Here is a 44,769-nt window from a genome sequence, read left to right as displayed (position 1 = left end):
GGGTGGCGGATGGCGCGGGCCGGCCGGCGGGTGAGGGCGCTCCGGTCCGCTGGCTGCACCAGGTGGTGTGAGGCTTTCATCGTCCGGGGACCGGTCGTGCGCGGCGCGCCGGACGCGGAGCCGTGTACGTCGGCGGACCGGCCCCCGTCCGCCCTGCCGCCCGTAGTCGACGTGCCGGACGTGCCGGAGGAGCAGCCGGTCAGCGCCGAGGCCCCCAGCGAGGCCAGCAGGACCGCGGAGGTCAGCGCCGTCTTCCTCATCGCTGCGACCCGGTCAGCGCGGGGGTCAACTCGGCCCACGGATTGGGAGGTTCGCCGGTCACGGGCCCGCAGACGGCCGCGCCACGCTCGTGCGCGGTGCGTACCGCGAGGGGTACGAGCGCCTCGGGCACGCCGTAGACCAGGTGGCACAGCCGCTCCGGTGGATGCCGGCCGGCCCACGCCGGTCTGCTGAACGCCGACACGTACGTCGACCAGTGGCCCTCGAACGTGACGGTCAGGTCGGCGAGACGGGCGTAGCCGGGCGCCGGATGGACCCCGGGGTTGATGACGACCGTCCCGGCACCGAGCCGGCGGACGGCCCGCACCAGCCGGCGGCAGGCCGACAGCCCGTCCGGCGTCGCCGTCACCCGGTCGAGGAAGCAGCCGTCGGCCCCGTACCACTCCTGGTGCCGGCGTACGTCCTCGGCGATCACGGCGGTCTCACGCACCCCGTAGTCGGTGTCGACGTACCCGAGCAGCCGCGCCCCGGCCGCGCGCAGCGCCTTGGCCGCCGCGGTGAAGGCGGGATCGGGGGTGTCGCCCGGCCCGTTCGCGGGGTTGAGGACGACCCCGTAGGTGTCGGCGGCGGCCGTGATCAGCCGGTGCCAGGCGCCCGGGTCCTCGGCTGGATGGACGTACAGCGGGATCAGCAGGCTCACGGGCTGCCGTCGCCTCCCCCGTCTTCCCACAACGCGGTCAGCGCGTCGTCGAGGGTGTGCGCCGGGCGCCAGCCCAGGGCCTGTCCGGCGGCGGTGATGTCGGAGCACTGCCACGACACCTCCGCCGAGCGGGCCGAGCCGGCGGCGTTCTCCTCGATGCGTCCCCGGAAGCCGGCCTTGTCGGCCAGGCCCCGTACCAGGTCGCGCACCGGAACGGCCCGGCCCCCGCCGATGTTGAGGACGGGCGGCAGCGGGCCGGGGGCGGTGACCGCGCACGCCACCGCCCGCGCCACGTCGCGCACGTCGACGAAGTCGCGGTACGCGGACAGGTCACCGAGTCGCAGCACCGCCCGCGGGTCCGGGCCGGCCCCGCGCAGCAGTCCCGCGATCCGGCCGGGCAGCCCGGCGGCCGGCGCACCGGGCCCCACCGGGTTGCCCACCCGCAGCACCACCGCGTCCAGGCCGGAGGCGGTCACGGCGACCGTGCCCGCGAGCTTGGTCGCGCCGTACGGGCCGACCGGGCGGGTGGCCGCCGACTCCGGGACCCGGCTGTCCGGGGCACCGGGGCCGTACTCGGCGGCCGAGCCCAGGTGCACCAGGCGCGCCGCGGGCACCGCCTCACGCAGCGCGGCGCACAGCACCGCCGGGCCGCGGGCGTTGACCTCCGCGAGCGTCACGGCGTCGCCGCCGGTCGCACCCGCGCAGTTGATCACGGTGTCGGGAGCTGCCGCCGCGAGGGTCTTCGCCAGTCGTTCGGGGCGGACGGAGGCCAGGTCGACGGGGAACTCGGCGGACGAGCGGCCGCCGCCGAGGACCTGCGCGCCCGGCAGGGCACGCAACCCCTCGACGACGTGGCGGCCCAGGTAACCGGTGTGTCCCAGGACGAGAATGCGCATGGGGTGCTCAGGCTCCCTTGAGCAGAAGCGACTTGCGGCTGGTGAACTCCGCGTTGGCCCGGTCGTAGTCGTCCGGGCGCCCGATGTCCAGCCAGTACCCGTCGAAGTCGTAGGCGTGCGGCTGGTCCTGGGCGGCCAGCAGGTCGAGCACCAACTCGTCGAAGCCCAGGGGCAGTCCGGGCGTGTAGCCGTCGAGCGTGGAGCGGGACAGGCCGTAGACACCCATGGAGACCCGGTAGTCCATGCTGGGCTTCTCGGTGAACGCGACGACCCTGCTCGCATCGGTGGTCAGCACCCCGAAGTCGATGTGCACCTTGCGGGCGTACGTGGCGATGGTCAAGGACGCGCCCGACTCCCGGTGCCGGCACAGGACGTCGGCGTAGTCGAGGTCGGTCAGGACGTCGCCGTTCATCACCAGGAACGACTCGGGCAGCCGGTCCCGCAGGGTGAGCAGCGGGCCCATCGTGCCGAGCGGGCTCTCCTCGGTGGCGTAGTCGATGCTCATGCCCCACTGGGAGCCGTCGCCGACGTACGCGCGGATGATCTCGCCCAGGTGGCCGATGGCGATGGTGCAACTGGTGAAACCGGCCGTGGCGAGCTGGCGCAGCACGATCTCCAGGATGGCGTGCTGGTCGCCGATGGGGACGAGCGGCTTGGGCAGGGCGGTGGTGTAGGGCCGCAACCGGACACCCTTGCCTCCCGCCAGGATCACTACGTGCATGGGGCTCCTCCTTCGTGGATGTGCGTGCGCGGACCTGTGCCGGACGGGGATCAGATGTTGTAGATGCCGGTCTTGTAGCGGGCGAGGTTGGCCGGGTCGCGGAAGAACTCCACGGTGTGCGCGAGGCCCTCCTCCAGGGTGTGGGCGGGCTGCCAGCCGGTGGCGGCGGCGAGCCGGCTCGCGTCCGCGACCAGCCGCATCACCTCGGAGTTCGCGGGCCGGATGCGGGCGGTGTCCTCGCGTACGTCGAGGGCGGTGTCCATCACCTTGCCGATCAGCGCGACGAGGTCGCCGACCGAGATCTCCCCGCCGGTGCCGGCGTTGAAGGTGCGGCCCACGACCTGGGCGGCGGGCGCGGTGCCGACGGCGAGGAACGCCTGAGCGGTGTCCTTGACGAAGGTGAAGTCCCGGGTGGGCCGCAGGTCGCCGAGGGTGATCGTGCGCTCCCCCGCCGCCACTTGGCCGATGACGGTGGGGATCACCGCGCGCATCGACTGGCGTGGCCCGAACGTGTTGAACGGCCGCAGCGTCACCACCGGGGTGTCGAAGCTGGCGTGGTAACTGTCGGCCAGCCGGTCCCCGCCCGCCTTCGAAGCGGCGTACGGCGACTGGGTGTTGATGGGGTGGTCCTCGGTGATCGGCACGGTCCGCGCGGTGCCGTACGTCTCGCTGGTCGAGGTGTGCACCAGGCGGGGCGTACCGAGCGCGCGCACCGCCTCCAGCACGTTGAGTGTGCCGGTGACGTTGGTGTCCACGTAGCTGTGCGGTGCCTGGTAGGAGTACGGGATCGCGATCAGCGCGGCCAGGTGGTAAGCGGTGTCGGCGCCTTCGAGCAGGCCGCGGACCGAGCCGGGGTCGCGGACGTCGCCGAGGACGATCTCCACCTGGTCGAGGACGTCCGGGTGCAGGGTCTCCAGCCAGCCGTAGGAGGAGAAGGAGTTGTACTGGGCCATGGCCCTGACGCGGTGTCCCGAGGCGACGAGTGCCTCGGTGAGGTGGGAGCCGATGAAACCCTCGGCTCCGGTGACGGCGGCGAGCGGTGCGGAGGTCAACTCGGGTGTCCTTCCGGTTGTTCGGGCGGGAGTGGGGCGACGGATCGTGCGGGGACGGGAGGTGTCGGCGGGTACGTCAGACGTGCGGGGCGGGCCGTCCCAGGAGCCACAGCGCGCACCCCGCCAGAGACAACGCCGCCGCGCCGCAGCACAGCGGCAGCGCCGACGGGCCGGGTGGCAGGTGCAGCACGGTGACCGCCCCGGCGCCGCCCGCGGCGGCGAGGGAGATCGCGGCCGACGGCCAGGCCGCCCCGAACGCCTGGAGCAGCAGCGCGGTCCACAGGACGGCCCCGAGCAGCAGCAGGGCGGCCGGCTCGGAGCCGGTGAGCAGGGCCGCGGGCAGCAGCGGCAGGAGGTAGGCGAACAGGCAGAGGGCGAGGATGCCGGCCGAGCGGAGCAGGAATCCGGCGGGCGTGGCGGTGGCGCGCAGCGCGGCGACCGACAGCCCCCGGAAGCGGTACAGCAGCCACTCCGCCGGGCCCATGCTGACCGTCAGCACGATCACCGCGTACGGCTCCTCCCTCCCCTCCAGCAGCACCAGCACACCCGCCGCCAGCCCGAACAGGCCGTACGGCAGCGACCATCGCAGACGCGGCCGGGTGGCGCCGGGCACGGGCGGCACGGCGAGGACGGTGTACAGGGCCCGGCCGGTGACGGCGAGTGTGGCGAGCAGTGCCAGCAGCGGCAGCCCGGCCCGCAGCAGGGAGCCCGGCTCCCACCACGGCAGGACGGCGGCACCGGCGACCAGCGGGCTGAGCACGGCCAGCAGCAGCCGTTCCCGGCCCAGCACCAGCAGGACGCCCGCCGCCGCGAGGTACGCCGACTGCGCGGCCGCCACCAGCGTCACCGGGCCGGCCTCGGCGGGCAGCGCGGCGATCGCGGTGGCGGCCGCCGCTCCGAGGGGCGCGCCCACCAGGAGCGTACGGCCCGCTTCCCGCCGCCCGGTCGCCATCCGCAGGTGGGCGCGGTGGCCGAGGGCCTGGCCCCAGGCCCAGGAGGCGAGTCCCGCCACGATCAGGGCCGGGGCGTGGCCGCCGGCGTTCCACAGCGGTGCGGTCAGCAGGTAGGCGAGCCCCGGGAGGGCGAACAGCACGCCCCGCAGCAGGCAGCGCACGGTGTCGGGGCGCCACGGGTCGGCCGTCGGCGCGGGCTCCGGGAAGGTGCGCGGCACCCGGTCGTACAGCGCGGAGGCGAGCGAGAACAGGTTCGGGTGGCCGTACCGCTCCTTGATCAGGGAGGCGGACAGGCCCTCCGCCTCCAGCAGGGCGGCCACTTCGTAGGGGTGGACGGCGGGGCCGACGCGGTCGGCGATCTCGGCGGCCAGTTCGCTGACCGCCTCCTCGTCCGGGCCGCTCCGGGGCAGCCGGATGGCGAGCGTGCTGTCGTCCAGGGCCCAGCGCGGCCGGCGGCGCGGGGGGCGGGGCTCGGCGAGCCGCAGTGCCAGGGTGTCCTGTTCGGCGCCGCCCGGTTCGAGGGATATCGGGCCGCTCATCCGGCCACCGTGCTCATCGGCGCGAGCACCTGGGACGTGGTCGTGAGGTGTTCCGGCTGCCGTGTCCGGGTGGGCAGTTCGAGGTAGATGGAGCGGAAGGTGTCGATGGTCTGGCGCAGGGTGAACTGCTCGATCACCCGCAGCCGTGCCGCCTCGCCCATCGCCCGGCGGCGCCCCGGATCGCGGAGCAGGTCCAGCGCGGCCGCCGCCATCGCGTCCGGGTCACGCGGCGGCACCACCAGTCCGGTGTCGCCGACGGCCTCCCGCACTCCGCCCACGTCGGTGGAGACGGTCGCCCGTCCGCACGACATGGCCTCGATCAGGGTGAACGGGAAGCCCTCGCTGATGCTGGAGAGCATCACGATGGTGCCGGCCGCGTAGGCGTCCTTGATGTCGTCGACGCGGCCCTCGAACGTGACGGCGTCCGCGTGCCCGAGGCCGGCGGCCAGCGCCTCGCACCGTTCCCGGTAGGCCTCCCCGCCCCGGGGTGTCCCGCCGAACAACCGCAGGCGGGAGTCCGGGAGTTGGGCCCGCACCAGGGAGAAGGCCCGGATCAGGGTCTCCAGGTCCTTGATGGGGTCGACCCGGCCCGCCCAGCTGAGGGTGAGTGCCTCGGGCTCGGGTCCGGCCGGCGGAAACGCGGCCGGGTCCACGCCGTTGTAGACCGTGCGGATGGACTCCGGGTCGGCGCCGCCCTGCTCCTCCCACAGCCGGTTGTAGCGGTTGCCCGGCGTGATCAGGGAGGCCCGGCGGTAGCTCTCCTCCGCCAGCAGCCGGAAGAACCCGAGGACGACGGCCTTCACCGGCCAGCGGTAGGGGGCGGTGCGGTATCCGAGGTAGCGCTCGCGCAGGTAGACGCCGTGCTCGGTCAGCAGGAGGGGTACACCGTGCCGTTCGAGCGCGGCGAGGCCGGGCAGCACGGCGACCCCTCCGCTGACGGCGTGCGCCACCCCGTCCTCGGGTGCCGGCGCCGCCAGCGGGCGCAGGGCGTGTTCCAGCAGGGCGGTCGCGGTGAGCGCGTCGTGCAGGGTGGGCCGGGCCTCGCGCACGGCCCGGCCCGGCCGGTTCCACACGTCGGCCAGGATCGTGACGGCCCGGTCGCCGCGCAGGAACGGGCTCAGCGCTCCGTCCGCCGCGGCCCGCGCCATGGCGTACAGGGCGGGCGGGAACCCGGCCTCGGCGCGGGGATCGACCAGCGCGGTCAGGAACTGCTCGTAGGCGGCGGCGAGTTGGTTGCGGGCCCGGCCCCGGGGCGCCCGGCCTTCGGGCGGGGCGCCCCACATGGGGACGGACAGGAGGTGCGAGACATGGGCGGGCAGGTCCCAGACGGCGGGTTCGCGTCCGGTGCCGGTGACGGCGATGACGTCGAAGTCGATGTCGGGCATGCCCTGGACGAGTTGGTCGCACCAGACACTCACGCCGCCGTGACTGTGCGGGTAGGTGCCTTCGGTGAGCAGGGTGACGCGCGTCGCGCCGGGGCGTCGCGCGCCGTGGGGAACGTGCATCGATGTGCTCCACGGCCGAGGTGTGGGGTGGTTCGTACCGGCCCCGGCCGCCGTCGGGCGGCCGCGACCTTCGAGCGGTCCCTGGGTCGGTGCGCCCTCAGCTGTCCGCGGTGTACGGAACCGGCTCGCTCACGCCCGCGGGGACACGGGTGTCCGGCGCGGGTTCCGTGGCCGGCGCGGTGCCGGAGGTGCCGGCCGCCGGGGCGTCGGCGGGCGCCGGCAGGGTGAGGCCGAGCGGGGTGCCCGCGGAGGGCGTCCAGCCGGACACCTCGCCCGCGTACGGCGTGCCGAAGGCGGCGCCGGCCAGCGTGGTCCCGGCGGGCGCGGTCGCCGTCACGGCCAGCCCGTCCGGCGCTTCGACGGTCACCTGCGCACCGATGCGGTAGGCGCTGACCTCACCGGCCCGGAGAGCGGCCTGCCAGGCGGCCCTGCGGGCGAGTTCGGTGCCGATGTCCTTCATCCGCGGGTTCACCACGGGGGCGTTGTCCGCGAAGAGGGCGTCGTAGCCGTCGAGGACACCGCTCAGCACCGGGTAGGCGATGCGGTCCTCGGCCAGGTTGGACTGGTGGATGAAGTGCGGCTTGGGGTCGTTGGACAGCACGTGCCCGAGCGCGATGCGGGTCTCCAGCGGCACGATGTGCCCGGCGTAGCCGGTGGTGATGTCCAGCGGCGCCGCGAGACACGTCATGATGGCCGGGTTGTCCTCGCAGGCGCCACTGCCGCCCTGGGCGCGGCTGGTGTAGATCCAGTTGTACTCGTCGACCTGCTCGGCCGCCCGGCCCACGTTGTAGAAGACGTTCATCGGGTGGCGGGGGACGGTCGTGGCCGGGCCGGCCTGACGCTGCGCGGGCTCACGGGAGTTGTCCGAGCCGAGCCAGGCGATGTCGTTGTCGCCGAGGGCGAGCGCCAGGTTGGGGTTGTCCTCGGGCTGCTGCGGCAGCACCTTGATGCCCGAGTGCTCACCGGTGACCAACTCGCCGTTCTCCAGCGGGAGTCCGGCGGTCTGCCCCCATACGCGGTTGGTGGCGATCTCGTCGGAGATCTCCGCGCGGCCGACCCACCGGGTACTGCCGTCGGCGTCGGTGGCGCACTTCCAGGGCACGGTCGCGGTGTCCTGCACGCAGCCGAGGAAGGGGTGCGAGTAGGTGTGGTTGATCCAGCGGAACCGGTTCCGCTCCGCGATCAGCTTGTCGGCGAGGGCGTCGGCGCCGTTGTTGTCCTCGCGGCGGTCGTCGCTGCCGGCGCCGTTGTAGGCGAAGTCGAGGGTGAAGTCGTGGCCGTCCTGCCAGGAGGCGGCGTGGTCGACGTCCGCGGGCGTCATCCGGATCGGGTCGGGCGTGGCGTCGGGGTCGGCGCAGTCGACGTCGCCGGGCCTGCAGTTCAGGGCGGTGTTCCAGCGCTCGTCGGCGGCGAACACGTCGTCCACGTGCACGGCGAAGTAGTTGCGGGAGGCGCCGAGACGGACGCCGCCGGTCATCCATTCCACGATGCCGCGGGCCAGCAGCCGGAACTGCTGCTGGTACTGGTTGTAGACGAACGTGACGACGAGCTCACGCCGCCCGTCGTGCCGGTATTCGCCCACCAGCGAGCCCCGTGTCGCCTGCCCGGGGATCGGAGCGTCGACGTACGAGGTGAAGTCGGCGCCCGCCGTCGGCGTCGACAGGTAGGCGTAACTCTCGCCCACGTTCGGGTCGTTGTCCTCGAAGGGCACCGCGCCGTCGAGGTAGCCGAAGGGGCCCGCCCGGCCGGCGGGGGTCACCGAGGCCTGCACGCCGTCCATGCCGCCGGCGTAGCCGCCGTGGACCGGGTACCGCAGACCCGCCTCCGGACGCGCGTAGGTGTAGGCGTCGACCTGGGGAATCGCGTACGTCTGCTCGTAGGCCGCGAGGGCGGCCATCTCCGTCGAACCGGCCGCGAACGGGTTGTCGTTGGGCAGGACGACGGCCTGGAACCTCGCGCGCGGCCGGCCGTCCACGGTGTCCGCGAGGAAGCCGGCGTCGATCACGGGCCGGTCGGACCGCGTGAGGTCGATCTCGGTGTACGGCGTCCCGGCCGCGTCCAGTTCCGCCGCGATGGCGTCGGTGGACGGGCCGCCGTCGCTCACCACCAGCACCCGCAGGTCGATGCGGGGTGTGATGTCGGCGGCGTGGGCCGCCCCGGCCGGCAGGCCGAGCGCGACGACGAGCGCGCCCACCGTCAGCGCCGTCGTGCGTATGGTCCGCTTCATGCGGTGAAGTCCCCTCCCCGGGCAGGGGTGAGCACGGCTCCCATGGAGCGGACGCACCCCCTGGCGTGACGCCGGCGTCCCCCTCAGAAGCCAGTCGTCGACGCATCCGTCGCGTCACATAGTGAGGCAGGTGTGTAGCTTTTGTGGTCATGCTGCGAAACATGACGGAAAAGCACAGGTGTCCAACGGGGCGTCCAGGGAACCGGGTCGGGCACTTTTCCGTCGTGGTGGCGCGGGTGGCCCGATGGACGCGAGGGCCCCGAGTGCTGGTGGCGCCGGGACGGCACACCGCCGGACCACCGGGGTCCGCCGGGCTCGACGCCGATCCCCTTCGCCGTGCTGGGCGCGCCCGGTCACAGGCCGATTTCAGGTCACGCTCACCACGGTCACAGGCGTGCGCGACGGGCCGTCAGGCGCACAGCACGCGCGTCTCGGGCGTGTGGACCGTCCGCCGCTGGCGTTCGCGCTGTCGCTGAACTCGGCGTAGCAGTACGAGGAGAAGCCGATGGTGCCGTTGCAGCCGGAGCCGGCGGCGACCTGGAGCGTCAGCGTGACGGTGCGGCTCTGGCCGGGCGGGACGGTGGCGCCGTAGGTGGTGCCGAGGTGGGCGGGGCCGGTTCCGGAGCAGGGGTGGTGGCGCTGTCGGTGGCGAACGTCAGCTCGGCCGGCGCCGGTGCGGACGCGCTCGCACCGGGGGTCAGACCGAACAAAGCGAGGGCGGCACCTAGGCCCAGGTGCGCCATGAGTGGTGATCGCAGCGGCCTGGGAGGCCATGCAGGCGGCGAACACACCGTCTGCCCGGACCGGGGCGCGCGCGACGCCGTTCCGGCCGGAAGTGTGCACCGCGTGCAGGCCGCGTGATGAAGCGGCGGGGAACCGAGAAGGCTCTGTCGACGCGCGGTGACGAGGGGGCGACGCGGTGGTCCGGCCGGGCGGGGACGCCGACGGGCTCCCGGGGCCGACGGATGACATTGGCTTGTATCAGGTCCGGTATCAGATCCGGGGGGGCCGTTCCCCCGTCGGCGCGGGGTGCGGACACTCCCGGCCGCCCGCCGGTCCGTCGGGGAAGCGTCCGCGGGCCCGACGGACCGGCGGGGAAGCGTGGAGCGGACGGTGTGGCCGCGCCCGGCGCGTGGGTCTCGATCCCGGTACGCCCGCCCGCCGTCGTCCCGGCGGGCGGACCCGGATCAGCCGCGGGTTCGGATCAGCCGCGGGGGCGGTCGGCGGGGTGGACGAGGTCGTAGGGGCGCGGGTAGGCGGCGGGGCGGTACGGGACGTAGCGGGCGGCGGCGGTGGGATCGGCCTCGCCGGCGCGGGCGTTGAGGGCGTCGGGGTCGGCGGCCTTCCAGCGGCCGGTGTCGATGCGGTCCTCCACGGTGTGCAGGGCGGCGATCTGCTCGGCCGGACTGAAGGTGCAGTGGCCGGCGTTCTCGACATAGGCCTGGTGCAGCAGGGGAGCCGAACCGGCGGCGACGACCGCCCGGCGCAGGGCGCTCTCGGCCTGCACGGGGATGAGGCCGTCTCCGGTGGTGTGGATGGCCAGTTGGGGCTTGACCAGCCTGCCCGTGAAGGAACTGGTGGCGGCCATCTTCTCGACCGCGGCCGGGTCGGCCTTGATCCGGGGTGTCCGGTTGAGGGTCGTGAGGTCCGCCTTCAGGGACAGCCCGGCCTTGGCGTAGAGCTCGGCGACCTCCTTGTGCAGCGGGGAGCGGCGGAGCAGGGCGGCGTAGTCGACCCCGGTGTTCCAGGACATGGTGCCGCCCACGCGGCTCTCCGCCTCCTGCCGCCAGGAGAAGGCCGGGAACCGCAACAGGCCCATCACCCCCTGGTACTGGTTGGCCTGCTGACCGTCCCAGTCGGTGGGTTCGGGGCGGGGCTGGGCGGGGTCGTTCCAGCCGGGGATGTCGTGCAGCGCGGCGGCCAGCGCGACGCGGGCCCGGCCGGTGCTCGTGGCCTGCGCCCCGGAGACAGCGGTGGACAGGGTCCGCGCCGCCGCGGCGGCCTCGCCCGGGCTGCCGAACCCCGTCAGCTTGATGCCGGAGTCCGGTGCGAGCAGGGCCTTCAGGGCGAAGACGGGGTCGAGGGTGCTGTTCCAGTTGGCGACGCCGCCCTGCACCAGGCCGCACATGGAGAGCGAACCGTCGATGCGGTCGGGGTGACGTTCGGCGATGGCGGTGGTGACCAGGCCGCCGTACGAAGTCCCCCAGGCGATCGTCTCGCGGGCCGGGCCGAAGCGTCCGGTGAAGGCGTCGAGGGTGGCGAGCTGGTCCGGCACCGCGTCGGTCACCGCCCAGCCGGTGGTGGCGTACGAGGAGCCGATCAGCGCGTAACCCGCTTCCAGGAGAAGCGACTTGGTGGCATCGTCGGGGCCGTTCTGGGCGGGGTTGGCCGGCCCGGCCGGGCGATAGCCGTGGCTGTAGAGCAGGACGGTGCCGTTCCAGCGGCCGGGGACGTCCATCAGGTAGGCGGCGCCGGACGGCAGGGTCCCTTCGACGTGCGCGGCGGGGCCCGTGGCGTGGGCGGCCGGGGCGACGGGACCGCAGAGCAGCAGTGCCGTCAGGACGATGAGTGTGCGGGTTCTGGTGCGGGTCGTCATGGGCGGAGCTCCTTCTCGGGGTTCCTGGTGGGGGGCGGGCAGGACGGGGAGCTGTCGCAACCTCAGTTGTCCGGAGTGCTGACAGCGTGAAGGTAGGTGTGTAGATTTTCGCCGTCAAGAAAGTGCACAACATAAGCGACTTTCCTCCCGCTGGGGCGAGTTCGGTGCCCGGTGCCGACGTGCTCGCTCAAGCCCGTGCGCCTTCACCCGGCCGGTGCGCGCAGCGCAGCTTGTCCAGCCCCCTCACTCCGTCCACAGGTGCTTTCCTCAGGAGGAGCCCATGCACAGGCGCATTCCAGGGCTTGCCGCAGTACTGATCACGGTCGTCGGCGCGGCCGGATGCGGATCGTCGGACTCGGGGGCGGGGGGTACGTCGTCCTCGGGCGGGACCACCACGGTCAAGGTCGGCATCATCCCGATCGTCGACGTCGCCCCGCTCTATCTCGGGCAGGAGAAGGGGTTCTTCAGCAGCCGGGGCATCGAACTGGAGATGGTGAGCGCCCAGGGGGGCGCGGCGATCATCCCCGGAGTGGTGAGCGGGCAGTTCCAGTTCGGGTTCAGCAACACGACGTCACTGATGGTGGCCCAGGTGAAGGGGGTACCGGTCAGGTCCGTGGTCAACGGCGCCGCCTCCAACGGCAAGGTCGGGGCCGACGTCACCGGGGTGGCCGTCAAGAAGGACAGTCCGGTCAAGTCGGCCAGGGACCTCGCGGGGCGCACGGTCGCGGTGAACACCCTGCAGAACATCGGGGACACCACGGTGCGCGAGTCGGTCCGGCAGGCCGGCGGCGACCCGTCGAAGGTCGAGTTCGTGGAGATACCGTTCGACCAGATGCCGGCCGCGCTGGACGCCGGCCGGGTGGACGCCGCCTGGATGGGCGAGCCCTCGATGACGGTGGCCAAGGCACAGGGCGCCCGCGTCGTGGCCTCGCCGTTCGCCGAGACGGACCCCGAGCTCACCGTCGCGACGTACTTCACCTCCACCCAGGTGGCGAAGCGGAACCCGGACCTGGTGAAGAACTTCACCGCCGCCATGACCGAGTCGCTGCGGTACGCCACCGACCACCCGGACGAGGCGCGCCAGATCCTCACCACCTACACCAAGATCAGCGGCGATGTCCTGGCGAAGCTCACCCTGCCCGGCTGGCCGCCGGACGTCGACAGGGCCTCCCTCGAGAAACTGGCCGCCCTCAGCGAGAAGGACGGCCTCTTCGGAGGCAAGAAGCCCGATCTGGACGCCCTGTTCTCATGACCGGCGCCCGCACCGCCGTCACCGGGCCGGGACAGGGAACAACCGAGGATGGTTGACCGTTCATCCATACGTGGCTGCGGAGGGGACAGCGTCCCCGGGCCTCACCCCTGCCCGTGGGGACGATCGTCCGGCTGAAGCCCCACGGAGCCTTTCGCCGCGAGGCGACCGCCCTCCGCAGGCCACCGCGCACGGCCCCGGCTGGTCTCCCCCGTCCAGCCGGGGCCGTGCGCCGCAAGAGGGCCGCAGCAGCCGCTCCCCCGTCCGACCTCCGGTCAGCGGGTGGCGAGGAACTCGAGCGTGTCGATCACGCGGTTCGAGAAGCCCCACTCGTTGTCGTACCACGCGACCACCTTGACGTGGCGGCCGTCGACGCGGGTGAGGGCCGAGTCGAAGATCGACGAGGCGGGATTGCCCGTGATGTCGGACGACACGAGCGGGTCGTCCGAGTACTCGAGGATGCCGGCGAGCGGCCCTTCCGCTGCGGCGCGGTACGCCGCCAGCACGTCGTCGCGTGTCACGTCGCGGGAGACGGTCGTGTTGAGTTCGACGATCGAGCCCACCGGCACCGGTACCCGGATCGAGTCGCCCGACAGCTTGCCGTTGAGGTTCGGCAGCACCAGGCCGATCGCCTTGGCGGCGCCGGTCGTGGTCGGCACGATGTTGACGCCGGCGGCCCGGGCGCGACGGGCGTCGCGGTGCGGACCGTCCTGGAGGTTCTGCTCCTGCGTATAGGCGTGCACCGTCGTCATGAACCCGTGTTCGATACCGGCGAGTTCATCGAGGACGGCGGCCAGCGGCGCGAGCGCGTTGGTGGTGCAGGAGGCGTTCGAGACAACCGTGTGCACGGCCGGGTCGTAGGCGTCGGTGTTGACCCCGAACGCGAGCGTGACGTCGGCGCCGTCCGACGGCGCGCTGACGAGCACCTTCTTCGCGCCCGCGTCGAGGTGGGCGCGGGCGGCCTTGGCCGAGGTGAAGCGGCCGGTGGCCTCCAGGACGAGGTCGACGCCGAGCGCGGCCCACGGCAGTTGCGCCGGTTCGCGCTCGGCCAGCACCGTGATCCGGCGGCCGTCGACGACGAGGGTGTCCCCGTCGACGGTCACCGGGCGTCCGAGCCGGCCGGCCGTGCTGTCGTAGGCGAGCAGCCGGGCGAGAGTGGCGGGCTCCGTCAGGTCGTTGACGGCGACGACCTCAAGGGCGCTCTCGCGCTCCAGCAGTGCGCGCAGCACATTGCGTCCGATGCGGCCGAAGCCGTTGATGGCGATGCGAGTCATGAGTGGTGTCCCTTCCCTTCCCCACCAGGCTCGCCCGCGGCCGTCGCCGCTGACAGTGGCGGGATCGCCACGGTTCAAAAGGATCCCGCCAGGCGGTGCCGCGGGTCACTCGCCCCGGGTGAAGGTGCGCCGGTACTCGCTCGGTGTGGTGCCGAGGATGCGCTGGAAGTGCAGGCGCAGGTTCGCACCGGTGCCGAGCCCGACGTCGGCGGCGATCTGCTCGACACCGCGCTGCGAGCGCTCGAGCAGTTCGCGGGCCAGGTCGATGCGGGCGCGCATCACCCACTGCATCGGGGTGTAGCCGGTCTCCTCGACGAAGCGCCGGGAGAAGGTGCGCGGCGAGACCCCGGCCTGCCGCGCCAGTATGTCGAGGGTGAGAGGCTCGCCGAGCCGGTGCAGCGCCCACTCGCGGGTGGCGGCGAACCGCTCGCCGAGCGGCTCGGGGACGCTGCGCGGCACGTACTGGGCCTGGCCGCCGCTGCGGTAGGGGGCGGCGACCAGACGCCGGGCCGCGTGGTTGGACGCGGCCACTCCGAGGTCGCCGCGCAGGATGTGCAGACACAGGTCGATGCCGGAGGCGGCGCCGGCCGAGGTGAGCACGCTGCCCTCGTCGACGAACAGCACGTTCTCGTCGACCTGGACGAGCGGATGCCTGGCCAGGAGTGCCCGCGTGTAGTGCCAGTGCGTCGTGGCGCGCCTGCCGTCGAGCAGGCCCGTGGCGGCGAGCGCGAAGGCGCCCGTCGAGATGGCGGCGAGCCGCGCTCCCCGGTCGTGGGCGGCGACCAGTGCGTCGACGACGGCCTGCGGCGGGTCGTCGCGGTCCGGGAACCGGTAGCCGGGGACGAAGACGATGTCGGCCCACGCGAGCGCCTCCAGGCCGTGGGCGACGTGGTACGCGAGGCCATCGCCGCCGGTCACGGGACCGGGTGTCGCCCCGCACACCCGCACCTCGTACGGCATGCTCGCGCGGGTCGTGAACACCTGCGCGGGGATGCCGACATCGAGCGGCTTCGCACCCTCGAGCACAAGGACGGCGACGCGATGCAGGCGGGAGGCTGGCACAGGAAGAGGTTACGTGGGGCGTGACGCTACAGCGGCAGCGCGACCGGCTGCACCGACTACCCCGCCCACGCCGCCTGACCAAGGCCCCCGACGCCCGGCGAATCACCGACGTCGAGCGCCTCGACACGACTGGGCGTACGGCGGTCCGGCACCCCTTGGAGTCACGGGCCGCCACCGCCGTGCGCCGCGGCTGTCTCCCCTCGCATCCCGGCGTTCTGCGCCGAGGTCGAGGGAGTCCGGCGTCGCCGCACGGACATCACCGGTCACCGCCGATGCTCACCTCGGGGCGGGAGGCACCGGGAAGAGCATGCAGCTACTGGTGGCGTGGGCGAGCAGTCGGTCCGTCGCGTCGATCAACTGGGCCTGGGCGAGTGCGGTCTGGCGGCCCTTGTCGACCACCGTGCCGATGGCGCGCACCGTACCCGTCTCCACGGTGATCCGCCGCAGGAACTTCACGGTCAGGTCGAGTGAGGTGTACGCCATGCCTTGCGGGAGGATGGACTGGACGGCGCAGCCCGCCGCCGAGTCGAGCAGGGTGGCGAAGATGCCGCCGTGCACGCTGCCGATCGGGTTGTAGTGCTCCTCCCCCGGCGTCAGGGAGAACACCGCCCTGCCGGGCTCCACCTCGTCCAGAGTGAAGTCGACGGTGTAGTTGACGGGCGGCCCCGGCAGTCGCCCCGCCCGCAGCTCGCGCAGGAAGTCGATGCCGGCCATGCGTCCGGCGGCTTCCGCCAGGAGCGCGGGATCTTCCCATTGATACGTACGTGTTCGTCCCACGACCGACGCCTTCCCCTCTGGCTTTTACAAGTGAAGCTAGCTGCGGGCTCACCTGACTGTCAATGACGAAGCCAGACCCTTACGATGGCGGGATGGAGTGGCTTGAGGCGAGTACCGAGAACTGCCCCGTCCAGCGCACGCTCGACGTGGTCGGGGAGAAATGGACGCTGCTGATCCTGCGTGACGCCGTCAACGGGGTCCGCCGCTTCGACGACTTCCGCCGCCACATCGGCCTGTCGGAGGCCGTCCTCAGCGACCGCCTCCGCAAGCTGACCGCGGCCGGCGTCCTGAAGACCGTCCCCTACCAGGAGCCGGGCAGCCGCCCCCGCAACGAATACCGTTTGACCCGCAAGGGCTGGGATCTGTGGCCCGTCCTGATGGCGCTGAGCCAGTGGGGCGAGACCTACGCCCTCGGCTCCGAGGGCCCCGTACTGGATGTCCGTCACACCGGCTGCGACGCTCCGGTCCGCGTCGTCGTCGAGTGCTCCGCGGAACACTCCGCCCTCACTCCCGGGGAAGTCACCGCCCGGCTGGGACCTGGAGCTCGCCCGCGGACATGAGCCGTCGACCCCGGCCCGCCCGATCACTGATCAGCGATCGGAACCACCTGCCGCTCGCGATATGCCGATCGCGATCACGTGTGTCAACCGACCCTTCGCCGCCCCTGGGAGCCGCTCCGATCATCCCGGTCCCGCTCTCGCGACCCGTTACAGAGCCGGGAACACTGAACACGGCGAGCGTGGGTAATCGGTTCCGGCAAGGTTCCCTCGCACGAAGGTGATGCCCGTTCCATGGCCGAGACACGAGACGTCGTCGAACTCATTCTCAATGATCACCGCAGAATGGAGGATCTCTTCCGTCTGATGCGCAGCGTCGAAGCTGACCGGGCGGCCGCCCTGCGGGAGTTCTCCGACCTGCTGATCGCGCACGCGCTGGCCGAGGAGGCCAAGGTCTACCCCGCCCTCAAGCGCTACAAGCACATCGACGACGAAGAGGTGGAGCACGGCGAGGAGGAGCACGAGGAGGGCAACAAGGCACTCCTGGAGCTCCTGGAGGTCGACGAGGTCGGCTCCGAGGAGTGGGACGAGAAGCTGGAAGAGCTCGTGGAGGCCATCACCCACCACGCCGACGAGGAGGAGCGCACCATCCTCAACGGAGCACGCGAGAACGTCTCCATGGAGCGTCGGGAGGAGCTGGGCGAGGCGTTCCTGGCAGAGCGCGAACGCCAGTTGAAGGAGGGCTGCGGCACCGTGGACAACGTGCGCCGCATCGTCCAGTCCTGACCGGAGCCCGTCGTCGCGACGTCGGGCTCACCGGTGATGCAGGTGCAGGGCCCGCCCAGGGCCCTACAAACCCGTCTCGCGCTGCGATCGGCGCCGGCGCCGGCACCCGTACTTCGCCGCCGGGCCTTCCACGACAGTGCCGAACCCCTTGGCACCGGCTTAGGCACTTACCAGGTGACGGGCAGGGTTCTCGGTCCACGGATGGGTCCTCCGTGCAGCCATTCCACTTCGCCGGCGGGGACGGCGAGCCGGAGCCTGGGGAAGCGGTCCAGTACGGATCTGATCACCACTGCGGCTTCCATACGGGCCATCGTGGCGGCCAGGCAGTAGTGGGGGCCGTGCCCGAAGCTGAGGTGGCCGGCGTCTTCCCGGTCGAAGTCCAGGCTGTCGGGGTGGGGGAAGACGACGGGGTCGCGGTTGGCGGAGAGGTAGGAGTTGTAGACGACGTCGCCTGCCCTGATCACGTGTCCGCCGATCTCGACGTCCTCGGTGGCGATCCGGGGGATGCCGACGCCGTTGCGGTGGGGAACGTAGCGGTACAGCTCTTCGATGGCCCGGGGCAGCAGTTCCGGTTCGCGGCGCAGCCGGTGGAGGTGTTCGGGGTGGGTGAGCAGGGCGTACATCATCGAGCCGCTGTTGTTCCGCACGGCGTGGCCGCCGCTGACGTACACCGCCGTCGCCAGGGACACGGCCTCGTCGCCGGTGATCTCTCCGACGGCCGCGGCCTGTGCCAGCACTCCCGCCAGGTCGTCGCCGGGTGCGTCACGGCGGCTGTCCAGGAGTTCGATGATGCGCTCGCGTGTCACCTCTCGTGCCGCCACGCTGCGTTGCTTGTCCCCGGCGACGGACAGAGCCTCTTCTGCGGTCGCGGCCCAGTGGCGCCAGTCGCCTTCCTCCGTCCCGAGCAGGGAGCAGACGCCCGCGATGGGCAAGGGGCCCAGCAGGTGCTCCATCAGATCGGCTGGCGCTCCGGCCCTCTGCATGTTCTCGAGCAGCTCTGCCGCGGTGCGCTCCGCCACCGGACGGAGCCGTTCCATGCTCTTGGTGGTGAAGGCCCTTGCGACGACCCTGCGGAGGTGGGTGTGCCGGGGCGGGTCGAGGTATTGCAGCCCCGCCGTCTGCGATGCGACGGGTTCGGGGAACATGCTGGTCACGGAGCGGCCGACGACCTGATCACGCACGAAGCGCGGGTCTGAGGTGACGAAGCGGACGTCTTCGTAACGCGTCACCAGCCAAGCGTGACCCGAACCGTGCGGCAGCTTGACACGCGTGACCGGCTCGCCGCTGAGCACCTCGTCGAGGAAAGGATCAGGGGTGAGGGCCGGCAGATCATCCACCGGCCAGAACCTCACCCGGGGAGCGGACACCTCAGCCGTGGAGTCGGACGTCATGAGCCTGGCCGCCTCTCTCCTGCTCAGGCCGACGACGCGAGCCGCGTCCAGCGCTCGTCACACTCGAGGTCTCTGCCGGTGGCGCCTCAGGTCGTCTCGTACACAGCACCATCGCGCGGGACATGGTTCTCCTTGCCGATCGACGCTATGGAGACATGAGGCGTCTCCAGCACATGCGATCCATCGGCGGCTGCGTCCGACACCTGAAGCGGACCATGCGGATGTCACCCTTCCAGAGCCGTCGGGGCCCGACCGGAGGAGACACCGGCCATACGGGGATGGCGAGCACCGGCACGTGCAGGGTGCGCGCGAGGGACGCCAGGACCGGGGGGGCGTCCGGAAGACGGTCCCCGGACAACGGCAGGCGGGGGCTGTGGGCGGCCTGGAGCCGGTCCACGACCGCGAGGGCACATCCGCCCTGTGCCGGCGCTGCCTCCGCGATGTCCTCGGCGGTCAGGTCACTGCCGGGGCAGCCTGTTCCCCGGTGAGACTGGCCCAGTAGTCGTGTTCAGCCGCGCCCTCGCCGGAATCGGCACGCGCCCACACACCGCGGTGAGGGCCGGCCTGCCTTCTGGTCAGGGGTGCTCGCGGCCGCTGTCTGGCTGAGCCGTGACGAACTCATTGACCGAAACACGTCTCACGTCTACCTTCTGTCTACCTTCTGATCGGTTTACCGGACCTAGTTCGATATTTCGACAATCCGGTGATCTGGCGTGACTCATCCCGGATCAGACGACCGATCCCCCACTCCCGCACGTCCTTTGGAGAGCAGATGAGCACAGGCCCCCGTCCCGCCCCGCGGCCGTCACGCCGACTGTTTCTCGGTATGGCCGCGGCCGTGCCCCTGGCCATGAGCACGACGCTGACCCTCGCCGCCCAGTCCGCCAGCGCGGCGACGGGGCCCGCCTATGTCATGGGCTACTTCACCGAGTCCCCCAAGGGCAACGGCAACAGCTTCGCTCTGCACCTGGCCGTCAGCACCGACGGTCTGCAGTGGATGCCGCTGAACCAGAACAACCCCGTCGTCACGCCCACCCTGGGCACCGGCGGCCTGCGTGACCCCTTCATCCTGCGCAAGCAGGACGGCACGTTCATCGTGATGGCAACGGACCTGACGGGAACGGACTGGACTGCGCAGAGCCAGTACATCCACGTCTGGGAGTCGGCGGACCTGCGCTCCTTCACCAGCTACCACCTGCTGAAGCTGCACACCATGGCCACCCACAGCTGGGCGCCCGAGGCGTTCTGGGACGCCTCCCGCAACCAGTACGGAATTCTCTACTCGTCCGTCAACAGCAGCGGACACAACGTCCTGATGATCAACTACACCACTGACTTCCAGACCGTTTCCGCACCGCAGGTCTTCTTCGACCCCGGCTACGACACGATCGACGGCGACCTCGCCATGAACGTCAACGGCGTCAACTATCTCTACTTCAAGGACAACACCAAGGGGACCCTCCTGGGCGCGAAGTCCACCTCCCTCGCCCCCGGCAGCTTCACCACCTTCACCACCACCGGGGTCTCCCGCGGCGGCACCGAGGCCCCGATCCTCGTGCAATCGCAGACGTCGAGCACGTGGTACCTGTGGGGTGACACCTACACGCCCAACGGCGTCTTCTACGCCTGGCAGACGAACGACCTCGCCGCCGGCACCTGGACCCCGGTCAGCCAGCGCCTCTACACCCAGCCGCTGAACTCCAAGCACGGCACCGTCCAGCCCATCAGCGGCACCGAGTACGACAACCTGGTCGCCAAGTGGGGTGCGCCCAGCTGGAACCGGATCAAGTCCTACAATTTCCCCGACCGCTACGTCCGGCACGCCTCCTACATCGGCCGTATCGACCCCTACCCGTTCGACCCGTACCAGGACTCGCAGTGGAGGATCGTCGCGGGGCTGGCCGACTCATCCGGCGTCTCTTTCCAGTCGGTCAACAACCCGACCCGCTACCTGCGGCACTTCAACTACCAACTGCAGTTGGACGTCAACGACGGCACGACGGCATTCGCCGCTGACGCCACCTTCCACAAGACAGCAGGCCTGGCCGACTCCGCCTGGACGTCGTTCCGCTCCTACAACTTCCCGACCCGCTACATCAGGCACTCCAACTTCGCCCTTCGCATCGACCCGGTCTCCACCACGACGGAGAAGGCCGACGCCACCTTCTCTGTCGGCTACTGACACGGCCGGCTTCGGCCCGCCCGGACTCACTCCGGCTGTCCCGGTGCGGCAGAGGGCCGGGACCGAGACCTCCACGGCAGGCGGGGAGACGTCACCGCCTGCCGTGCAGAGCTACCGGCGGAGGTTCCGTTCTCCGCGGCCGGCGCTCTTCCCCGGCCGGGTCGGGACCGGGGACGGCGCAGGGGATCGGCCGGAGGCGACCGTCCCCATGGCCGGCAGCTCGAAAGGCGCCGCCTCCGCGATCTCCGGTGGCAGCCCGGGCCCACTTCCGCGCGGTGCGGCAGGGGCGGCCGAGGCGGAACCCTTGCTGACGTCCGGGCGCCACGGTGCGCGGCGTCGGCATGCGTCTGCCGGTTCACCGTGACACCTGCGCGCTGCCGCCGGCGCGTCAGGCGGAGGGTGCGCCGGCCAGCACTTCCATCCGGCCGGTGTCGAGCGAGTAGTAGGCGCTGACCACGGCCAGCTCTCCCTTCTTCACCAGCGGAGCGAGGTCCCTGTTGGACCGCAGATCGGCGGCGGTCTGCTTGATGTGTATGCGGGTCATGGCGTCGACGGGGTCGTCGGCCTTCTCCTTGAGGGTCGCGCGATATGCCGGCCGCAGTGCCCGTGAGATCGCCTGGAGGTTGCCGGGAAGCTCTTTGCCGTCGCGCATCGCTTCGTACGACGCCTTGATGGCACCGCAGCGCTGATGGCCGAGCACGACGATCAACGGGGTTCCCGACGTCACGGGCCCGTACTCGACGGAACCCGTGACCACCGGCCCGACCACCTGTCCGCCGGTGCGCAGCACGAACAGATCACCGAGCCCTGTGTCGAAGAGGAGCTCCGGCGGCACCCGGGAGTCGATGCACGAGAGGATCACGCCGTAGGGATCCTGCGACGCGGCGACGAAGTCCCGGCGCTCGGGGTCCCGGTCGGGATGCTGGAGCGTCCCGTTCACCCACCGCTCGTTGCCCTCCACCAGCCTCGCGAAGGCGCTCCGGGGAGAGCCCGGTCGCGCGTTCGCGGCGGGTGAGGCGGACTGCGCCGCCGCCCCGGCGGCAGCCGTCTTCTCGGTGCTGTCCGGCTTGGACGAACATCCGGTGACGAGGGCCGCGGTGGCCACCAGCCCTCCGGTGAGTACGGCTCTGCGCTGCGGTTGCCCAGCACTGCCCATGTGTGTCTTTCCTTCCGGCCTTGTGGGGGATCGCCCCGGCGAACCTGGCGGGAAGGCAGACGGTCGGACGCTTCGTCCGGTGCCTGCTTCGGGCGCCTTCTCCCCGGTGGCGGGGTGATCCACTGTGGCGGGAGGACGGTAAAGGTCCGTACAACGCCGGTACAGCGCGGGACAAGGATCTGTCCAAACCGCGTACCGTCACGGGGTGTTACGAGGTGTGGCGGCCGGGTCGGACCCGTCGAACCCGTGTCACCCCGGCTTGGCCGTGGTGCCGCACAGGACGGGGCGACCCTTGCCCCCAAGAGCCGGCAACGCCGTCCGCCTGACTGCTCCGCCGGTCGCCTGCTCCCTCCGCCGCCACGCACCGCACCCGAGCACGGGCGGTCTCCGTGACGGCCACACCCTCGTCGACGGCCCGGAAACCAGCGCAAGGCTTGCACATCGACGCGGCGATCCTCCTCTTCGTGTTCATACGGCATGAGCAAGACTGGGAACGGTTACCGGACACATGGAACACCTCGATCCGAGCCGTACGTGGCACCCGGAACCCGGAGCGCCAGGACTTTCGTGGCGGCCAGAAGCAGACGACACGGGTGTGCAGCCCGAGAGAAGAGACCTCGTGATGCGGAATCCGACCGTGGCCCAGCAACTGGTGGACATCCTGCGCCAGGCGGGTGTGGAGCGGATCTACGGAGTGGTGGGCGACAGCCTGAACTCGGTGGTCGACGCGGTGCGGCGTACCGACGGCATCGAGTGGGTGCACGTACGCAACGAGGAGGCCGCCGCCTTCGCCGCGGCGGCGGAGGCGCAGCTGACCGGCAGGCTCGCGGTGTGCGCCGGCAGTTGCGGCCCCGGCAACACGCACCTGATCCAGGGGCTGTACGACGCGCACCGCTCCGGGGCTCCCGTGCTGGCGATCGCCTCGCACATCCCGTCCCATCAGATCGGCACCGGCTTCTTCCAGGAGACGCACCCCGAGCGGCTGTTCACCGAGTGCAGCGACTACTGCGAGATGATCAGCACGCCTGAGCAGATGCCCCGCGTGCTGCGCATCGCCATGCAGCGCGCGCTCGGAAACAGCGCGGTGTCGGTGCTCGTCGTTCCGGGCGATGTCGCGCATGCAGAGGCGGCCCACCCGACCGGGACCAGCGACCTGGTCACCGAGCGCGGTCGCGTCGTCCCGCCGCAGACGCAGGTGGGGGCGCTGGCGGAGAAGCTGAACGCGGCGGAGAAGGTGATGCTGTTCGCCGGTGCCGGCGTCCGGGACGCGCACGCCGAGGTCATGGCGCTCGCCGAGAAGGTCGCCGCCCCGGTCGGGCACTCGCTGCGCGGCAAGGAGTGGATCCAGTTCGACAACCCCTTCGACGTCGGCATGAGCGGGCTGCTGGGCTACGGGGCCTGTTACGACGCGATGCACGAGGCCGACCTGGTCGTCCTGCTGGGTACCGACTTCCCGTACAACGACTTCCTGCCGCAGGCGCGGACCGTGCAGGTCGACCACGACGCGGGGCATCTCGGCCGCCGTACGGTGCTGGACCTCGGTGTGCACGGCGACGTGCGGGAGACGCTGCGGGCGGTGCTGCCGCTGGTGGAGGCGAAGCGGGACCGTTCGTATCTGGACCGCATGTTGCACAAGCACACCAAGTCCCTGGAGACGGTGGTTTCCGCGTACACCCGCAACGTCGAGCGGCACGTCCCGATCCACCCCGAGTACGCGGCCGCGGTCCTGGACGAACTCGCCGATGACGACACCGTGTTCACCGTCGACACCGGGATGTCCAACGTCTGGGCGGCGCGCTATCTGACCCCCAACGGGCGGCGCCGGGTGATCGGTTCGTTCCTGCACGGCACGATGGCCAACGCGCTGCCGCACGCCATCGGCGCCCAGTCCGCCTACCCGGGCCGCCAGGTGATCTCGATGTCCGGCGACGGCGGACTCGGCATGCTGATGGGCGAACTGCTCACGGTGAAGCTGCACGACCTGCCGGTGAAGACGGTCGTCTTCAACAACTCCTCCCTCGGCATGGTGAAGCTGGAGATGCTGGTCGAAGGACTGCCCGAGTACGAGACCGACCACGGGCCGGTCGACTACGCGGCGATCGCCCGCGGCGCGGGCATCGAGGCGATCCGCATCGAACGCCCCGAGGACGTCGTACCCGGTCTCAAGCAGGCCCTCGCCCACAACGGACCGGTTCTGGTCGACCTGGTGACCGACCCCAACGCGCTGTCGATCCCGCCGCACATCTCGGCCGGCCAGGTGAAGGGGTTCGCCTTCGCGGCGGGCCGGACCGTGCTCGACGGAGGCGTCGGCAAGATGCTCGACCTGGCGCGCGCCAACCTGCGCAACATCCCCCGCCCCTGATGCCCCTCCCCCGCGTCCACCTGAGGAAGTCATGACATCGACCAGCCCAGCCCGTGTCCACGGGGCGGCCCTGCTCGCCGACCCCCTGCTCAACAAGGGGACCGCCTTCAGTCCGCAGGAGCGGGCCGACCTGGGCCTGGACGGGTTGCTGCCGCCGGCGACGGAGAGCCTGGAGGACCAGGCGGACCGGGCGTACGAGGCGTTTCGCGCGTACGACAAGCCGCTCAACCGGCACATCTACCTTCGGCAGCTGCAGGACACCAACGAGGTGCTCTTCTACCACCTGCTCACCCGGCACCTGGAGGAGATGCTGCCGATCGTCTACACCCCGACGGTCGGCGACGCCTGCCGCCGCTTCAGCGAGATCTACCGCAAGCCGCGCGGCCTGTTCCTGACGTACGAGGACCGGCACCGCTTCCGCGAGATCCTGCGCAACCGGCCCCACCGCGAGGTCGACGTCATCGTCGCCACCGACGGCCAGCGCATCCTGGGCCTGGGCGACCAGGGCGTCGGCGGCATGGGCATCCCGATCGGCAAGCTCAGCCTCTACACCGCCATCGGCGGCATCCACCCGGCGCGCACCCTCCCGATCCTGCTCGACGTCGGCACCGACAACGAGGACCTGCTGGCCGGCAAGCACTACCTCGGCCGCAGGCAGCACCGCGTCACCGGCGGTGAGTACGACGAGATGATCGAGGCGTTCGTCTCCGCCGTGGAGGCCGAACTCCCCGGCACCCTGTTGCAGTGGGAGGACTTCGCGACCGCGCACGCCCGTCCGATCCTCGGCCGCTACCAGGACCGGCTGCTGACCTTCAACGACGACATCCAGGGCACCGCGGCCGTGGCGCTCGGCGCGCTGAGCACCGCCACCAAGGTCGCCGGATCGCGGCTGACCGACCACCGCGTCGTGGTCCTCGGCGCGGGATCGGCGGCGGTCGGCGTCGCCGACATGATCCGCACCGCACTCGTCGACGAAGGCCTCTCCGAGCAGCAGGCGGCCGACCGCTTCTGGTTCGTCGACATCGACGGCCTGCTGGTCCGCTCCCGCACCGGCCTCACACCCGAGCAGCGGGTGTACGCGCGAGACGACGCGGAGGTACGGGAGTGGGGGGCGGATGCGCCCGACCTGGCGCGGGTCGTCGGCGAGGTGAAGCCGACGGTGCTGATCGGACTGTCCACGGCGCACGGCGCGTTCACCGAGGAGATCGTACGGACGATGGCCGGCGCCTGCGACCGGCCGGTGATCCTTCCCCTGTCCAACCCGACCTCGCACGCCGAGGCCGACCCCGCCGACCTCGCCCGCTGGACCGACGGCAGGGCGCTGATCGCCACCGGTTCCCCCTTCCCGCCGCTGCGGTTGGACGGGCACGAGGTGCCGGTCGCGCAGGCCAACAACGTCTACGTCTTCCCGGCCGTCGGGCTGGCCGTGGCCGCCTGCCGGGCCTCGCGGGTGACCGACCGCATGATGGTGGCCGCGGCGCGGGCCGTCGGGGAGTGCGCGGTGCGGGCCGGCTCCGAGACCGCGACCCCGCTGCTGCCACCGCTGGCGGGCCTGAGGGACGCGGCCCGCGAGATCGCGCTGGCCGCGGCGAGTGCCGCGGTCGAGGACGGCGTCGCGCCCCAGGCCACGGAGGCCGAACTGCGGGCCGCGATCACGGCAGCCCAGTGGACACCCCGGTACGCGTCCTGACCGTGAGCGGCCGTCCGCCCGCTCGACGACCGGAGCGTCCGAGGACCGGTGCGTGGGGTGCCCTTCGAGGTGCCCTTCCGTACCCAGGTCAGCGACGCGGGGGATTTCCGCGCGGCATGATGACGGCATTGGGCAGGGCCGGCGCGGGAAGGCGACGCCCCGGATAGCCCTCGACGACGCCGAAGCGGTCGGAGGACGCCTCCCAGTCCTGTCGGGCCCGGACGATGTCCTCGTGGCTGCGGCCGATGAAGTTCCACCACATGACGATCTCCTCCTCGAACGGAGGGCCCCCGAGCAGGATCATCCGCGCCGGACCGTCCGAGACGTTGACCACCGTCAGGGCGTCGGCACCGCAGGGCACATAACCGAGCTCGGCCGGGTGCAGCTCGGTGTCGGCCAGGCGGACGTCCCCGCTGTCCACGAGGAGGCCGTGCTCGAAGGAGGTGTCCACGGGGAGAGTGACCTGCGCGCGCGGTTCGAGGATGATCTCGGCACCGAGCAGGGGCGTGAAGGTCCGTACCGGAGAGGCGCTCTCGGCGAGCGAGCCCAGGAAGACCCTCATCTCGGCCCCCTCGACCCGCACGGCTTCGGGCACGTAGTGCTGGAAGTTCCGGTCGGTGTTCCGATGTTCCTCGGGCAGCGCCACCCACAGCTGGACACCGTGGATGACGGTGGTGCGCGCAGTCGAGATCTCCGAGTGGGCGACGCCATGGCCACCGGTCATGAGGTTCATCTCGCCGGGCCGGATCAGTGCGCGGGTGCCGAGCGTGTCGCGGTGCTCGATCTCCCCGCTGAACAGCCAGCTCACCGTCTGCAGTCCGGTGTGCGGATGCGGGGCGACGTCCATACCGCCGGTCGTGGTGGTGTCGGTGGGACCGTAGTGGTCGGCGAAGCACCAGGCTCCGATCAGCGTCCGGGCCCGCTGCGGCAGCGTCCGCCGGACGAGCATCGCTCGCGGCCCGCCCAGCGGTACCTCCCGCGCCGACAGCACATCGACCCGGGGCGTCCCGGCCGGCCGGACGTCGTCGACCGGAGATCCGCAGCGCAGTGCCGCAGGGTCGGTTTCCACGTTGCTCACCGGGACCACCTCTCACATGCTCTAGTTGTCACATCAACTATAATGCCATGAGAGCCGACCGATGGCCAGAGCGGATACCCGCACACAGGGCACGCCGAGCCACCGCCGAGGCGGGGCTCGACCGCACCGCCGTGGAACCGATCAACCTCCGCGTGTCACGGATGAAGGGCTGCGCCCACCGCCTCGCCGTACACGCCAAGCGGCCCCGCGTGGCCCCGCGTGGCCCCGCGTGCGGGCGAGTCGGCGCATCGACCGGGCGTTCTGGCGGCCTGGCGGGACACCGACGCGGGACACCGACATGTTCAGCGACTCGGAGCGTGCCGCGCCGGCCCGCCCGCCACACGTCGGCCGGCAAGGCTCGCCCCACCGGGCGCGGAACACCGCATGTCACCGCTCACCGCGCCCTCTCGGTCAGGCCGGATCCTCGTCCATCTTGCCCACGACACGATCAGAGATGTCGGCCAGCATCCGCAGCTCCGCCGGGGTGACGTGGTCGAGGAACAGGGAGCGCACCGCCTCGACATGGCGCGGAGCGGCGGCCTCGACCGCCTCCCGCCCCGCTTCCGTGATCACCACGAACGCACCGCGTCCGTCCTCGGGGCACTCCTGCCGGGTCACCAGCCCGCGCTTGGCCATCCGGGCGATGTGATGGGACATCCGGCTCTTCTCCCATTCCAGCGAATGGGCAAGATCCAGGAACCGCTGCCGCCCCTCCGACACATCCGTCAGTTCGACCAGCACCGCAAAGTCCGCAGTCGACATATTCGACTCCGCCTGCAACTGGCGCCCCAAACGGCCCCCGAGCCTCTCATGCAACCGGACGAAGCCCCGCCACGCGCGCTGCTCCTCCGGCGTCAACCACCGCACCGTCTCTTCCATGGAGAAAGTGTAAACGTAGTTGATGCCTCACCAAATTTGCCGCGCGGTTTCGGCGCCCCAAGCCCCGTCGTGTAGGGCGTCGGTCAGTTCACTGACGACGGGCTCGTGGCACCACTTCCCCAATAGTTGACACGTCACTTAATCTAGGATGTGATTGATGCATCAACAAGCAGGAGCCCCGGAGCCCGGGGACCTCCGGGGCGCCGCGACCGCCTGCCGAGCGACGCCGAGACCGTTCACCTGCTGGTCGTGGAGGCGGAGCTGGTGCGTCGTGCGCCCGCTGCGGCCGCCCCGCGGTTGAAGCAACCGTTCACGAAGGAGCCCACCATGTCTGATCTCGTCTTCGGCCTGGACACGTTCGGTGATGTGCCGGAGGACGACTCCGGCGCCCCCGTCTCCGACGCACGGGCCATCCGGCAGGTCGTCGAGGAGGCCGTTCTCGCGGAGGAGACCGGCGTCGACGTCATCGCCCTCGGGGAACACCACCGCTCCGAGTTCGCGATCTCGTCGCCGGAGACGGTCCTTGCCGGCATCGCCACGCGTACCAGCCGTATCCGTCTGTCCTCCGGCGTGACCGTGCTGAGTTCCGACGACCCGGTCCGTGTGTTCCAGCGGTTCTCGACCGTGGACGCCCTCTCCGACGGCCGGGCCGAGGTCATCCTCGGGCGCGGGTCCTTCACCGAGTCGTTCCCCTTGTTCGGGTACGACATGAGCGACTACGACGTGCTGTTCGAGGAGAAGATCGAGCTCTTCGCGAAGCTGCTGGAGGAGAAGCCCGTCACCTGGAGCGGCACGAAGCGGGCTCCGCTCGAGAACGCCGACGTCTTCCCCAAGACCGAGTCAGGACACCTGAGCACGTGGGTCGGTGTCGGCGGTACACCGCAGTCGGTCATCCGTACCGCGCGCTACGGGTTCCCGCTGATGATCGCCATCATCGGCGGCGGTCCGGAACGCTTCGCGCCCTACGTCGACCTGTACCGGCGCGCCGCCGACAAGTTCGGCACGACCGCCCACCCGGTCGGGATGCACTCGCCGGGCTTCATCGCCGACACGGACGAGGAGGCCCGCGAGCTGCACTGGCCGCACTACAAGGTCATCCGTGACCGCATCGGCGCGCTGCGCGGCTGGCCGCCGGTCCGCAAGGAGGAGTACGAGAGCGAGATCGAGCACGGCTCCCTGTACATCGGCTCGGCCGAGACGGTCGCCCGGAAGATGGCCCGCGCCATCCAAGCACTCGGCGTCGGCCGGTTCGACCTCATCTACACCACGGGGGCACAGCCGATCAGCGCCCGTCTGCGCGCCGTCGAGCTGTACGGCACCAAGGTGCTCCCGATGGTCCGCGACATCCTCGCCGGCTGACGCCGTGAACGGAACAGACATGGACACCACGGACGTGCGCACGATCGGCATCCTCGGCGCGGGCAAGGTCGGCACCGTGCTCGCACGACTGGCCCTGACAGCCGGGTATCGCGTGCTCATCGCGGGGTCGGGCGATCCGGACAAGATCGCCCTCACCGTCGAAGTCCTCACCCCCGGCGCTGCCGCGGTCACCGCCGCGGAGGCCGCCGACCGGGCAGACGTCGTCGTCCTGGCCCTCCCGCTGGGCAAGTACCGCAGCGTTCCCGCCGAAGCGCTGCGGGGCAGGCTGGTCATCGACGCCATGAACTACTGGTGGGAGGTCGACGGCATCCGCGAGGACCTCACCGACCCGCTCACCTCCTCCAGCGAGATCGTGCAGGAATTCCTGTCCGGAGCGCGTGTGGTCAAAGCGTTCAACCACATGGGCTACCACGATCTCGAAGAGGGGTCCCGGCCCCCGGGGACCGCGGGACGCAAGGCCATCGCGATCGCCGGTGACGACCCGGACGACCTGGCCGTCGTCGGGCGCCTCGTGCACGCTCTGGGCTTCGACCCCCTCATGGCCGGGCCCCTCGAGGACGGGGTGCGGCTCGAACCGGGCACGGAGCCGTTCGGCGCCAACGTCGGCGTCGGGGAGCTGCGCGCGATGCTCCTCCGTTTCCCGGAGTCGGAGCGCGGACGGACCGTGATCAGCGCGCGGAACGCGGCCGCGGAGCCACCCGAGCACGCGGCCTGACCGTTCCCCTCGTGACAGGTCGCCCACCTGTCGTGAAGGGACGCCAATCCGACCACCACCCCCCGGTTGATATGTCATCTACCTTCCGCTAGGTTAGATGATGCATCAACAAGTTCTCCGGAGCGCGCCCCACTGGGCGAGCCCGCACCACTCGATCACAAGAGGTTTCCATGAACGTCACCCTGTGGGCTGTCGCGGCCCTGCTCGCTCTCGTCTTCCTCGGCGCCGGTGCTGCCAAGCTCGCCCAGCCGAAGGACAAGCTCATCGCCTCCCCGTCCATGGGCTGGGCCGAGGACTTCCCGCCCGGACTGATCAAGACGATCGGCCTCCTGGAGGTCCTCGCCGCGATCGGGCTGATCCTGCCCGCGGCGGTCGACATCGCCCCGGTCCTGGTGCCGCTGGCCGCGAGCGGCCTGGCCCTGACCATGTTCGGTGCCGCGATCACGCACAGCCGGCGCGGTGAGCTCCAGTCGGTCGTCGTGAACGTGGTCCTGCTCGCTCTGGCCGTCTTCGTGGCCTGGGGCCGCTTCGGACCGCACGCCTTCTGACAGCGACCTGAAACGACGGGAGAACCCCATGCCTGCGATCACTGTGGACGACGTACTGGTCCTGCCACGCCTGCCGGAGCTGGACCCGGCCGCCACCGTCTACCGGCCCGTCCACCGCCTGACCTCGGCTCAGCACGGCTTCGAGGGTGAGGGCTTCCCGGTGCGCCGTGCCTTCGCCGGCGTTTCGTTGCCCGACCTGGACCCCTTCGTGCACATGGACCACATGGGCATGATCGAGCTGGCGCCGGGCGAGGCCCAGGGCACCCCCTGGCATCCGCACCGCGGCTTCGAGACCGTCACCTACCTCATTGACGGCGCGCTGGAGCACCAGGACTCCAACGGCGGCGGCGGGCGGATCACGGACGGCGACACCCAGTGGATGACCGCCGGGGCCGGCGTCCTGCACATCGAGAAGCCGCCTGAGCACCTGGTCAGGAGCGGCGGGGTGTTCCACGGCGTGCAGCTGTGGGTCAACCTGCCCCGCGCCAAGAAGATGAGCCCGCCGCGCTACCAGGACATCCGCGGCAAGCACACCGGACTGCTCACCACCCCCGACGGCGGCGCTCTGATCCGCGTGATAGCCGGCGACATCGCCGGACACACCGGCCCGGGCGTCACCCACACCCCGATCACCCTCGCGCACCTCACCGTCGAACCCGGCGCCCAGGTCGACCTGCCCTGGAACCCCGCCTACAACACGCTGGTCTACGTCCTGGCCGGCCACGGAACGGCCGGCGGCGAGGCCCGCCCGATCCAGGAGGGCCAACTCGCCGCCTTCGGCGCGGGTGACGCACTGCGCCTGACCGCCCACCGCGTCCAGGAGTCCCGCTCCCCCAAGCTGGAGCTCTTCGTACTGGGCGGCCTTCCGCTTCGCGAACCCGTCGTCCAGTACGGCCCGTTCGTGATGAACACCCCCGAAGAGGTCCAGCAGGCCTTCGCGGACTACCAGGCGGGCCGCCTCGGCGTCATCCCCGCCCAACACCTCCCCCACACCTCCTGAATCACCGTTCAGCAGGCCACCGTCAGCAACACGATGAAGGACGGTGCGATCATCTACCCCTCGCGGACCGGCGGGGATACAAGGAGGACAAGTGACAGTCCAGGTCAACGACGTGCCCGAGGCACACCGTTACGAGGCACGAGTGGACGGGAGTCCCGATGTCGCGGGCTTCGCTCAGTACATCCGGACAGCGGAACTGATCGCGTTCGTCCACACGGAAGTGGCGCCGGAACACGAGGGCCAGGGCATCGGCTCCGCGCTGGCCCGGACCTCCCTCGACGAGGCACGCGCCGCAGGGCTGCGGGTGCTCGCCACCTGTCCCTTCTACGCGGGCTGGATCAGCCGTCACCCCGAGTACGCCGACCTGCTGTACCAGGCCCGGAGCAAGGTCAGTGACTGACTGAGCGCAGTGACGGTGAGAGAGGCCGGCATGAGCAGCACACCCCACAAGAGGGCTTACCAGGCGCCAGAGATCACCGTGACCTTCGAGGCGAGGCGCTGTCTGCACGCCGCCGAGTGCGTCGTCGGCCTGCCCGAGGTCTTCGACCTGGACAGACGTCCGTGGATCCTGCCGGAGGGCGCTCCGGCCGGCCGGCTGGCCGAAGTGGTACGCCGCTGCCCATCGGGAGCGCTGCGGTACGAACTGGCGGAGGGGGAGGCGGAGCGCCCTGACCGGCCCACCCGGATCTCCCGGACTCCCCTCGGCCAACTGGTCGTGCGAGGCGAGCTGTCGCTGGACACGGAGGACGGACCGAGCACCGAGACCAGGGCCGTGCTGTGCGGCTGCGCGCGCAGCCGGCTGCAGCCGTACTGCGACCACTCGGGCCCCTGCGGCCAGTGACACCCGCGGTGACCGGCGTCGGCGCTGTGGTGACGCCGGCGCCCGTCGACCGGGGAGATCGTGCGGCCCGCAGCACCGTCGGCAGCCGCTCCCGGGCCTCGTTCGTGTTCACGCGTTCCGAGCAGGCGGCCGGCGTGCCGGTCGACGATCCGCCCGAGCGTGCCGGGAGTTCACCACGCACGGCCTGTGGTGAGGTGGTCGTCGATGTGGGAGGTCAGCGGGAGGTCCGAAAGTTTCGGTGTCCTTGCGACGTGGTGCCTGGATACCCGCCGTCTGTACCGTCGAGCAGGCAAGTCATGGGCCGCAAGGCCATGGAAAGCGGACCTCTCAGGGTCCTCACAAGGGGTCGGAACATCACATGCGTTTTCGGGAACTCGGCCGCACCGGGCTGACCCTGTCCGAGATCGGCTACGGAGCCTGGGGCCTGGGCCAGGGGGCCTGGGTCGGCGCCGACGACGACTCCGGTGTGCGTGCCCTGCACCGCGCCATCGACCTGGGTGTCACCTTCATCGACACCGCCAGGGCGTACGACCGCAGCGAGCGCGTCGTCGGCCGTGCGCTCAGGGAGCTCCCGGGCGGGGGCGACGGCGTGCACGTGGCGACCAAGGTCGGGCCGAAGGTGCCGGTCTCGCTGGCTCCCAGCGGGCTCCATCCCGACGAGGTGTTCCCGGGCTCGCACCTTCGCGAGAGCCTGGAGACCAGCCTGCGCGAACTGGGCCGCGACCACGTCGACCTCCTTCAGCTGCACACCTGGGAAGACGAGTGGGCCGGTCGCGGCGACTGGCTGGAGACGATGGACGCCCTCAAGCAGGAGGGCAAGATCAGGTTCTTCGGGATCTCCGTCAAGGACCACCAGCCCGAGAACGTGCTCACGGTGCTGCGTACCGGTGTCCTGGACGCGGTCCAGGTCATCTACAACATCTTCGAGCAGGCCCCGGCCGACGCCCTGCTGCCTGCCTGCGCGGAGCACGGCGTGGGCGTGATCGGGCGGGTGGTACTCGACGAGGGGGCCCTGACGGGCTCGGTCCGCACGGGGGTCACCTTCCCGGAGGGCGACTGGCGCAACTGGTACTTCAGGGACGACCGGCCCGCCCAGGTCGAGAAGCGCGTGGACGCGCTGCTCGCCGACCTGGGGATCGGCGTCGAGGAACTGGCGTCCACCGCGCTGCGGTTCGCGCTCGCCGGTCAGGCGGTCTCCACAGTCATCGTCGGGATGCGGTCGCTGAGGAACGTGGAACGCAACACGGCGATCGCCGACGCGCCGCCGCTGACCAGCCAGGAGCTCGCGCTGCTGGCCAGGCACCGCTGGACGAAGAACTTCTACGGCTGATCCGTTCCCGTACGCGCGGCGACGGTCGTCGTGGACGTTCCGGCGGTACGTCTCGTGGTCGGGGTCGTCCGTGCGGCAGGCTTCCGGGTCTCCGGCAACGTGCGGCTTGACGTGCGGCTTGACGTAGGGCGTGTCGGAGACCGGATCGGCCACGGGCACGTCCGCCCGTCGGCGCTGTCGACCGGTTCCCCGCCGATCCCGTACTGGATGACGTGCGGCAGGTTCTCGATGGTCATCGTCGACCTGGCCGGGATCCACCCGTCCTGACCGGCGTGGCACGGGGCTGAGCACGCTTGCCGCCCATCACCGGTGCGGGAGCCGGCCGGATGTGCGCCTGTAGGGCGCCGGCCGGGTCGATGAAATCGCCGCCGTACCGGAAGCCGGCCTGGGAAAAGGCCTCCGCGAGGCCATGAACGGCGGGGTACGACCACCCGCTGTCGAAGCGCATCAACAGGCCCTTGGCCCGAGGGGCCAGCGTCAACCCCCAGCGGCCGCAAGAATTCCGCGGTTCAAGCACTTGCCGTACCGACAACCTCGTCATTAGTCTCCGCAGCAGCCATCGAAGCGCTTCGACAGCACGACAGCACGACAGCAGGCACAGCGATCGTGCCGACGCCCGCGCCCTCGACTGCATTGCCCGGGAGGTCCTGGCTCCTGCGATCAACTTCGGCGAGGCGGCCAGGCACCGCGCCCGCACCCGGTGAAGTCCACCCCGACGAAAAGGAATGGATGCATGTCAGGCCGACACCCGGCGGGCAGGACCGTCGCCAACCCCGTGATCCCCGGCTTCCACCCCGATCCCAGCGTCTGCCGCGTGGGCGACGACTACTACCTCGCGTGCTCCAGCTTCGAGTACTTCCCCGGCATACCGCTCTTCCACAGTCGCGATCTGGTGCACTGGACGCAGATCGGCAACGTCCTGGAACGGCCGGGCCAACTGAGCCTCCCCGCCGACGCTCCGGCCTCCGGCGGGATCTACGCGCCCACGTTGCGCCACCACGACGGCCGGTTCTGGCTGATCGTCACCAATGTCAGCGAAGGCGTCGGCAACGTGCTGTTCACCGCCACCGACCCGGCCGGGCCGTGGTCCGACCCGATCCGGCTGCCCGGCGTCCACGGCATCGACCCCGATCTCGCCTGGGACGAGGAGGGCACCTGCTGGTGCACGGTCGCCGGGGTCCACCAGGTGCGCATCGACCCGTACACCGGGGAGACATTCGGCCCGTCCGATCGGATCTGGTCCGGTACGCCCGGTGCGAAGGCCCCGGAGGCGCCCCACCTGTACCGGATCGGCGACTACTGGTACCTGCTCATCGCCGAGGGCGGCACCGAGCGCGGCCACGGCGTCTCGATCGCCCGCGGTCGCACACCCGCCGGCCCCTTCGAGCCGTGCCCGGCCAACCCGGTCCTGACGCACCGCGGCCTCGACCACCCCATTCAGAACACCGGCCACGCCGACCTGGTGCAGGCACCCGACGGTTCGTGGTGGATGGTGCTGCTCGGTGTGCGACCGGGCGGCGGCACCCCCGGCTGGCACGTGCTCGGCCGGGAGACCTTCCTGGCGCCGGTGACCTGGGTGGACGACTGGCCCGTGGTCGGCGACCTGTCACCTGAAATGGCCGCGCCGCCTTGGCCGCTCCGGCCGGGCCCTGCCGCCCCGCGCCGCGACGACTTCGGTCTCAGCGAACTGCAGCCGTGCTGGATCTCGCCGCGCGACCGCTCCGCCGAGCACTGCACGACGAAGGAGCGCGCCGGATGGCTGACCCTCCGCGCCCGCGGAAGCTCCCTGGACGACCTCGACGCCGTGTTCGTCGGCCGGCGCCAGCAGCATCTGTCGTGCCGGGTGCGCACACTCGTCGACCCCGCGGAGGGAAGTGGCGGCCTGGCGGTCCGGCTCGACGAGCAGCACCACTACGAGATCGAGGCGGGCTCAGCTGAGGTGCGGGTCATCGCCCGCGTCGGCCCGCTGCGCACCGTGGTGGCGTCCCGGCCGGTGCCCGCCGGGCCGTTGGTCCTCGGTGTCGACGTGACCGCGACGCAGACGCTCCATGACGCACGCTCCGGCCCCGACACCCTCTCCTTCGGTGTCGAGGAACCCGACGGCACGTTCACCGTGCTCGGCGCCCTGGACGGCCGGTACCTGTCCACCGAAGTGGCCGGCGGCTTCACCGGCCGGGTCATCGGCATGTACGCCGCGGCCGGCACCGTCCACTTCGACTGGTTCGACTACGAGCCGCTGGACCGCTGACGCACGGAACACCGATCCGCTCGGCAGTTCGATCAACGGAAGGGAATGGGACATGAAGGACATACGGCCACCCGCACCGGCCCGCAGACGTGGACCCGGACGAGTCGCGAGCCTCCTGCTGACCCTGCTCACCCTGCTCACCGCGGTGGGGCTCGCCACCGGCACCGCGTTCGCGGCCCCCCACGCGCAGGCCGCGCCCTCGGCCGGGGCAGCCACGGCCACCGCGGTCCCCGACAACGCCATGGACGCCGTCGCCGCGATGCAGCCCAGCTGGAACCTGGGCAACGCCCTGGACGCCATCCCCGACGAGACGTCCTGGGGCAACCCGGCGACCACCAAGGCGATGTTCGACACCGTCAAGGCCCAGGGCTTCCGCAGTGTCCGCATCCCCGTCACCTGGGGCAACCACCAGTCGACGACGGCGCCCTACACGATCGACCCGGCGTTCATGAGCCGGGTCAAGCAGGTGGTCGACTGGGCGCTGGCCGACGATCTCTACGTCGTGCTCAACGTGCATCACGACTCGTGGCAGTGGATCAACAAGATGCCCACCGACCACGACCAGGTGCTGGCCCGTTACCGCGCGACCTGGGACCAGATCGCCACCCAGTTCAGGGACTCCTCGCCGAAGCTGCTCTTCGAGAGCGTCAACGAGCCGGTCTTCGACAATGCCACCGACGCGCAGAAGGCCCAGCTGCTGGGCGAGCTGAACACCTCGTTCCACAGCATCGTGCGCCAGAAGGGCGGCGCGAACGCGACCCGCCTCCTCGTCCTGCCCACCCAGGTCTCGTCACCGGACACGCAGCAGGTCATGGACGAACTGGCCACCACCATCAGCTCGTTGAACGACCCCCACCTGGTCGCCACGGTGCATTACTACAGCTTCTGGCCGTTCAGCGTGAACATCGCCGGTTACACCACGTTCAACGCCGAGGTCCAGAAGTACCTGACGGACACCTTCGCCCGGATGCACGACACGTTCGTCGCGAAGGGCATCCCCGTCTACCTCGGTGAGTACGGCCTGCTCAGCTACCCCGACTACACCAAGCCCACCGACATCGTCGAGCGGGGCGAGGCACTGAAGTACTTCGAGGCGGTCGGTCACGCGGCGCGGGTCAACGGGGTCACCACCGCCCTGTGGGACCCCGGGACGTTCCTGAACCGCAACACGCTCCAGTGGCGGAACCCCGCCCTGTCCGCCCAGATCAAGTCCAGTTGGACCACCCGCTCGGGAACCGCCTCCTCGGACCGGGTCTTCGTACCGAAGTCCACTGCGATCACGGCGAAATCCCTCACCCTGAACCTGAACGGCACCACCTTCCAGGGGCTGTGGCAGGGCAACACCCGGCTCGTGGCCGGCCGGGACTACACGGTCTCGGGCAGCCGGCTCACCCTGACGGCGACCGCCCTCACCCGGCTGACCGGCAACCGCGCCTACGGGGTCAACGCGACGCTCCAGGCCAGGTTCTCCACCGGAGTCCCCTGGCAGATCGACGTGATCACCTACGACACGCCGGTGCTGGCGAACGCCACCGGAACGACCGCCTCCTTCGCCGTCCCGGCCCAGTTCCGGGGCGACGTGCTGGCGACCATGGAGGCCAAGTACGCGGACGGCACCAACGCCGGTCCCGCCGACTGGACGTCCTACCAGCAGTTCGACACCGCCTTCGTGCCGAACTACGGCGGCAACGCCATCACCCTCACCCCCGCGTTCCTCAACGCGCTCAGGGACGGCGCACCGGTGACGCTCACCTTCCACTTCTGGAGCGGCGCCACCGTGACGTACAAGGTGACCAAGTCGGGAAGCTCGGTGACGGGCACGGCCTCCTGACCGAGCGGTGACGGCACACGACAGGGGCGCCGGGATCCACCACTGGATCCCGGCGCCCCACGTCTGCTACAACTCCCGCACCTGGCAGGGCAGATCCGTGCCGGTCGCGGTCACCGTCACCGCCTCCCCGTCCCGCCGCACCCGGTACTCCGCCGCGGGCTGTCCCCCGTGGTCCGGCACCGTCACCGTGACGTCGGCGGCGTCCTCGGTCACGAGAAGCGTGAGGCCGTCGAGCCAGTCGCCGTCCGGGCGTCGGTCGTCCGCGCCCATCGGGATCACCGCACCCGGCCGGACGTAGAGCGGCAGACTGTCGAAGCCGTGGGTCTCGTGGCGCCAGACCGGGCCCTGGACGCGGTCGCCGGTCAGGAGGTGGGTCCACGTGCCCTCGGGGAGGTAGAACTCGACCTCGCCGTCGGCCGTGAAGACCGGTGCCACGAGCAGGTCGGGGCCGAGCATGTACTGGCGGTCGAGGGTGCGGCACGTCGGATCGTCGGGGAAGTCCAGCAGCATCGGCCGCATGACCGGGACACCCGTGCGGTGCGCCTCGACCGCGGTGCCGTACAGATACGGCATCAGGCGGTGCTTGAGCAGGGTGAACTGCCGTGCCACGTCGACCGCTTCGTCACCGAAGGCCCATGGCACCCGGTAGGAGACGTTGCCGTGCAGGCGGCTGTGGGAGGACAGCAGGCCGAAGGCGAGCCAGCGTTTGAAGACCGCCGGGTCGGGCGTGCCCTCGAAGCCGCCGATGTCGTGCGACCAGAAGCCGAAGCCGGACAGGGACAACGACAGGCCGCCGCGCAGGGATTCAGCCATCGCCGTGAACGACGCGAAGCAGTCACCGCCCCAGTGGACGGGGAACTGCTGGCCGCCGGCCGTCGCCGAGCGGGCGAAGACGAGGGCGTCGCCGGTGCCCCGCTCCTTCTCCAGCAGTTCGAAGACGGTGCGGTTGTAGAGCTGCGCGTAGTAGTTGTGCATGCGCTCCGGGTCGGAGCCGTCGTGCCAGACGACGTCGGTCGGCACCCGCTCCCCGAAATCGGTCTTGAAGCTGTCGACGCCCTGGTCCAGCAGGACGCGCAGCTTGCCCGCGTACCACTCGCGCGCGGCCGGGCAGGTGAAGTCGACGAGCGCCATGCCGGGCTGCCACAGATCCCACTGCCACACGTCGCCGTTCGGCCGCCGTACGAGGTGGCCCGCGGCCTCCGCCTCGGCGAACAGCGCCGACTTCTGGGCGATGTAGGGGTTGATCCACACGCTGATGCGCAGGCCCCGGTCCTTGAGGCGACGCAGCATGCCCACCGGGTCGGGAAAGACGTCGGGGTCCCAGTCGAAGTCCGTCCACTGGTACTCGCGCATCCAGAAGCAGTCGAAGTGGAAGACGGACAACGGGATGTCGCGCTCGTCCATGCCGTCGACGAACGACGTGACCGTCTCCTCGTCGTACTCCGTGCAGAAGGAGGTCGTCAGCCACAGGCCGAACGACCAGGCCGGCGGCAGGGCCGGGCGGCCGGTGAGCGCGGTGTAGCGGCGCAGCACCTCCTTCGGGGTGGGTCCGGCGACGACGTAGAACTCGACGGACTGGTCCTCGACGCTGAACTGGAGCCGGCCGACGGACTCCGAGCCGATCTCGTAGCTGACCTTTCCCGGGTGGTTGACGAGGACGCCGTAGCCGCGCGAGGAGAGGTGGAAGGGGATGTTCTTGTAGGCCTGTTCGCTGCTGGTGCCGCCGTCGGCCTGCCAGATGTCGACGCTCTGGCCGTTCTTGACGAACGGCGTGAAGCGTTCGCCGAGCCCGTAGATCTGCTCGCCGACACCGAGCGCGAGCTGCGCGACCATGTGGTGGGCGCCGTCGGGGGTGGTGGCGAAGGCGGTGCCCTTGCGTTCGACGGCCGTGAGGCAGCGTCCGGTCGTGGTGTCGTAGAACTCCAGGCCCCACTCCCCCGCCGCGTCGATCCGCACGCCGATCGGGCCGGTCGTCAGCTCGGTGACCGTGCCGTCGCTCGTCACACGGGCCCCGCTGCCGCCCTCGGTGGACAGCAGCTCGAAGTCGGGGCCGCGGTGGCGTCTTCCGGCGTGGTGGGTGAAGCGCACACCGATCACGCCCTCGGCGGGCGAGAAGCAGTCGATCGTGATGAGCGGCGTGTTGAGGGTGTCGCCCCTGTGCCGGACGTGCCGCACGGCGGCGTACGCGGTGAACCGGTCCTCGGCCGCCCGGACCTGGCGGACCTCGGTGGCGTACGAGGCCTGCACCCCTTCCCGCATCAGCCAGAAACCGTCGGTGAACTTCATGTGGTGGTCCCCCGTGGGATGCGAGGTGGGCCAGCCGCTTCATCGGCTGGCCCAGCGAGTCTTCGAAGCGCTTCGATGCTCCGTGGCGGTTCCCTGGGTGTCAAGAGGGACCAGGAAACCCGGGACGTTAATCCATGCGGTGACCTTGTGACATCCGAAACATTGCTCTTACGCTCGCTGGACGTCGAAGCGCTTCGACTGCGCAGGCAGTCCACGGTTCCCTCCGACGCGAAGGGAAACCGTCCATGCCCTCCGGGGTCGAGCCGGTCTGCCGGGGACTCGGTCACGGCCGCCTCACCCAGGGGAGGCCGCACGTCCCGGAAACACTGCTGCGTATGATGTGCAAGTGCATGACTATCGCATCAGAGCGGCGACGGCAGCGGACCTCGGCGAGGCGCGGGCCGTGATGCTCGACACCGTGTACCGCGACTTCCGCACCGGGTACGTGCCGCGCTGGCACGCGGACATCATCGACCCGGAGACGTTCTACGTCACACCGCCGCGGCACACCCTGCTGGTCGCCGTCGACGAGCGGGACGGGACGGTGGCCGCCACCGCCGCGCTGGACGCGCGCGGGCCGGCGCATCCGCCGAACCCCCGCTGGCTGGCCGAGAGGTACCCGTCGGGGGTGACCGCCCAGTTGCGTCGGGTGTACGTACGCCCTCAGCACCGGCGGCGCGGACTGGCCCGCCAACTGGTGGACGGACTGCTGGACTTCGCGAAGGCCGACGGCGGCTACCGGGCGGTGTACCTGCACACCTATCCGCACTCGCCCGGCGCGATGGGCCTGTGGCAGGCGCTCGGCAAAGTGGTGTGCGACGAGCGCACGGACGTGCCCGGCGGAGGCAGCGGCGTCGCCCACTTCGAGATCCCCATGGTTTAAACGACAATCATGTTCATGTAACTTGTGGGCGATGTCGGCCCGTGAAAGGCAAGAACGAAGACCATGAGATCTCCCCGCCGTCGGTTGACAGCCGGCCTGCTGCTCGCCCCGCTGCTCTCCGGCTGCTTCTCCTCGTCCGGCGACGAGGCGTCGTCCTCGGATGCGTCCGGCTCCGGCGGCGGCCGCCTGCGCGTGGCGCTGGCCTTCCCGCCGACGCAGAACTTCTCCCCGTACGGGAATGACGCCTTCCATCTGTCCCGGCTGGGCGTCGCGGAAGGGCTGACCCGGCTGGACGCCAACGGCACCGCGGTCCCCGCGCTCGCCGAGTCGTGGAGCACCGAGAAGGGCGGCCGGAGCTGGCTGTTCACGCTCAGGGACGCCAAGTTCCAGGACGGCGGCACAGTGACCGCGCAGGCCGTCGCCTCGGCCCTCACCCACGCCGCCGAGGCGGAGCCCGCGCCCGCTGCCCTGTCCGGGGTGAGGCTGACCGCCAAGGCGGCCGGCCCACGGCAGGTGCGGGTCAGTACCGGTGCGGCCGACCCGGTACTGCCGCTGCGGCTGTCCAACCCGAGTCTGGCGGTGTTCTCCCCGAAGGCGTACGGCAGGAAGGGCACCGCGGACCCGGTCGGTACCGCCACCGGTCCCTTCGAGCTGGCCAAGACCACCGGCGATACCGGGGCCACCCTGGAGCGGTTCGACGACTACTGGGGCGGTCGCGCCCAGGCGTCTGGCATCGACGCGAAGTTCATCGCCGACGGCACCGCCCGGGCCAACGCGCTGCGCACCGGAGCCACGGACATAGGCGAGGCCCTGCCCGTCGCGCAGGTCGCCTCCCTCGACAAGGGCACCGTCCACGAGACGAACACCGCACGCAACACCAGCCTGCACCTGAACACCGAGTCCGGCCCCTTCGCCGACCCGGAGCTGCGGGCCGCGGCGCGCGAGGCCATCAACACCTCCGTCATCGCCAAGGACGTCTACGAGGGATACGCCGAGCCCGCCCAGGGCATCTACGGCCCGGCGCTCACCTGGGCCGCCGGCAAGCGGACCGAGCCGGCCGGACGGGCGAAGGCCGCCGCCCCCGACGGCACGTCCATCACCCTGGCGACCTACAACAACCGGCCGGAGCTGCCCGAGGTGGCCCAAGTGCTGCAACAGCAGCTCGACAAGGCCGGCTTCGAGGTGAAGCTGGAGGTGCGCGACTACTCCCGGCTGGAGAGCGACGCGCTCGCCGGGAAGTTCGACGCCTTCGTTCTCTCCCGCAACATGATGCTCGACACCGGAGACCCCGTCTCCGTCCTCGCCTCCGACTTCACCTGCGAGGGCACGTTCAACCTGTCGCTGCTGTGCGACAAGAAGGTCGACGCGGCCGTCGCCAAGGCCCAGGCCCTCTCCGATACCGGCGCTCGGCAGGACGCCACCATGGCGGCGGAAGCCACGGTCCTCGGCACCGACGCGGTCGTTCCGCTCGTGCACCTGAAGGCCGTCACGGGGATCGGCACCTCGGTGCGGGGCACGCTGCTCGACCCGTACGAGCGTGCCTTCGTCGGCACCGGGACCCGGCGCTGACCGTATGCCCACCTCCCTGACCGGGGGCACCCAGGCCGCCCTGCGCCGCCTCGCGCGGGGCGGCGCCCCCACGCTGCTGTGGCGAGCCCTGCTCGCGGCCGCCCTGGTGTGCGGGATCGGCCTGCTGCCGTGGCTGTCCCGTACGGACCCCGCCCTGACCGTGCTCAAGGCCCGGTCGGCGGAACGCGATCCCACCCCCGAGGCGCTGCGGGCCATACGAGACGAACTCGGCCTGGACGACGGCCCGTCGCGGCTGCTCGGGCGGTGGCTGGGCGGGCTGCTGCGCGGTGACGCGGGTCAGTCGTGGATCTCCGGCAGCGACGTGCTGCCGTCCGCCGCGCAGGCCCTCGGCGTCTCCCTGATGCTGATGGGCGGGGCCCTCGCGGTCGCCGTCGCTACGGCCGCGGCGGTGTGCGCCCGCACGCTCTGGCTCGGCTCGCGGCGCCGGCTCGGTGAGCGCGCACCGGGCGGCACCGTGACGGCCGTGCTGGCCGCGCTGCCCGAGTTCCTCCTCGCCTCGGTGTCGGCCTCGGTGATCGGCGTGCAGCTCGGCTGGCTGCCCGCCCTGGGGTGGTACGGCCCGCAGTGGATGGTGCTGCCCTCGCTCGCCCTGGGCCTGCCGGCCGGGGCGGTGCTCGGGCGGATGCTGGACGACCTGCTGCCCTGCGCGTTCGCCGAGCCGTGGGCGCTGGCCGCCGCCGCACGCGGCGTCCCGCCCGGGTCCGTGGCCCGGCAGGCGCTGCGCCGCTGCGTGCCCGGACTGCTGCCCAACCTGGGACTGTTCGTGGTCGGTCTGACCGGCGGGTCGGTCGCGGTGGAGCAGATCTTCGACATCCCGGGCCTCGGCCGGCTCACACTGCGCGCCGCCCTCGCCCAGGACCTGCCCATGCTGCAGACCGGCACCCTCGCCCTGGTGCTGCTCGCGGCCGCCGCGGGGGTCCTGGCCCGGCTCACGGCCCGGTGGCTGATCGGTCCCGCGCTGCGCGACGGCGCCCTGCACTCCCTGCACCGGCCCACCCCGCCCGCACCGCGGACACTGCCCCTGCTGTACGGGGCGCTGCTCCTCGCCGTCATCGGCCTCGGCCTGCCCCGCGACCCGCTCGCCCTGAACACCGCCGCCCGGCTCCAAGCCCCGTCCGCGGCACACCCCTTCGGCACCGACGCGCTCGGCCGCGACATCCTCGCCCGCATCGCGCACGGCGCGCTCAACACCCTCGCCCTCGCCTTCGCGGTCAGCGTCGCCGCCCTCCTTCTCGGGGTGCTGCTGGGCCTGCTGTCCCGGCTGTCCGCGCCGCTCGTCGACACCGTCAACGCCGTACCGCCCGTCCTGGCCGCTCTGCTCGTCACCGGGATCGCGGGCAGCGGCCCGTGGACCCCCGCGCTCGCCGTGGCCGTCGTCGCCTGGTCCCCGCTGGCCACCCACACCTCGGCTCTCCTGCAACAGGAGCGCGCCACCACCCACCTGACCGCCACCAGAGCCCTGGGTGCCGGCCCCTGGTACCTGCTCACCCACGAGCTGCTCCCGGCCGTCGTGCCGCCCGTCACCCGCCACGCCCTGCTCCGGCTGCCCGGCATCGCCCTGTCGCTGGCCGCCCTCGGCTTCCTCGGGCTGGGCGCCCAGCCCCCGTCGCCCGAGTGGGGCCTGCTGCTCGCCGAGAACCAGCCCTACGCCGAACGCGCCCCCTGGGCGGTCCTCGCTCCGGCGGCCGTCCTCGCCCTGCTCGGGGCCCTGGCGGTTACGGCCGCGGACGGAACACGCCGGCCCCGGCTCCCGCGGCGGCTCCAGCGTTCCGCGGCATCACCGGCCGAGCGCCCGTGCCACCCCGTCGAGCGGGAACCGTCCGCGCGAGAGCCGCTCCCCACTCCCGTACTCACCTCCCCCACGGACACCCCATGACGGATCTCATCTCCCGCGCCCTGACCCGCCGAGCCACGCGGTCCCCGAAGTCCCCGAAGTCGCCGAAGTCGCCACGCGAAAGCACCTGGGAGACCTGGAAGGCCCTGTCACCTCTCCTGCGGCTCCTGATCGTCACCCAACTCGCCTTCAACATCGGCTTCTACGCCGTCCTGCCGTTCCTCGCCGAGCACCTCGGCACCGCGATCGGCATGGCGGGCTGGCTGGTCGGATTCGTCCTCGGCCTGCGCACCTTCAGCCAGCAGGGCCTGTTCGTGGTCGGCGGCTGGCTCGTCGACCGGTACGGCGTGCGCCCCATCGTTCTGGCGGGCTGCGTGCTGCGGATCGCCGGGTTCGTCTGGCTGGGGTACGCGCAGGCGACCTGGACCGTGATCGGCGCCGTGCTGGTGATCGGCTTCGCGGCCGCGCTGTTCTCCCCGGCGGTGGAGTCCG

Annotated in this window: 36 protein-coding genes and 2 pseudogenes; 20 read left to right on the top strand and 18 right to left on the bottom strand. The window is 71.2% G+C overall.

What is annotated here, in order from left to right; all coding sequences use genetic code 11:
* The 10 genes and pseudogenes from ACWD0J_RS30530 to ACWD0J_RS30485 all read right to left on the bottom strand — a co-directional run.
* Positions 1 to 260, bottom strand: a pseudogene (locus tag ACWD0J_RS30530) (hypothetical protein); the annotation flags it as partial.
* Complete coding sequence (locus ACWD0J_RS30525) at positions 257 to 919, bottom strand: spherulation-specific family 4 protein (RefSeq protein WP_451499071.1); 663 nt, start codon at positions 917 to 919, stop codon at positions 257 to 259. The pseudogene ACWD0J_RS30530 and the gene ACWD0J_RS30525, both read right to left, overlap by 4 nt.
* Positions 916 to 1,815, bottom strand: a complete 900-nt coding sequence (locus tag ACWD0J_RS30520; protein ID WP_451499070.1) for an NAD-dependent epimerase/dehydratase family protein — start codon at positions 1,813 to 1,815, stop codon at positions 916 to 918. Before ACWD0J_RS30520 ends, ACWD0J_RS30525 begins: the two co-directional genes overlap by 4 nt.
* Before the next feature lie 7 nt (positions 1,816 to 1,822).
* Complete coding sequence (locus ACWD0J_RS30515; RefSeq protein WP_451499069.1) at positions 1,823 to 2,536, bottom strand: sugar phosphate nucleotidyltransferase; 714 nt, start codon at positions 2,534 to 2,536, stop codon at positions 1,823 to 1,825.
* A gap of 50 nt (positions 2,537 to 2,586) precedes the next feature.
* Positions 2,587 to 3,588 carry a GDP-mannose 4,6-dehydratase gene (locus ACWD0J_RS30510; RefSeq protein ID WP_286060779.1) on the bottom strand — a complete coding sequence of 334 codons (1,002 nt, stop codon included), beginning with the start codon at positions 3,586 to 3,588 and terminating at the stop codon, positions 2,587 to 2,589.
* A 76-nt stretch (positions 3,589 to 3,664) separates the two neighbouring features.
* Positions 3,665 to 5,080, bottom strand: coding sequence for a hypothetical protein (locus tag ACWD0J_RS30505; RefSeq protein WP_451499068.1), 1,416 nt, complete (start codon positions 5,078 to 5,080; stop codon positions 3,665 to 3,667).
* Complete coding sequence (gene pelF / locus ACWD0J_RS30500) at positions 5,077 to 6,585, bottom strand: GT4 family glycosyltransferase PelF (RefSeq protein ID WP_451499067.1); 1,509 nt, start codon at positions 6,583 to 6,585, stop codon at positions 5,077 to 5,079. The genes ACWD0J_RS30505 and pelF overlap by 4 nt, the downstream gene beginning before the upstream one ends.
* A gap of 97 nt (positions 6,586 to 6,682) precedes the next feature.
* Positions 6,683 to 8,812, bottom strand: a complete 2,130-nt coding sequence (locus tag ACWD0J_RS30495; protein ID WP_451499066.1) for a hypothetical protein — start codon at positions 8,810 to 8,812, stop codon at positions 6,683 to 6,685.
* 409 nt (positions 8,813 to 9,221) lie between these two features.
* Positions 9,222 to 9,555 (bottom strand): annotated as a pseudogene (locus ACWD0J_RS30490) (hypothetical protein).
* Between the two features lie 461 nt (positions 9,556 to 10,016).
* Positions 10,017 to 11,408, bottom strand: coding sequence for an alpha/beta hydrolase family protein (locus tag ACWD0J_RS30485; RefSeq protein WP_451499065.1), 1,392 nt, complete (start codon positions 11,406 to 11,408; stop codon positions 10,017 to 10,019).
* Positions 11,409 to 11,688: 280 nt separating this feature from the next.
* Here ACWD0J_RS30485 and ACWD0J_RS30480 point away from each other — a divergent pair, with 280 nt between their 5' ends.
* The gene (locus tag ACWD0J_RS30480; RefSeq protein WP_451499064.1) at positions 11,689 to 12,660 is read left to right on the top strand and encodes an ABC transporter substrate-binding protein; all 972 of its coding nucleotides are present in this window, start codon (positions 11,689 to 11,691) and stop codon (positions 12,658 to 12,660) included.
* Between the two features lie 272 nt (positions 12,661 to 12,932).
* Here the strand turns inward: ACWD0J_RS30480 and gap are convergent, their stop codons facing one another.
* The 3 genes from gap to ACWD0J_RS30465 form a co-directional block, all read right to left on the bottom strand.
* Positions 12,933 to 13,931 carry a type I glyceraldehyde-3-phosphate dehydrogenase gene (gene gap / locus ACWD0J_RS30475; protein WP_451499063.1) on the bottom strand — a complete coding sequence of 333 codons (999 nt, stop codon included), beginning with the start codon at positions 13,929 to 13,931 and terminating at the stop codon, positions 12,933 to 12,935.
* A gap of 105 nt (positions 13,932 to 14,036) precedes the next feature.
* Complete coding sequence (locus tag ACWD0J_RS30470; protein ID WP_451499062.1) at positions 14,037 to 14,993, bottom strand: GlxA family transcriptional regulator; 957 nt, start codon at positions 14,991 to 14,993, stop codon at positions 14,037 to 14,039.
* A 276-nt stretch (positions 14,994 to 15,269) separates the two neighbouring features.
* On the bottom strand, positions 15,270 to 15,770 hold the full coding sequence (locus ACWD0J_RS30465; RefSeq protein WP_451499061.1) for a PaaI family thioesterase: 501 nt from the start codon (positions 15,768 to 15,770) through the stop codon (positions 15,270 to 15,272).
* Positions 15,771 to 15,862: 92 nt separating this feature from the next.
* On the opposite strand from ACWD0J_RS30465, the gene ACWD0J_RS30460 reads away from it, so the two are divergent.
* Positions 15,863 to 16,330: a winged helix-turn-helix transcriptional regulator gene (locus tag ACWD0J_RS30460; protein ID WP_451499060.1), complete on the top strand. Its 468-nt coding sequence runs from the start codon at positions 15,863 to 15,865 to the stop codon at positions 16,328 to 16,330.
* A 231-nt stretch (positions 16,331 to 16,561) separates the two neighbouring features.
* On the top strand, positions 16,562 to 17,053 hold the full coding sequence (locus ACWD0J_RS30455; protein WP_451499059.1) for a hemerythrin domain-containing protein: 492 nt from the start codon (positions 16,562 to 16,564) through the stop codon (positions 17,051 to 17,053).
* A gap of 167 nt (positions 17,054 to 17,220) precedes the next feature.
* On the opposite strand, the gene ACWD0J_RS30450 is transcribed toward ACWD0J_RS30455, so the two are convergent.
* Positions 17,221 to 18,282: a cytochrome P450 gene (locus tag ACWD0J_RS30450; protein WP_451499058.1), complete on the bottom strand. Its 1,062-nt coding sequence runs from the start codon at positions 18,280 to 18,282 to the stop codon at positions 17,221 to 17,223.
* A 934-nt stretch (positions 18,283 to 19,216) separates the two neighbouring features.
* On the opposite strand from ACWD0J_RS30450, the gene ACWD0J_RS30445 reads away from it, so the two are divergent.
* A complete protein-coding gene (locus tag ACWD0J_RS30445; RefSeq protein ID WP_451499057.1) occupies positions 19,217 to 20,626 on the top strand; it encodes a glycoside hydrolase family 43 protein in 1,410 nt (469 codons plus the stop codon).
* A 388-nt stretch (positions 20,627 to 21,014) separates the two neighbouring features.
* Here ACWD0J_RS30445 and ACWD0J_RS30440 read toward each other — a convergent pair whose 3' ends face one another.
* Complete coding sequence (locus tag ACWD0J_RS30440) at positions 21,015 to 21,782, bottom strand: carbonic anhydrase (protein ID WP_451499056.1); 768 nt, start codon at positions 21,780 to 21,782, stop codon at positions 21,015 to 21,017.
* 622 nt (positions 21,783 to 22,404) lie between these two features.
* Between ACWD0J_RS30440 and ACWD0J_RS30435 the strand changes: the two genes are divergently transcribed.
* On the top strand, positions 22,405 to 24,144 hold the full coding sequence (locus tag ACWD0J_RS30435) for a pyruvate dehydrogenase (RefSeq protein ID WP_451499055.1): 1,740 nt from the start codon (positions 22,405 to 22,407) through the stop codon (positions 24,142 to 24,144).
* A 31-nt stretch (positions 24,145 to 24,175) separates the two neighbouring features.
* The gene (locus tag ACWD0J_RS30430) at positions 24,176 to 25,834 is read left to right on the top strand and encodes an NAD-dependent malic enzyme (protein WP_451499054.1); all 1,659 of its coding nucleotides are present in this window, start codon (positions 24,176 to 24,178) and stop codon (positions 25,832 to 25,834) included.
* 88 nt (positions 25,835 to 25,922) lie between these two features.
* Here the strand turns inward: ACWD0J_RS30430 and ACWD0J_RS30425 are convergent, their stop codons facing one another.
* Together ACWD0J_RS30425 and ACWD0J_RS30420 are read right to left on the bottom strand one after the other, a co-directional pair.
* Complete coding sequence (locus tag ACWD0J_RS30425) at positions 25,923 to 26,912, bottom strand: pirin family protein (protein WP_451499053.1); 990 nt, start codon at positions 26,910 to 26,912, stop codon at positions 25,923 to 25,925.
* 411 nt (positions 26,913 to 27,323) lie between these two features.
* A complete protein-coding gene (locus ACWD0J_RS30420; protein WP_451499052.1) occupies positions 27,324 to 27,791 on the bottom strand; it encodes a MarR family winged helix-turn-helix transcriptional regulator in 468 nt (155 codons plus the stop codon).
* 327 nt (positions 27,792 to 28,118) lie between these two features.
* Here ACWD0J_RS30420 and ACWD0J_RS30415 point away from each other — a divergent pair, with 327 nt between their 5' ends.
* The 10 genes from ACWD0J_RS30415 (at position 28,119) to ACWD0J_RS30370 (ending at position 37,684) form a co-directional block, all read left to right on the top strand.
* Entirely contained in the window at positions 28,119 to 29,150 is a 1,032-nt protein-coding gene (locus ACWD0J_RS30415; RefSeq protein WP_451499051.1) for an LLM class flavin-dependent oxidoreductase, read from the top strand.
* A gap of 19 nt (positions 29,151 to 29,169) precedes the next feature.
* On the top strand, positions 29,170 to 29,886 hold the full coding sequence (locus ACWD0J_RS30410) for an NADPH-dependent F420 reductase (protein WP_451499050.1): 717 nt from the start codon (positions 29,170 to 29,172) through the stop codon (positions 29,884 to 29,886).
* 170 nt (positions 29,887 to 30,056) lie between these two features.
* Entirely contained in the window at positions 30,057 to 30,434 is a 378-nt protein-coding gene (locus ACWD0J_RS30405; RefSeq protein WP_451499049.1) for a DoxX family protein, read from the top strand.
* A gap of 28 nt (positions 30,435 to 30,462) precedes the next feature.
* On the top strand, positions 30,463 to 31,434 hold the full coding sequence (locus tag ACWD0J_RS30400) for a pirin family protein (RefSeq protein ID WP_451499048.1): 972 nt from the start codon (positions 30,463 to 30,465) through the stop codon (positions 31,432 to 31,434).
* Between the two features lie 91 nt (positions 31,435 to 31,525).
* Positions 31,526 to 31,834, top strand: coding sequence for a GNAT family N-acetyltransferase (locus tag ACWD0J_RS30395; protein WP_451499047.1), 309 nt, complete (start codon positions 31,526 to 31,528; stop codon positions 31,832 to 31,834).
* Between the two features lie 30 nt (positions 31,835 to 31,864).
* Positions 31,865 to 32,275, top strand: coding sequence for a (4Fe-4S)-binding protein (locus ACWD0J_RS30390; RefSeq protein WP_451499046.1), 411 nt, complete (start codon positions 31,865 to 31,867; stop codon positions 32,273 to 32,275).
* 358 nt (positions 32,276 to 32,633) lie between these two features.
* Entirely contained in the window at positions 32,634 to 33,605 is a 972-nt protein-coding gene (locus ACWD0J_RS30385; RefSeq protein ID WP_451499045.1) for an aldo/keto reductase, read from the top strand.
* Between the two features lie 111 nt (positions 33,606 to 33,716).
* Positions 33,717 to 33,872 (top strand): hypothetical protein, encoded by a 156-nt coding sequence (locus tag ACWD0J_RS30380; RefSeq protein WP_451499044.1) that lies wholly within the window; start codon positions 33,717 to 33,719, stop codon positions 33,870 to 33,872.
* 466 nt (positions 33,873 to 34,338) lie between these two features.
* Positions 34,339 to 35,853 carry a glycoside hydrolase family 43 protein gene (locus tag ACWD0J_RS30375; protein ID WP_451499043.1) on the top strand — a complete coding sequence of 505 codons (1,515 nt, stop codon included), beginning with the start codon at positions 34,339 to 34,341 and terminating at the stop codon, positions 35,851 to 35,853.
* A gap of 52 nt (positions 35,854 to 35,905) precedes the next feature.
* On the top strand, positions 35,906 to 37,684 hold the full coding sequence (locus ACWD0J_RS30370; protein WP_451499042.1) for a cellulase family glycosylhydrolase: 1,779 nt from the start codon (positions 35,906 to 35,908) through the stop codon (positions 37,682 to 37,684).
* A gap of 66 nt (positions 37,685 to 37,750) precedes the next feature.
* Here ACWD0J_RS30370 and yicI read toward each other — a convergent pair whose 3' ends face one another.
* A complete protein-coding gene (gene yicI, locus ACWD0J_RS30365) occupies positions 37,751 to 39,970 on the bottom strand; it encodes an alpha-xylosidase (protein ID WP_451499041.1) in 2,220 nt (739 codons plus the stop codon).
* 346 nt (positions 39,971 to 40,316) lie between these two features.
* Here yicI and ACWD0J_RS30360 point away from each other — a divergent pair, with 346 nt between their 5' ends.
* From ACWD0J_RS30360 to ACWD0J_RS30345, 4 genes are all read left to right on the top strand, one after another.
* A complete protein-coding gene (locus ACWD0J_RS30360; RefSeq protein WP_451499040.1) occupies positions 40,317 to 40,853 on the top strand; it encodes a GNAT family N-acetyltransferase in 537 nt (178 codons plus the stop codon).
* Positions 40,854 to 40,916: 63 nt separating this feature from the next.
* Positions 40,917 to 42,422, top strand: a complete 1,506-nt coding sequence (locus tag ACWD0J_RS30355) for an ABC transporter substrate-binding protein (protein WP_451499039.1) — start codon at positions 40,917 to 40,919, stop codon at positions 42,420 to 42,422.
* Between the two features lie 4 nt (positions 42,423 to 42,426).
* Positions 42,427 to 44,319 carry an ABC transporter permease subunit gene (locus ACWD0J_RS30350; protein ID WP_451499038.1) on the top strand — a complete coding sequence of 631 codons (1,893 nt, stop codon included), beginning with the start codon at positions 42,427 to 42,429 and terminating at the stop codon, positions 44,317 to 44,319.
* Positions 44,316 to 44,769: MFS transporter (locus tag ACWD0J_RS30345; protein ID WP_451499037.1), on the top strand; the 454-nt coding region annotated here is incomplete at its 3' end. The genes ACWD0J_RS30350 and ACWD0J_RS30345, both read left to right, overlap by 4 nt.

It is taken from the genome of Streptomyces sp. NPDC003011, from assembly GCF_053591515.1.
Note: the sequence above shows the minus strand (reverse complement) of the source record. Positions and strands in the feature narration are given on the sequence as shown.

Excerpts from the sequence above, each read along its gene's own strand:
- ACWD0J_RS30520 (WP_451499070.1), bottom strand. The coding sequence starts at position 1,815 with ATGCGCATTCTCGTCCTGGGACACACCGGTTACCTGGGCCGCCACGTC.
- ACWD0J_RS30515 (WP_451499069.1), bottom strand. The coding sequence starts at position 2,536 with ATGCACGTAGTGATCCTGGCGGGAGGCAAGGGTGTCCGGTTGCGGCCC.
- ACWD0J_RS30505 (WP_451499068.1), bottom strand. The coding sequence starts at position 5,080 with ATGAGCGGCCCGATATCCCTCGAACCGGGCGGCGCCGAACAGGACACC.
- pelF (WP_451499067.1), bottom strand. The coding sequence starts at position 6,585 with ATGCACGTTCCCCACGGCGCGCGACGCCCCGGCGCGACGCGCGTCACC.
- ACWD0J_RS30495 (WP_451499066.1), bottom strand. The coding sequence starts at position 8,812 with ATGAAGCGGACCATACGCACGACGGCGCTGACGGTGGGCGCGCTCGTC.
- ACWD0J_RS30485 (WP_451499065.1), bottom strand. The coding sequence starts at position 11,408 with ATGACGACCCGCACCAGAACCCGCACACTCATCGTCCTGACGGCACTG.
- ACWD0J_RS30480 (WP_451499064.1), top strand. The coding sequence starts at position 11,689 with ATGCACAGGCGCATTCCAGGGCTTGCCGCAGTACTGATCACGGTCGTC.
- gap (WP_451499063.1), bottom strand. The coding sequence starts at position 13,931 with ATGACTCGCATCGCCATCAACGGCTTCGGCCGCATCGGACGCAATGTG.
- ACWD0J_RS30460 (WP_451499060.1), top strand. The coding sequence starts at position 15,863 with ATGGAGTGGCTTGAGGCGAGTACCGAGAACTGCCCCGTCCAGCGCACG.
- ACWD0J_RS30455 (WP_451499059.1), top strand. The coding sequence starts at position 16,562 with ATGGCCGAGACACGAGACGTCGTCGAACTCATTCTCAATGATCACCGC.
- ACWD0J_RS30445 (WP_451499057.1), top strand. The coding sequence starts at position 19,217 with ATGAGCACAGGCCCCCGTCCCGCCCCGCGGCCGTCACGCCGACTGTTT.
- ACWD0J_RS30440 (WP_451499056.1), bottom strand. The coding sequence starts at position 21,782 with ATGGGCAGTGCTGGGCAACCGCAGCGCAGAGCCGTACTCACCGGAGGG.
- ACWD0J_RS30435 (WP_451499055.1), top strand. The coding sequence starts at position 22,405 with ATGCGGAATCCGACCGTGGCCCAGCAACTGGTGGACATCCTGCGCCAG.
- ACWD0J_RS30430 (WP_451499054.1), top strand. The coding sequence starts at position 24,176 with ATGACATCGACCAGCCCAGCCCGTGTCCACGGGGCGGCCCTGCTCGCC.
- ACWD0J_RS30420 (WP_451499052.1), bottom strand. The coding sequence starts at position 27,791 with ATGGAAGAGACGGTGCGGTGGTTGACGCCGGAGGAGCAGCGCGCGTGG.
- ACWD0J_RS30415 (WP_451499051.1), top strand. The coding sequence starts at position 28,119 with ATGTCTGATCTCGTCTTCGGCCTGGACACGTTCGGTGATGTGCCGGAG.
- ACWD0J_RS30410 (WP_451499050.1), top strand. The coding sequence starts at position 29,170 with ATGGACACCACGGACGTGCGCACGATCGGCATCCTCGGCGCGGGCAAG.
- ACWD0J_RS30405 (WP_451499049.1), top strand. The coding sequence starts at position 30,057 with ATGAACGTCACCCTGTGGGCTGTCGCGGCCCTGCTCGCTCTCGTCTTC.
- ACWD0J_RS30400 (WP_451499048.1), top strand. The coding sequence starts at position 30,463 with ATGCCTGCGATCACTGTGGACGACGTACTGGTCCTGCCACGCCTGCCG.
- ACWD0J_RS30390 (WP_451499046.1), top strand. The coding sequence starts at position 31,865 with ATGAGCAGCACACCCCACAAGAGGGCTTACCAGGCGCCAGAGATCACC.
- ACWD0J_RS30385 (WP_451499045.1), top strand. The coding sequence starts at position 32,634 with ATGCGTTTTCGGGAACTCGGCCGCACCGGGCTGACCCTGTCCGAGATC.
- ACWD0J_RS30375 (WP_451499043.1), top strand. The coding sequence starts at position 34,339 with ATGTCAGGCCGACACCCGGCGGGCAGGACCGTCGCCAACCCCGTGATC.
- ACWD0J_RS30370 (WP_451499042.1), top strand. The coding sequence starts at position 35,906 with ATGAAGGACATACGGCCACCCGCACCGGCCCGCAGACGTGGACCCGGA.
- yicI (WP_451499041.1), bottom strand. The coding sequence starts at position 39,970 with ATGAAGTTCACCGACGGTTTCTGGCTGATGCGGGAAGGGGTGCAGGCC.
- ACWD0J_RS30355 (WP_451499039.1), top strand. The coding sequence starts at position 40,917 with ATGAGATCTCCCCGCCGTCGGTTGACAGCCGGCCTGCTGCTCGCCCCG.
- ACWD0J_RS30350 (WP_451499038.1), top strand. The coding sequence starts at position 42,427 with ATGCCCACCTCCCTGACCGGGGGCACCCAGGCCGCCCTGCGCCGCCTC.